The following is a 55,673-nucleotide window of genomic DNA, read 5'->3' as shown; positions in this document are numbered from 1 at the left end:
GTGCGAGGCGTCCGAATCGATCGAGACGGCCCCCGACCCCCGGGAGCTGCTGGCCCGCAGCCGCAGAACCGTGCTCCTGCAATGGCTCCTGTTCGCTCCACTGTTCGGCGCCGCGGTCGCGGTCGCGGGCCTGCCCGCTGTCGAGGTACTGAACGGGAACCTGTGGGGCGTCCGGCTCGGCTGGACCGTCCCGGACGGGCTCCGGTTCGGGCTCCTGACCGCCTTCGGGGCCGGGCTCGGTACGGCGCTGAGCCTGACCGCGTGGGGGCAGTGGACGCTGTTCGCGCGCCTGTGGCTCCCGCTGACCGGTCGGCTGCCGCGTGCCCCGATGGAGTTCCTGGAGGACGCCCACCGGCGGGGCGTACTGCGCAAGGCCGGCGCGATCTACCAGTTCCGCCATGCCCGGCTCCAAGAGCACTTCGCCCGGCCGAGGGTGCGGCAGGGTCGGGGGAACAAGCTCGACGGGCGGTGACCGGCGGACCCCGGCGGGTGCCCGGCGCGGTCCGCCGTGCTCCGGTCGCCTCCCCGGGCGACCCCGGGGAGGCGACCGTTGGGCTCATCCGGCGGCGAAGGCCCGTTCCAACCGGGGGACGTAGTCCACCAGGTCCTGGGCCCAGCAGCCGGCGTTGTGGTTCCCGTCGCACCGGGTCCCCCAACCGGCCCCGTTGCCGTAGCCCACGTAGTAGTACGGCAGGCCGAGGGCGTTCAGGCTGTCCCTGGCGTGTTTGTTCGCACCCTCGATCCAGAACTCCGGCGAGAGCGGATCGCCCGCCCCGCTACCGGTGTAGATCGAGATGCCGACACCCGCCAGCCGGCCCATGTGGGAGGCCGGATCGGCCTCGTTCCAGAGCCGGTCGAGGTTGAACACCGGGTACGGCGAGCCGAACAGGGCGTCGCTGGACACCGCGGGCGCGTAACTGCCGGTGCAGTCCCCGCCGGTGGACGAGGCAGACCCGCAGAACCCGCCGGGCGCGTTGGTCAGGGAAGCGACCACGGCCAGGCGCAGGCCCATCGAGGCCGCGGACAGGTCGAGCCCCCCGGACAGCGAGGCGACCTCGGTGAACAGCTCCGGGTGCCGCTGGGCGTACCGCATCGCGCCCAGACCGCCCATCGAGATGCCCGCCACCGCACGGCCCCGCTTGGCCGCGACGGTGCGCAGGTTGTCGTCGACGAACGGAATCACCTGCTCGAGGTGGAAGGTCTCCCACCTCTGCGCGCCCGCCGCCGTGTTCTGGTCACGCCAGTTCGCGTACCAGCCCCTCGCCCCACCGTCCGGGATCACCGTGATCATCGAGTTGGAGCTTCGCAGGGCCGGGTAGTTCTGATTGACGGGGCTGTCCGGTGAGCCGTGCAGGAAGTACAGCACCGGGTACCGGCGGGCCGGATCGTCGTAGTAGCCCGGCGGCAGGATGATCCTGATGGGATGCTGCTCGGCGACATCGGGTGTGGTCACCGTGACCGTGAAGTCGGTGGCGGTGCCGGTCGAGCCGACCTGGGTCAGACCGTGACCGTCCGTCAGAACGGGCGGTCCCGGCGTGGCCGCGAGCGCGCGCGGCGCGACCGGAAGCAGCAGTGCGGCGACGGCGAGGAGGACGGCCCAGGCCCGCAGGCCCCTGGCGTCGAGGATCGGACTCATCGGTATTCCTTCGGGATCGTCGATGTTCCTTCGGGATCGGGGAGGCCGACCGGCCCGGTCGCCGTTCTCCTGGCTGTCCGCCGGGCGGGGGCGGAACACGACGGCCCCGGTCCTGGACGGGCCGAGACGGTGCAGCCGATGTCGCCGCTCACCAGGTGACGGGCAGTGCGTGGAGGCCGTAGACCTCGTTGTTGACGCGGTAGGGCACCTCGTCGGCGGGGCACCCGAGCGCGAGACCGGGCAGCCGCCGAAGAAGCGCCGGCAACGCGATCCGCAGTTCGGCGCGGGCCAGTGGAGCGCCGAGGCAGTGGTGCGGACCGTGTCCGAAGGCCACATGCGAAACGGGCCTGCGCCCGATGTCGAAGAGGTCCATCCCGGCGCCGAGCGCCGGGTCGCGGTTCGCCACCGGAAGCTGGCAGACGACCTGGTCACCGGCCTTGATCGGAACGCCGCCGATCTCGGTGTCCCGGCACGCCGTGCGGGCCAGCGCCGTACTGGACACCGACAGGTACCGCAGCAGTTCCTCGACCGCGCCGTCGAGCACGGCATCACCCTCGGGAGCCTCGCGCAGCCGGTCGGCCTGCTCCGGGTGCGACAACAGGGCGAGCACACCCAGCCCGATCGTGTTGGACACCGTGACATGACCGGCCAGCAGCAGCAACTCGCAGACGCCGGCCAGTTCGGCGTCCGACACCGCGTCTCCGTGCTCCCGGACGAGCATGCCGATCATCCCGTCGTCCGGGCTGCGCCGCTTCGCCGCCACCAGCCCGGCCACGTACGCGCGCGACTCCCGCCCCGCCGCGATCCGCTCCTCCAGCGGGAGCCCCAGATCCAGCGTGACGCGGGACCAGCGGTGGAACGCCGCCCGGTCGGGGTCGGGCACGCCCAGCAGTGCGCAGATCACCCCGAGCGGCAGCGGCAGGGCGAAGGCGTCCATCAGGTCCGCGGCGGGGCCCCGCGTCTCCATGTCGTCGATCAGCGCGTGCACCATCGCGTCGATCATCGGGTCCAGCGCGCGGATCCGCTTCCCGGTGAACTCCGCTGTCAGGACGTGGCGCAGCCGCGTGTGCTCCGGCGGGTCCATGTTGAGGAGTTCGTCGGGCAGGATCGGAGCGCGCCGCGGGTCGTGCATGGCGAAGGTCTCCTGGTCGGCCAGTACGCGCCGCACGTCGGCGTGCCGGGTGACGAGCCAGTAGTCGCCGGTCCGGTGCAGCCAGAAGTCACGTACCCGCCGGACCGGCTCCCCCCGCTGGACCTCCCCCAACGCCGCGCCCGGGTCCAGCCCGTCGCGGCGGTAGAAGATCGAGACCGGCGGAACCTGCTGCACGTTCATGGAGCCTCCCCTGACCACCCGGACGTCGAGTTCCCGATACCCCGGTGACCGCGCCGCTGAGCGCTCCGGCCCCGGTGTCGTGCGGCGCGCAGGGGTGCGGAGGCGGCGGGCGCGCGCCCGCCTCCGATCCGGCGCCGCCCCCTTGCCGTCGCGCCCCGCCCGCGGTTCTCGATGCGCTCCGCGCGACCCTGCCGGTCCGCCCCGGCCCCCGGGTGTCAGCTACGGGCCGCGTGGATCGCGCGGACCTTGCGGGACTTGACGGTCTGCGGGTGGAACTGGCCCAGCACGCGGTGGCGGTCGGCCGCCACCGCCTCCAGCAGGCGTGCCGCCTCCCCGTGCTGCCCGGCCTCGCCCAGGTTGCAGGCGTGGTTGTGCCGGGCGGTGAGGGTGTGCGGGTGGTCGGGGCCGAGGACGCGCCCGCGGTCGGCCGCCACGGCCGCGAGCAGCCGCGCCGCCTCCTCCCGGTACCCGGCCTCGCCCAGGTAGTAGGCGTGGTTGTGGCGGCTGGTGAGGGTGTGCGGATGGTCCGGGCCCAGGGCCCGGTGCCGGTCCGCCGCCACCTGCTCCAGCAGTCGGGCCGCCTCCCGGTACTGCCCGGCCTCGCCCAGGTTGTAGGCCTGGTTGTTGCGTGCCCTGAGCGTGTCCGCGTGGGCCGCGCCCAGCAGGCGGGCCCGGCCGTCGGCCACCTGCGCCAGCAGGGCCGCCGCCTCGTTGTGCCGCCCCTCCAGGCTGAGGGAGTTGGCCAGTTCGTGGGTCGTCGTCAGTTCGGCGGCGGTGGGCAGCCGGACGGCCGTGGGCGGATGCGCGGGCGGCGGCGGGGCGAGCACGGTGGTCGGTACGGCCGCGACCACGGTCGGCCGGGCGACGGCTGCCCGCAGCGTCTCGGCCACGGCCACGGCGGATGCCGGGCGGGCCGACGGGTCCTTGGCCAGCAGGTGCAGGACGACGCGGTCGAGGCCGGCGGGCAGATCGGGCCGGTGGTGCCGGGGCGGCACCGGCTGCTCGTTCAGGTGGGCCTCCATCGCGGCGTACGGGTTGCCGCGGTGACCGAAGGGCGGTGTGCCGGTGAGGAGTTCGTACAGCACGCAGCCGAGGGAGTAGAGGTCGGCACGGCCGTCGACCCGCAGGCCCCGGGCCTGTTCCGGGGCCATGTACGCCGGGGTGCCGATACCGCTCCCGGTGGGCGTGAGCTGGGTGTGGCCGGCCATCAGGTAGGCGGCGATACCGAAGTCGAGGACGACGACGGCTTCCGTGCCGTCCGCGTGCCGGGTCAGGAAGAGGTTCCCGGGCTTGATGTCCCGGTGCGCGACGTCCACCGCGTGGGCGGCGGCCAGCGCGTGACAGATCTGCACGCCCCACTCCACGACCTGGACGGGGTCGGGACGTCGGCCCGAGCGCAGGGCCTCGGCAACGGATCGGCCGGTCAGCAGACTCATCACGACATAGGGCGTCGCCAGGCCGGCCTCCCGGTGGAGGCCGTAGTCGTGCACGCCGATGATGTTCGGATGCTGGAGCCGCGCGGTGATCCGGGCCTCCCGCTCGAACCGGGCCTGCGCCTCGTGGTCCTCCGCGCCGTCGACCTGGGGCAGCAGGACCTTGACGGCGACGTCCCGTTGCAGCCGGGTGTCCACGGCGCTCCAGACCGCGCCCATCCCACCCGCACCGATGCAACGGTCCATCCGGTAACGCTCGTTGATCATCGCGCCCTGCCGCATCCGCTCCCCCACCCCGAGTCCCGTCCGGCACACCGTAGTGTGCGCGGACGGCCCCGCGCACACCCCCTCCGGGATGCCCGGTCGGGCGGTCGAGCGGTCAGGCGGTCAGACGGTCAGGCGGTCGAGCGGTCGGGCAGTCGGGCCGCTCGGGAACCGGGTCAGCCGGCGGGGAGCGGTACCGCGCCCGCGGGCTCCCACCGGCGGAGCCGGCGGACGTCCGCCACCGCCTCGCGGACGTCCGGGTGCGGGTCGTCGGCGAGGGCGGCGAGCAGTTCGGCGGTACCGGGCGTGCGCCAGTCGCGGACCGCCCACGCCAGGTACTCCCGGACGCCGGGATCGGGGTGGGCGGCGAGGTGGGCGAGTTCGGCGAGCGGGCCCCGCGGGCGCCGCAGCACGCCGAACCAGTCGAGGGCCGCCCGCAGTTCGGCGGGATCGCCCTGGTCCCCGGCGGCCGCGATCCGGGCGAGCAGCACGGGGGTCGGCGGCGGCGGGCCGTCCAGCGCGTGCGGGAGCCGCTCGCGCAGCCGGCGCGCCCCGTAGCCGCCGCGGTCCCGGCACCCGTAGCAGGTGCAGGGCCGGGTGCCGTGCGCGTCGGGCCGGTACCGCCAGCCCACCACCTGCGGCGCGGCGCGGACCCGGTGCACCTCCCCCGCTCCGATCGCCCGGGGCACGAACACCTCCCACCCGCGAGGGTCGTCGAGCGCCGCGATCCGCCGGACCGCCTCCGCCGCGGGGACCTCGGCCTGGGCCCTCTGCCGCCGGTCGCCGTAGGGCCCGACCAGCACCGGCTGGGCGTCGTCCAGCCGGACGTGCACCGCCACCCGCCCGCCCCGCCGGTCGAACCGGCCGAGCTCGCGCATCCACTGGTGGGTGAGCGTGTAGGACGGCAGCACCGGGAAGACGTAGACCCCGCGTGCACCGCCCTGGCCGTGACTGGCCGCGCGGAGCCCGGCCCGCCGGATGCGCGGCGCGTTCGCCGCCGCCGTCAGGTGCACAAACATCGCCATGGATCGGCATGTTAGGTGATCGGCTCCGCGGAGTCCGGGGAATTTCCGGCCACCGCTCCGGCACCCGATCCGACCCCACCCCGACCCGGCCCGGCCCCCGACCCTCGACCCCCGACCCCCGGAGCGGAGAGGCTCAGCGGTGGTTCAGCAGGCCCTCCGCCAACGGGCCGAACAACACGCCCCAGTTGCCGGGCAGATGACGCACCGCCGCGGTGAGGTGGAAGCGCACGACCGTCCACTCGTCGGGTCGCGCCCGCGTCCCGTGCTCGCGGACGGCCTCGAGGCAGTGGTCGACGAACTCCGTGTCCTCCTCGTCGAACCCGAGCCGCTCGTACGCCTGCCGCACCTCCGGCGCCTCCTCGAACCACTCCTCCCAGCCGGTGGCCGCCCCCAGCAGGTAGAGCAGGTGGCTCCCGGCCACCGGCAGCACGGCGCGCAGGTCCGCGAGGACGACGGTCCGGTCCGCGTCGTCACCGGCGATCGCCGAGCCGTCGACCGCCAGGGCGACCAGGCCGTCCCAGTGGGCGGTGTCGTGCCGGCCGGTGGTCTGGCGCATGTACGCGCTCGCGAAGGCGGACATCGCGCCCGGATCGTCGATCAGCGGCGAGAGCACCAGGTCGCTCGTGAAGTCGAAGCCGAAGTAGTACCGCCGTCCGTCGACGGTGAGCGACTCCACGCCGCCGACGTGACCGACCCGATCGGGCAGCGAGGGGAAGCGCTTCAGGATGTCCTGTTCCATGCCGCGGACGATAGCCCTGCCCACCGACACCCGCCCGGGCCGGTGCCCCCGTCGGGCCGCACGGGCACCGCGGAGCCCGCGGGGATGTCGGGCCCCTCCCCTACCGTCCTGCCCATGACTTCGACGACGACGAACCCACCGTCCGACGGCTCCGTGCTGACCCACCCGGACACCGGCGGCCACCCCGCCCTCGACGGCGCCCCGATCGCACGCGTCACCGGCCCGCTGCGCGCCTGTCTGGTCGAACTGGCCACCCACCTCGACCCGCCCGGCGCGGCGGCCGACCCGGACGGCGCGGCGTGCGACGCCCTGCGGCTGCTGGCCGCGGCCGCCCACGACACCGCCGAGGCGGGCGAGCAACGCGGCCTGCTCTTCGTCACACCGCCCGTCGCCCAGCTGGGGCGCCGTCCGGTGTGGCTCTGGCGGGGCGAGGACGGGACGATCACCGCCGGCTTCCCGACCGACTACCGCTGACGGCCCGGGGCCCGGCTGCCCCCCGGGCCGAGCGGGTGCTGACGGCGCGGCGGCCGCCCCGGGTGAGGGCGGCCGCCGGTCACCGGCTGCCGGTCAAAGGCTGCCGGTCGCCGGCTGCCGATCACAGGCCGCCGGGTACGGGCCGCCGGGTACGGGCCGTCAGACGCGGTTGGCCAGCGGTACGGTCGTCCGCTTCATCCAGGTGCCGGTCGCGAAGTCACGTGCCGAGATGACGACACGGTCCCGGTACACCTCCACCTGGAGGCCCTGGTTGAAGCGGCCGGGGACGGTCGACTCGCCGCCCTGTCCATTGTCGACGAAACCGGTCTGCACGGCGCCGGTGTTGACCACCGAGAAGCCGTCGAGGTTGGCGGTGCCGGGCACCACGCGGCGCACGTACCAGTCGGACAGGCCGAGGTCCCAGTGCGTGTGGCCGCTGAAGAGGAACACGTCGCGGTGCCGCCCCAGGATGCCGAGGAGCCGGTCGGCCTGGAGGTAGTCGCTCAGGTAGATCTTGCTGCGGGTGCCGGAGACGGTGTTGGGCAGCGGGTGGTGGGTGATCACCATGACCGGCTTGCGCCGCCGCGCCCAGTACTGCAGGCGGTCCTCCAGCCACTGGAACTGCGCCTCGCTGATCCACACCTCGTCCCACAGCGAGCTGTCGTGGTACCTCATGTAGCGCTCGGTGCCGAGGGTCAGCACCGGGATGCCGCCGAAGGACGTCTCCGCGTAGACCGCGGACCGCCGGGCGAAGCGGTAGAAGCTGCGGAACAGGGAGTCCTCGGTGGTGCCGTTGGGCCAGGTGCTCTGGGCGAGCGTGTTCGGGTCGGACCACTTCGGCACGTAGAACTCGTGGTTGCCGATCGCCCAGGCCACCTCGCGCGGCTTCGGGCCCTGGTCCAGCACCTTCTGGACCTCGGCGTACTCGAAGTCGTAACCGCGCGGCGTGATGTCGCCGGCGACGGCCAGGCCCGAGGAGCGCGGGTTGGTGGACCTGATGTCCCGCAGGGCCTGGGCGAAGTCACCGAGGTCGCCCTGGATGTCGCTGATGACGTTGAAGGTGGTGACGAGCCCGCCACCGTCCTGGGCCGGCGCGGCCTCCGCGGTGCCCTGGGCGAGCCCTCCGAGCACCAGCGCTCCGGCGGTCGCACCGAGCAGGGATCTGCGTTCCATGGTCGTTCCCTTCGACTTTCGCACGGGGCGGGGGGAGTTCACCGCCGCACGATCGGACCAGACCCGTTATCAGTATGCGATCAAGTGGGCGACCAGATGAACGTGCGTCGACGACCTACCCACCTCGCCCCGACGCCCGACACCCTCCCCCGGCGCCCGACACCCTCCCCCCCCCCCCGGCGGGGCGGCCGGACGGCGGCCAGTAGGTTGGGCGGCGTCAGCCGACCCCTGGAGAACCATGGCCGCCACCAAGCCCCGTGTCCTGTACGTCACCGACCTCGCCTACCCCGCCAGTGGACGCCGGTACTGCGACGAGGACATCGCGCTCTCCGCCCGGCTGCGCGCGGACTTCGACATCGCCCTGTGCCACCCCCTGGACGCGGCCGCCCTGATGGACGCCTTCGACCTGGTCCTGGTCCGCAACAGCGGCCCGGTGCTGCACTACCAGGCCCAGTACGACGCCTTCCGGGCCGCGGCGCTCCGCTCGGGCACCCGCGTCCACAACCAGCTGCGCGGCAGGGCCGACATGGCGGGCAAGCGGTACCTGCTGGCACTCTCGGCCGCCGGCCACCCCGTCATCCCCACCGTCGACCGGGCCGAGGACCTCCCCCGGCTGCCCGTGGTCCCCGAGTACGTGGTCAAGCCCGAGCTGGGCGCGGACTCCATCGGCCTGGCGTTCGTGCCCCGCGAGGAGCTCGCCGGCATCGCGTTCGGCGGCGTCCTGGTCCAGCCGCGGATCCCCTTCACCTACGAGGTCTCGTTCTACTTCGTCGACCGCGCCTTCCAGTACGCCCTGTACGCCCCGGACCCCGCCCGGCGCTGGGAGCTGGAGCGTTACCGGCCCACCCCCGCCGACCTCGCGTTCGCCCGCCGCTTCGTCGACTGGAACGACATCGACCACGGCATCCAGCGCGTCGACGCCTGCCGCACCCCCGAGGGCGATCTGCTGCTGGTCGAACTGGAGGACCTCAACCCCTACCTGTCCCTGGACCTCCTGGACGACACCACCCGCGACACCTTCGTCACCGCCCTCACGGCCTCCCTGCACGCCCTCCTGGCCACCGACCGGCCCTGACCGCCCCGACGGTGCCCCGGCCTCCCGGCCCGGGCCTCCCCGACCGTGCCCCGACCTCCCGGTCCGGGCCGTCGGGCGGTTCCCGGCGGCCCGGACGCGGGGAGCGTCGCTCGCCGTGCCGGTGCCCGGTCAGCCATCGGCCGGGATTCCCACGTTGTCGTCGCCGAACGGCACTCCCACCTTCCACCGGGTGCCGCTGAACGGCGGTTCCGTGCTCGGCGCCAGGCCGACACTGCCGTCGCCGGTGCGGCCGTCCAGGAACCGGTTGCCCTCGATCTCGCCGAGGCACTTGAAGGTGGTCGAGCCGTCGCTCAGCCTGGCGGCGAGCCATCTGGTGCCGCTGAACGGCGGATTGGTGTTGGGCGCCAGGCCGACCGTGCCGTCGGCCGTGCGGCCGTCCAGGAACCGGTTGCCGGGTACGTCGCCCTCGCAGAAGAGCGTGACGACGCCCTCCGGACCGCCGTTCATCTTCCAGCGGGTCCCGCTGAACGGTTCACCGGGGTGCGGTGCGAGACCGACCGTGCCGTCGCCGGTCCGCCCGTCCAACAGGCGCGGACCTGCGACATCTCCGAGACAGGTGATGAGGACTTCCATGACCGACTCCTCCCTTCGCGACCACGTGGTGGTCATCGATGCCGAGGGGGCTGGGCCGAACCTGTCCGAAGAGGGGCGGAACACCCCTGTTGCCAATGTGCGCCCACCCGTTGAGGTAAGTCAAACATGTATACGTACCGTATTTCCGGTGACTGCCAGTCACTCCCCGGGCGGGATCGGCGGGACCGACCGTCGTCCGCCGGATGCGATGCGTGATCAGGGACGCGCCGGGCGGGAGCCCGTTCCGAGCGGGGTGCGGTGACGGGCACCGGGGAACACGTCCGGTCCACCCCGGCCGCACCGACCGCACCGACCGGGGGTTCGGGAAACCGAACCCCCGGTTCGGGGGGCCGCACGATCGATCGGCACGGCCCCCGCCGCCGAGGATGGCGGTATGAACGGAACGACACAGACCACCGGTACCGAGGCCGCCGCGAGGGCGGACGGGGTGTACCGCGAGTACGGACGCGGCGCCGCCGCGGTGCGGGCCCTGCGCGGGGTGTCCGTGGCCTTCGCGCCGGGCACGTTCACCGCGGTGATGGGGCCGTCCGGGTCCGGCAAGACCACCCTGCTGCACTGCCTGGCCGGGATGGACCGGCCCACCCGGGGCACGGTCCGGTGGGGCAGCACCGAGGTGTCGGGGCTGCCCGAGCGGCGGTTGGCGGAGCTGCGCCGCAGCCGGGTCGGGTTCGTGTTCCAGGCCTTCAATCTGATGCCGGCGATGACGGTCGCCCAGAACGTCGAACTGCCGGGGCGGCTCGCCGGACGGCGGCCCGACCGGGGCCGGGTGCTGGAGGCACTGGCCCGGGTCGGCCTGGCCGGGCGGGAGGGGCACCGGCCCGGGCAGCTGTCCGGCGGTCAGCAGCAGCGGGTGGCGATCGCCCGGGCCCTGGTGTCCGGACCCGAGGTGCTGTTCGCCGACGAGCCGACCGGCGCGCTGGACCGGTCCACCGGGCACGAGGTGCTGGCCCTGCTGCGGTCCGGGGTGGACCGGGACGGCCGGACCTGCGTCATGGTGACCCACGATCCGGTGGCCGCCGGGTACGCGGACCGGGTGCTGCTGCTCGCCGACGGCCTGGTGGTCGACGAGCTCGAGCGCCCCACCGCCGCCCGGGTCGCCGACCGCCTGAGCCGGCTGGGCGGGTGAGCGCGATGTTCTCCCTCGTTCTCGGACAGCTGCGCGCGCGTCCGGCCGCTTTCGCCGGAACGGCCGCCGCCATGCTGCTCGCCGTCGCCGCGATCACCCTGTTCGGCTCCCTGGCCGCCGCCGAACTCGCCACCCCCGCGGCCGCCCGGAAAGCGGTCGCCGGACCCGGTCCGATGATGATCGCCGGCGCGTTCGGCGAGATCGCCGTCCTGGTCGCGTTCTTCGTCGTGGTCAATGCGCTGGGCTTCGCGCTCCGGCAGCAGCACCGGGAACTGGCCCTGCTGTGCACCGTCGCGGCGACGCCCCGGCAGACCCGGCGGCTGGTGCGCGGCCAGGTCCTCGTCACCACCCTGCTGATGACCGTGCCGGGCTGGGCGCTCGGCGCCCTGGCGGCCCGATGGTTCCTCGCGGCGCTCCAGCGCCGCGGAATGGCGGCGCCGGCCGTCCGGGTGCCGGGCACGCCGGTGCCGATGCTGGTCGCCCTCGGCGTGGTGCTGCTCGTCGGACTGGCGGCCGCCGCGGTCGCGGCCCGGCGGATCTCCCGCATCGCACCCGCGGCGGCACTGACCGCGAGCTCGACCGAGCACGCCCGGACCGGTGCGCTGCGGCTGCTCGCCGGGGCCGGCGTGCTGGTGGGCGGTGTCCTGCTGCTGCGGCTGTCGGCGTCCCGGCCCGCCGACCAGGTGGACAAGGCGGGGCAGGCCGCGCTGCTCGCCTCGCTGGTGCTGCTGGTCGCGGTCGCCCTGGCGGGGCCGTTCGCGGCGCGGCTCCTCGCGGCCGTCCTGGGCGGGCCGCTGCGGCTGCTGGCGCCCGGAACGGGCTGGCTGGCCGACGCCAACCTGCGCGGCTACGCCCGGCGACTGTCGTCCGCGGTGGTGCCGGTGGCCCTGCTGGTGGGACTGTCGGGCACCATGTCGATCATGACATTCACCGCCGGGCGCGCCGCGGCGGCGGCAGGGGGCACCGCCTCCTCCGCCGGTTCCGTGACCTCCGCCACCGACATCTGGCTGCGGCAGGCCGAGCTGGGGATGCTGGTCTGCTTCGCCACGGTCTCCGTCGTCAACACCCTGGTCGCCGTGACGGCCGACCGGCGCCGGGAGTTCGCCCTGCTGCGGCTGGTCGGCGCCACCCGGCCGCAGCTGCTGCGGATGCTCTCGGCGGAGGCGGTGCTGACCACCGCGGTCGGCGTCCTGCTCGGCGCGGCGGTCGCGGGCGCCGCGGCCTCGGCGTTCAGCGCCGCGGTGACGGGTTCGGCGGTGCCGCCGGTTCCCGTGGCGACCTGCGGGTGGATCGTGGCGGGCGCGGCGGCACTGGTCCTGCCGGGCATCCTGGTCACCGGCCGCTGGGCGGTCGGCGGACCGGCGGCGGAGCTGGTGGGCGGCGGCCGTGACTGAACCCGCCGACCGCAGGACGGACCGCACGACCGACCGCCGCGTCGACCGCACGACCGACCGACCTGCCGGGGGCGCGGGCCGGGGCGCCGGCCGGACGGTCGCACCCGGGTGGCGGCGCCACCTCGCCGTCCGGGGCGGGGACTGGGCCTTCGCGGTCCTCGGGCTGCCGGTCGCGCTGCTCGGCGGGCTCTGCGCGATCGCGCTCCTGTACGCGGGGGTCCTGCTCTCGCTGACGGTGGTCGGCCTGCCGTTCGTCGTCCTCGCGCTGCTCGGGGTACGCCGGCTCGGCGCACCCCAGCGGTGGCTGGTGGACCGGCTGCTCGGCGAACGGATCGAGCCGCCGGCCCCGCTCCCCCGCCCGGCGGGGGCACTGGCCCGGGGCCGGGTGGTGCTCACCGATCCGGTCGCCTGGCGGGTGCTGCTCCACCTCGTGCTGCGCCTGCCGCTGGGTGTGCTGGGATTCGCGGCCGCCGTGCTGCTCCCGCTCGGCAGCGGATGGCTCCTCGGCTTCCCGCTCTGGGCCCGGCTGCTGGAACCCGGGCCCCGGGCGGCCGGCTGGCCGGAGTTCGTCGCCGTGCCCCTGGGTCTGGTGCTGCTGGCCTCGGCGCCGGGCGCGGTCCGGGCGCTGAGCGGGGTGAACCGGCGGCTGGCCCGGGTCCTGCTCGGCCCGGTCCGGGAGCAGCAGCGCGTACGGCAGTTGGAGAACGCCCGCACCGGGCTGATCGCGGCCAACACCGACCGGCTCCGCGGGCTGGAGCGCGACCTGCACGACGGCACGCAGGCGCGACTGGTCGCGCTGGCGATCACGCTCGCACTCGCCGAGGACGCGCTCGGCCCGGTCGGACCGCCCACACCGGACCGGGCCCCCGGGCCAGGCCCCGACCCTGCCCCCGGCGCCGGCGCGGCCGCGGACACCGCCCGGCTGCGCGCCCTCGTCACCCGGGCCCGTACGCAGACGGACGACACCATCGCCGAACTCCGGCTGCTCACCCGGGGCATCCACCCGGTGACGCCGGAGGGCGGCCTCGGCGAGGCCCTGCCCGGCCTCACCGCGACCTGCCCGGTACCGGTCGACATCCGCCTGGACCTGCGTCAGCGGCCGGAGCCGGCCATCGAGCAGGCGGTCTACTACTGTGCCGCCGAACTGCTCACCAACATCGCCAAGCACAGCGGGGCCCGCTCGGCCGAACTCGCGGTGCGCGCGGCCGAGGGCCGGGTCCGGCTGCTGGTGCGCGACGACGGCCAGGGCGGGGCGGCGCCCGGCGGCGGGGCCGGGAGCAGGAACGGCAACGGCGGCGGGAGCGGCCTGGCCGGTCTGGCCGAGCGGCTGGCGGCGGTGGACGGGGTGCTGCGGGTGGACAGCCCGCCCGGCGGACCCACCACGGTCACGGCCGACCTCCCGGCGGCCCTGTGAGCCGTCGTCACCCCCTCCCGGCGGTGGTGAGCCGTCGTCACCGCTCCTGGTCGGCCAGGTACGCGAGGACGGCCTTCACCCGCCGGTTGTCGACGTCCGTGGCGGGCAGGTCGAACTTGGTGAAGACGGCGGCCACGTGCTTCTCCACCGCCCGGTCCGACACCACCAGCAGCGTGGCGATCGAGCGGTTGGAGTGGCCCTGCGCCATCAGCTCCAGCACCTCGCGCTCGCGCGGTGTGAGGGTGTCCACCAGGCGCCGCCGGGTGCCGCGCATCAGCCCGGTGACCACCTCCGGGTCGAGCGCCGTGCCGCCGTCGGCGACCCGGTGCAGCGCGTCCATGAACTCCGAGGTCCGGGCGACGCGTTCCTTCAGCAGGTAGCCCGTTCCCGCGGCACCGCCGGCCAGCAGCCGGGCCGCCCAGACCGTCTCGATGTGCTGCGAGAACACCAGGATGCCCGTCCCCGGGTGGCTCGCCCGGATCTCGACGGCGGCCCGGATCCCCTCGTCGGTGTGGGTGGGGGGCATCCGGATGTCCACCACGGCGACGTCCGGCCGGTGCTCGGCCACCGCGGCGAGCAGTTCGGGCGCCGTCCCGGCGGTGGCCACCACCTCGCACCCCCGCGCGCCGAGCAGCTCGACCATGCCCTCCCGGAGGATGACGGAGTCCTCGGCCAGTACCACGCGCAACCGCTTGTCGATCATGACGCCATTATCGCGTCCGCGAAGTCCCGACGGACGGACGCGGAAGACCCCGACGGACGGGCACGGGAGTCCCCGGCGGACGGGCACGGGAGTCCCCGGCGGACGGGCACGGGCGTCCTCGACGAAACGGGCACGGGAGTCCGAGGTGCGCGGGTGCGGAAGTCCGCAGCTGGGCGGACGCCGGCGTCCCGGTGGACGGGCCGGTCCGCGTCCGGTGGGGTTCGGGATACTGCCGGGATGACAAACGAACTGACGGCCCGGCCGGAGACGGCGCCGGCCGGGGACGGGGAGCGTCGGACGCTGCGGCGTGATGTGTCGGGGCCGGCGCTGCTGGCGGGCCTGGTGTGCGTCGCGGTGTCGTTCTCCGGTCCCCTGGTGGTGGTGCTCGCGGCGGCAGCCGCCGGGCGGCTGGACACGGCGCAGACGGCCTCCTGGATCTGGGCGGTGGCGATCGGCAGCGGGGTGAGCGGCTTCGCGCTGAGCTGGTGGACGCGGACGCCGGTGGTCACCGCCTGGTCGACGCCCGGGGCCGCGCTGCTGGTGACCAGCCTGGGCGACTACCCGTACCGGGAGGCCATCGGGGCGTTCCTGGTGAGCGCGGTGACGGTGACGCTGTTCGGGGTGACCGGGTGGTTCGGGCGGCTGATCGCCGCCGTGCCGGTGGGGATCGTGAACGCCATGCTGGCGGGCATCCTGTTCTCCTTCGGCGCCGGGATCTTCGGTGCCGTGCACAGCGCGCCGACGCTGGTGGTCGGCGCCTTCGCGGCGTTCCTGGTGGCCAAGCGGTTCGCGCCCCGGTACGCGGTGCCGGTGGCACTGCTGGCCGGCGGAGTGCTGGCGGCGCTGACGGTCGGGCTGCCGCTGCGCCCGGGCTCGGGCGGGCCGACGGTGCCGGTGCTGACGGCGCCGGCGTTCTCCTGGTCGGCCGTGGTGGGTCTGGCGCTGCCGCTGACGATCGTGGCCCTGGCCTCGCAGAACGCGCCGGGCCTCGGGGTGATGCGGGCCTTCGGCTACCGGGCGGACGACCGGCTGCTGATCGGTTCGACCGGCGCGATATCGGTGCTGATGGCACCGTTCGGCTCGCCGGGGGTCAATCTGGCCGCGATCACGGCGGCGATCTGCTCGGGTCCGGAGGCGCACCCGGATCCGCGTCGCCGCTATGTGGCGGGGATGTCGTCGGGCGCGCTGTACGTGCTCGTGGGCAGTTTCGGCGGGGTGCTGGTGAGCCTGTTCACCGGGCTGCCGAAGGAACTGATCGCGGTGATCGCCGGGGTCGCGCTGCTGGCCTCGCTCCAGGGCAGTCTGGCGGCGGCGGTGGCGGAGGAGCGCGGACGGGACGCGGCGATGGTGACCTTCCTGGCGAGCGCCTCGGGGATGAGCCTGTTCGGCATCGGCTCGGCGTTCTGGGGGCTGTTGTTCGGGCTCGGGACCCATCTGGTCCTGGACGCGGGGCGGGGCGGCGGGCAGCGGTAGGGGCAGCGGAAGGAACGGGTTGCACGACGCGGGCCGGAGCGCGCGACGCGGGAGGGGCGTGCACGAATCGTCCCGCTCCCCGGAAGACGCCCGGGCCGCGACCCGGGCGCGGCCCGACCGCGAGGCCGCAGCCGTCCGCGAAGGTCCCGCCCGGCCCGCTACGACCGGGCCGGACCGATCGAAACCGGCGCGCGAGAGCACGGGAACCGTCCGTGCGCGACACCGGGCGCCACCCTTCCGGCCTTGGCAGGGATCACCGCGACGGCGGACGCTCTGTGCACAGCCGATCATCGGCTGATCCCACTCACCAGCCCCGGGAGGGCACCCATGTCGTTCTCGCGCACCCGCATCGCCGCCGTCGCCCTGCTCGTCGCCGGCGCCACCGCGCTGGCCGTCCCGGCCCAGGCCGCCGGCGGCAACCGGGCGCTCAGCCGGTTCGACGACGGCAGCTTCGAGACGCCCAAGGCCCCCGTCAACTCCTTCACCCCGCTGACCGCCGGTCAGACCATCGGCCCGTGGCGCGTCGCGAGCGGGAGCGTCGACCTGATCGGCGCGGGCTTCTGGCAGGCCGCCGAGGGCGACCAGTCGGTGGACCTCAACGGAAACAGCGCCGGCACCGTCACCCAGAGCTTCACCACCGTGCCGGGCGCCACCTACTCGGTCACCTACTCGCTGGCCGGCAACCCGGCGGGCGCGCCGGCCCTGAAGACCGGCCGGGCGCTGATCGACGGCCAGAACTTCCAGGACTTCTCCTTCGACGTCACCGGCAAGACGTTCACCGCCATGGGCTACGTGGGCCGCCAGTTCACCTTCGTCGCCCAGGGCGCGTCGACCACCCTGGGCTTCACCAGCACCATCGGCGGGTCGTACGGGCCGGTCGTCGACGACGTGCAGGTGAAGGAGTGCAAGCCCTGTTGCGGCTGACCGGGGCACCCCGCGAACAGGGGGCCCGGCGGTGCGGCCGCACCGCCGGGCCCCCGCGCATCAGCGGGTACAGCTGATCGCGGCATTCGCCCCGTAGTAGCCGGGGGCGAGCCGGTAGGACTCGGCGAACAGCAGCACGCACTGCTCGTTGAGGAAGCCGCTGAGCAGCGCACCGTGGCGGGCCTGCGTCTCGGCCTCGCGCTTCGCCTTCTTGGGGCTGTTCTCGTAGGCGGAGCCCGTGAACCGCTGCGTCTCCTGCGCGACGGCGGCGGTGCGGGTGGCGGTGTCGGCGGTGGCGTGGGCGGCGGTCGGCACGAGCGCCGCCAGACCCGCGAGAGCCAGAGCGGCCCCGCCCCGGACGAACATCGACGTCATCTCTGTGGTCCCACTTTCCTTCTCGGTGGACATCGGGGTGGGTCAGGGTCGGGTCGGCGCGGGTCAGCGCTGGCAGAAGACCTCGGCGACGGCGGTGAACCAGCCGCTGCCGGTCGCCCGGACGTCGGAGGCGCGCAGGTAGCACTGGCTCCGCTGCCAGCCGGCCCGCTGGGCGTTCGCGAAGGCCACGTTGGCCGCGCTGGTGATCGCCGAGGACTGCGTGCCGCCGGTCCCGCTGCCGGTGAACGTCGCCATCTCGGTCGCGGCGATCGCGGACACCCCGGCGGGGGCCGCAGGGGAGGCCTCGGCGGCGGCGACACCGCCGAGCAGGCAGGCCGAGGCCGCGACCGCGACGACGGTGGCGCGCAGACGGAGCGAGGAAGAACGGCTCATGGGAACTCCTCCAGAACGGGATCCGATGGTCACGGCACTGACCCCGCGCCCCGGACGAGCGCCGGGGCGGGGTCGGCAACATCAGTCTCCGTGTACGGAGTTCGGCCGGACAAAGGCCTTCGAGCACCGTCGAATACGGACTCCGGACGCCCTGCCGGGCAGCGCCCTCAGGGGGCGCTGAACAGCCCGGGGAAGGAGGAGGCCAGCCACGGCCGACGGCCCCAGGCCAGCACCTTGCCCCGGCGGAGCGCGTCGGTGGCGGTGAAACGGCCCAGCGCGATCAGGAGGAACGCGACCGGTTCGGTGAGGACGGTGCAGTCCGGACGGCGCGGCGGCTCCTGGCTCACCACGGCCGCACCGTCCGTGAAGGTCACCGCGAAGCCGTCCAGACCCCGCACCCGCAGGCGGTAGCAGGCGCTGTGGCCGGCCGCCGCGCGGGCGTCCACCACCAGCGGCATGGCCGTCCGCAGGAAGGGCATCGTCAGCCCGACCCGCCGCCGGTCGATCGGGTGCGGCCGCCCGAGCGCGACGGCGATGTCGTAGAGGTGGCCCAGCATGTGGGTCAGCAGGTAGGCACCGAGGGTGTCCAGGTCCATGCGGCCCAGCGGTGTCAGGACCGCCTCCCCGCCGTCGCGGTGGCCGGCCGCCGCGGTGAACCGCCGGGCCTGCCGGGCGATCTCCGCGCCGAGCACGGTCGGGTCCCGCTCCGGACGTGCGGCCAGCGAGGCCTCGTTGGCCGCCGCCAGCGAGCCGGGGGTGCCGTCCCCGTAGGGCCGGTCCGCGCCGGCCGCGAGTTCCGCCATCAGCTCGTTGGCCATCGCCAGGTGCGCGGCCGCCTCGGCGACCGTCCACCGCGCACCGGGGATCGGGGTGGCGCCGCGGCAGTCGGCGAGCAGGGCGACGGCCGCGTCACCGACCTCGGTGACCGCGTCGAACAGCGCGCCGCGCTCGGCGCCGGGCCCCTGCGCGGGGAGCTGAGAAGTCATGGGGGAGAACACTGGCGCACTCCCCTGCCCGTGTCCAGACCCGCGCCGCAGGGCGGCTCCCTGCCCGTGTCCGGACCGGCGCCGCACGGCACTCCACTCCCCGTGTCCGGACCCGCGCCGCAGGGCGCGCTGCCCGGCCCGGCTCAGGGCAGGGCGAGGCGCAGCCGCTCACTGACGGCGTGCATGGTCCGCTCGTCGAGCCGCTTCTCCTGCACCTCGACGTCGTAGAGGCCGGGGCGGATCGTGGTCACGAAGTCGGCCAGCACGTGCCCGGCGACGCCGTCCACCGCGCACCCCTGGTGCTCACCGATGGACACGGCGGTGGGCCACTCGTCGGAGCCGGTGCCGATCTGCGCGACGACGACGGTGTCCAGGACGGCGTTGCGGGCGTCGTTGGAGATCACCACCCACATCCCGCCCATGCCGTCGCGCCCGACGACGATCACGTCCCCGCGTCGCAGGGAGGTCACAGGTCCCCCTCCATGGCGCTGACGGCGAAGTAGGTGGCCCGGTCGGCGAGCGCCGTCTCCTCGGAACGCCCGAGCCTGCGGCTCATGTCCCGGTAGCCCGCCTCCAGGGTGACGGCCAGCGCCCGGTCGAGGGCGGCGGTGTGGACGAAGCGCTTGACCGGGAGTCCGGCGGCCGCCGCGGCCCGACGGATCCGGGTCAGCTCGGCCTCCGTGAAGGAGACGTTCAAGGCTGGCATGACCATGAAGGTACCGGCATCCGGTACCGGAGGCCAGGTACCGACGGGACCCGCGCCGGGGCTTCCGGGTGTCAAGACGCGGCGCCCGGCCCCCGACCCCGCCCGCGCCGGACATACCCGCCGCACGGGCCCCCTTGACAGCCCCGACAGCGGCCGGCGCCTGCTCTCCTGGTCGGCGGCACCACGGCCAGGCGCGTTCCTCACATCCGACAGGAGAACAGCCATGCCCATCCCCTACGCCCGCAAGGCCCTGACCGCTCTCGCGGCCGGCGCGGCCCTCGTCGGCACCACCCTCACCGCCGCCGGACCGGCCTCCGCCGCCACCGGGCGGGCCGACTACCAGGTCGCCTGTGCGAGCAGCAAGTACCACTGGTGCGACGCGGTGAGCACCAGTGAGGCGTACGCGCAGATGAACGTCTACTGGGGCAGCGACGGCCACGAGTACATCGACGCGTTCCTCAACACCTTCCACCAGGGCCAGAACCTGTGGATCCTGACCTGGAACGGGAGCGGCTGGGACTGGGCCGGTGTCCCCGCCACCATCGACGAGCACAACGGGCAGTGGGGCGCCCTCGACCTCGGACGCTCCGACGCCGGCAAGACGATCAAGCTCGCCATCTACAACTGGAGCACCGGCGGCTACGCGTACACCAACTCGCACTGACGGCAGCGGCTCCCGGAGCCCCCGCGCCCGCCGGGGCGGGGGCTCCACCGCGTCAGGCCCCCGGCCGGCCGGGGGTGCCCGTCGGGCGGCGGTCGAGCACCCGCAGGCGCAGCCGGTGCGGCCGCAGGACGGTGGTCAGGCGCACCGGGCGGTCGTCGGTGCGTCGGCGGCCGGACAGCGCGACGGGGCGTCGGCGTGCCAGCAGGGTGGCCAGCGCGATGGCGGCCTCGGTGCGGGCGAAGTCCGCGCCCAGGCACTGGCGGGGGCCGTTGGCGAAGCCGGCGAAGGCCCAGCGCGGGAGCGCGGCGGCCCGCTCGGGCAGCCAGCGGTCCGGGTCGAAGCGGGCCGGGTCGGCGAAGATCCCGGAGTGGTGGTGGGCGACATAGGGGCTGAGCACCACCTGGGTGCCGCGCGGCAGGGTGCGGCCGCCGAGTTCGACGGTCCGGGTGCAGGTGCGCAGCAGGACCCAGCCCGGCGGGTACAGCCGCAGGGCCTCGGTCAGCACCCGCCCGGTGTACGGCAGCCGGTGCAGGTCGGCGAACCGGGCGGCCCGGCCGTCCGGCAGCACCTCGTCGAGCTCGCGGTGCAGGGCGGCGAGGACGTCGGGACGGGCGGTCAGCAGGCGCAGGGTCCAGGAGAGCTGGGAGGCGGTGGTCTCGGTGCCGGCGAGCAGCATGGCGACGACCTGGTCGTGCAGTTCGGCGTCGGACAGGGCCGTGCCGTCCTCGTCGCGGGCGGCGACCAGGCCCGCGAGCAGGCCGGTGCGGTCGGTGCCGTGCGCCCGGTGGTCGCGCACCAGCTCGTTGACGGTGCTCCGCAGGGTGCGCACGGCCGCCCGGTAGCCGGGGCCGGCGGGCAGCCGGACCACCCGTCGCAGGGCTCCGGCGAACGCGGTCTCGAAGGCCCGCTGGAGCCGGCCGGCCAGGACGTCCGGCACCTCGGTGCCGAGCAGGGTGCGCGTCACCACCCGCAGGGTGAAGCGGTAGCAGGACGGGAAGACGTCCACCACCTCGCCGGGCCGCCAGGAGTCGGCGAGCAGCGCCGCCTCCCGGGTCATCACCTCCGCGTACGCGGCGATCCGGTCGGGCCGGAACTCCGGTTGCAGCATCCGGCGTTGGCGGCGGTGGTCGGCGTGGGCGCAGGTCGCCACCCCGTTGCCGAGGATCTCCCGGAAGCGCCCGTAGATCGGGCCGCCCTTGTCGAAGGTGCGGTCGTCGGCGTAGACCTGCCGCAGCAGCTCCGGATGGCAGGGCACCACCAGCCGGTTCGGTCCCAGGCGGAGGTCCACCAGGTCGCCGTGCCGGTGCAGCCCGGCCAGCAGCGCGGCCGGGTCGCGCACCAGCGCGGGCAGGTGCCCGAGCAGCGGCACCGCCCCGGGCAGGCTCGCGTGGACGTAGGCGGGGGGCGCGGCATCCCGCGCGGACGAGGACACGTACAGCAGGGTAGACACGGCCGGGCGCGGACGACAGTACCCGCGCGGGTGGCGAGCCCGGCGCGGCCGGTCGCAACGCCTTCCGGGGCACGGAGGCACTCTCCCGGCGGCACTCTCCGGCGGGACTCTCCGGTACGACTCTCCGACGGGACCCGACCGCGGACGGCCGTGGTGCGTCCCGGTCGTCGCCGTACGCGGCGATGTTGGGCCGTGCGGGTGATAACGGCAGTCCGGGCGGGGCGGGGCGGCGAATACAGGATGCGTCCGGCGGGACTTCCAGGCCGTGCCGGCGCAACGGCGGGAGCCGCCTCCACTGGTGAAGGACGTGCGGCTCCCGCTCCCTGTTACCCCTGTCCCCCGGCTACGGGGTGCGGGAAAGGGAGCGGTCAGTCCTGGTCGAGCGGCAGCGCGAGGTCGGTGACGTGCGAGGAGGCGGGGAACGCGCCCAGGCCGGTGGCCCGACCGGTCAGCACGTCCACCCGGTACAGCGACCGGGTCCCCGCGACGTCCAGCGCGGCGTAGCCGTAGTTCATGCCCTGCTTGGTGGAGTAGTAGATGTCGAAGCCGGCGTCGGGCGCGGCATCGACGCCGAACTTGCCGGTGGGGGCGAGGGTGCCGGTGTTGGCCGGGGACTGCAGGGAGACCCGGTCGTTGCTGGTGTCGAGGTCGAACAGGCTGGTGGCGGTGGCCGCGTCGAGGTCGTTGTTGGTGTAGGCGGCGGCGGTGACACCGAGGGCGGTGGTGCCGGTGGTGGCCGGGGGGACGGGGAGGTTGGTCAGCGTCCCGTCGGCGACGGTGGTGCCGGCGGCCGGGGTGCCCATCGGGTCGTCGATGTTGTGCCGCAGGTTCTGGCCGGTGTCGGAGACGATCCGCAGCCGGTTGGCGGCGGGGTTGAAGTCGACGCCGAACCAGGTGCCCTGGAGCGCGACGGTCAGCTGGGAGACCTTGGTGGCGCAGCCGCTTGTGTCGTCGAGGGTGTAGATGCCGCCGCGGTCGCCGACGCCGTACAGGGCGTGGTTCTGGACCCGGTAGTCGATGCCGACCAGGCGGGTGTCACCGTTCAGGCCAAAGACGGCGCCGATGACGTGCACGTGGTCGGGGTGGACCACCGGGAAGTCGACCAGACGCTGGTCGTCGGTCAGGCCGACCGCGTAGAGCTTCTCCCAGACCTTCCCTTCCGGGACGCTCTGCGCGGTGGCGCCGGGCGCGAGGGTGAGGCCGAGGGCGGCTGCGGTCGCCGTGGCGACCAGGACTGCCGTCATGCGCATACGCACGAGGTTTGTTCCTTCCGATCGGAAGCGGGACCCGCCGGGTGCGGATCCGCTGCCCCAAGGGACACACATCCTCGGTCGTCACGGCTGCCGACATGCCACAGGGTCACTCGCCCGGCCCGGTACCGGGACGACCACCGGAGCACGGTGTCATCAGGCCAGGACGAAGGAGCGCAGCAGATCGACCTCCTCGAATCCCGCCCGGCCGAGCGCGCCGCACTGTGCCGGGGCATCGGGCTCGAGCAGGTCGACTGTGGCCAGCGCCTCGCACACACCGGCCCGGTCGAGGGCCGCCAGCGAGCGGTGCAACAGGTGCTGGCGGGCATCGGCGGGCGGCGAGGGACGGGGAACGGCACTCGTGCTGTGGAGGGTGCCGTCAGGGGTGATCCAGGGCACGGGGCAGGCCGAAGGGCCACCGGTCGCGCCGCGTTCCCCGGGGGCCACGCGGGTGACCGGGGCGACAGCGGCCACGGGGGCGACCGGGGCGACGGGCCGGTGCAGGAGGAGCCACTGGTGACGGGTACGGAAGCCCGCCGCGGCGAGTGCCTCGGTGGTGACGGGCCGGTTGTGGAGCGGCACGCCCGGAAGGTGCGGCGGCCACGGGGTGGCACGGCCGAAGGCGGTCACGGTACCGAGGCCCGCGCTCCGTTCCAGAGCGGTTCTCAGCAGGGCCGCCGCGACAACGGGATTCTCGCGGCAGTGCAGCCACATCAGCTCTCCGGCGCGCGAACCGGGGCCGGGGTGGCGGTCGAGCGCCATCGCGCCCACGACCTGCCCGGAGCCGTCGTGGGCCACGAGAACGCACTGGCGGCCCTCGTACGCAGCTGTGCCGGAAGCCGCCGTCCGCCGGACGGAGAGCACCGACGGCCGGTCGGCCGCCGCGAGTTCGGCGACCCGGTTCCTGTCGGCGACGGCCGCCGGCCGAACCCACACGGTCTGTCCTGCCCTGAGTACCACGATCACGTCCCGGTCGTCTGCGAGGAGTCCTTCGTCGCTGGTGCTTCGACGTCGCCCTCGCTCCGGTCGGGCCGGGCCCGTGACAACCACCCGGACGGCCCAGCCGCACCACCTCCCGGCGGCGCGGGTCCGCACTCCCAGGACAACCCGGGGCCGACGTCAGTTCCCTCGCCCGGGTGGGCCACGGCTCGTTCGGCGGACGCGGGGTGGGGTCAGGAGACCGCCGCGGCCGCGGCAGCGGCGCTCGCCGCCGCGGTGGCGGCCATGATCGCGACCTGGGTGGCGCGGATCGTGTCCTGCACGGCCTCGGCCGCCCACTGACCCTCGGCGACGGCGGCCATCCTCGGTTCCACCCGCTTGCGCGGCTCGCCGGGGAAGGCCAGCCGGTGCAGCCGCGCGCCGTGCAGCAGGCCGATCAGCCCGGCGGTCCGCAGGTCCGGCTCGGCGTCCTCCAGCACGACCCGGTTCAGCCGCTCGCGCAGCTCGCGCTCCACCGTGCCGTCCGCCTCGGGGAAGCGGCGGACCGGGAAGAGCCCGAGCGCCCGGTGCCGCTCCTCGGTGACGATGCCGCGTGCGCACAGACCGGCCAGGGTGGCCTCGATGCTCTTCAGCTGGTCCTTCCTCAGCCAGGCGGCCACCGTCGCGGCCCTGGCGCTCCCGGCCCAGGCCGCGATCGCCTCCAGCCGGTCGTCGAGCAGCGCGTCGCCGGTCGAGGAGGTGTCGACCACCTCCACCCGGTTGCCGTCCACCCGGACGCGCTCGGCGAGCGCCAGCTCCAGCAGCAGGCCGCCGGCGACGATCCAGCCGACCGTCCAGCGGTCCTTGGCCTGGCCGCTCTCGTCGTCCAGGGACAGCAGCATGATCTCTTCGGCCAGCGTGACGCGCATGGGTCCACCCCCGTGGTCGAGGTACGAACGTCCCCGGTCCGGGGGCGTCGAGCGCTCCGTCGGGCCGATCGGACGACTTCGAACGATCAGCCGATGATAGATCATTTCCCCAGGAGGGACTCAGAAGGTACGGGCCGGGCGGGCGGCGAGCAGCTCGTCGAGGCCGACGATCCGGTAGCCGCGCCGGCGCAGGCCGGTGATCACTCCGGGCAGGGCGGCGACGGTCTGCGAACGGTCGCCACCGCCGTCGTGCATCAGCACCACCGAGCCCGGACCGACGGCGCGCAGCACCCGGTCCGCCACGATCCCGGGGCCGGGCCTGGACCAGTCCTTGGCGTCGACGTCCCAGAGCACCGTGGTGAGGCCCATCCCGGCGACCGCCCGGAGCAGTTCGGGGCTTCGGCCGCCGTACGGGGGGCGCAGCCAGCTCGACGCGCGGGTGGTCCCGACGGCGCGGGCCAGGGTGTCGGCGGTGAAGCCGAGCTGCTCGCGGAGCCCGATCGGGCCGAGGTCCGGCAGATAGGCGTGGGACCAGCTGTGGTTGCCCAGGAGGTGGCCCTCGGCGGCGATCCGGCGGACGACCCCGGGGTGGGCCAGGGCGTGCAGGCCGATGCAGAAGAACGCGGCGGGCGCGTCGTACCGGGCGAGCACGTCCAGCACCTGCGGGGTGTACTCCGGGTGCGGGCCGTCGTCGAAGGTCAGCGCCACCAGCGGGGCGGCTCCTCCGCCGCCCGCCAACAGCATTCCCTGCTCGACGAGTTCGCGCTCGACCGGCGCGCAGGCCGCCTCCGCGGCGGCGATCCCGTCCTCGCGGCCGGCCATGGTCCAGCCGTCCGGGGGCAGTGCCGTCAGCGCCCCGCGACGGGAGCGGCCGAGCGCGGCGAGGGAGCGCGCGGTGGTCCGACCGTCGGTCAGCAGTGGCGGGTCGGCGCGGAGTACGGGTATGCCGAGGGCGGCGAGCGGGGCGTCCATGATGCCGTTGGCGCTGTCGAGGACCACCGCGAGGCCGTCCGGCGACTGCCCCGCCAGCTCGGCCAGCCGCGCCAACGGCCGTTCCAGGGAGCAGTGTTCGTACACCTCGTCGACCACGTCCGAGCCGCCCCCGCCGGCCCCGCCGCCTACGCCGTCCACGCCGGACGGCCCGTCCTCGGCGCCCGCCACGGCGATCCGGTAACCCTCACGCGTCAGACCCACACCTGCGAACCGCACTGCGCTGCGCCTCCCTTGGACCGTTCGAGGCCGGCGGGACGGCAGCGGGCGGCGGCCGGCGGCCGCCGACGGCGGGCCGCAACGGACCACTTCGGGCACCCTCGACGTCCGCCCGGCGCACACCCCGATCGGCGGGCTGCCCAGATCATACGGACGCGCGGCCTCCGGGACGACAGGTACGGAAGGCAGCTTCCGGCCGACCGGCCGGGCCGGGGTCGGAGAGCCGACCCCGGGGGCCGGGGCAAGGGCGGCGGGAAGGGCCGTAACGGGGCAGGACGGGAAGGGACCGGGAAGGGACAGGGGCGGGACCGGAACCCCGTGCACCGGTTAGGGTCGGGCCCATGTCTGCCGCCACCCGCCCCCTGCGCCCCACCACCCACACCCTGCGCCCCGCCACCCGCGAGGACCTGCCCACGCTCCTGGCCCTGCTGGCGGACGAGGACCGGGTGGTGGACCCGGCGACCGTCGTGGTGACCGAGCCGTACGAGCGCGCCTTCCACGCGATCGACACCGACCCGCGCAACGAGCTGCTCGTCCTCGCGGACACGGACGGCGCCGTGATCGGCTGCCTCCAGGCCACCTACATCCCCGGCCTCGGCAAGGGCGGCGCCGAGCGCGCCCTGCTCGAAGCGGTGCGGATCCGCGCGGACCGGCGCGGGGGCGGCCTCGGCCGCGTCCTGATGACGCTCGCGATCGCCAGGGCCCGTTCGCGCGGCTGCGAGCTGGTCCAGCTGACCAGCAACAAGCAGCGCGAGGCCGCGCACCGCTTCTACGCCGGGCTGGGCTTCACCCGCAGCCACGACGGGTTCAAGCTGGCCCTCTGAGGCGGGTGTTCCGTGCGCGCGGGCGCACCGACCCGGCGGGAGAGCGGCAGCGGAGCGGCCGGTTCCGGCCAGGCCGGGGGCGGGGCGGGGCGGGCGCGGTGGGGCGGCTGGTTCCGGTGCGGGAACGGACGGGGCGGGCGGGCCGCCGGGGGCGGGTGGGGCGAGGGACGGCCGCCGCGCGAACGGCCGACGGCGGACCGGGCGGCCCGTGCCGGAGGCCTGTGCCACCGCCCGGCGCGCCCCTACGATGTGAGCGCCGTCGGGCCTGACCCCCGACCCCGTCACCGCCGGCCGACGCCGGGCCGCACCGGTCCTCCCTGAGGGACCGTCGTCCCGTCGGCCGCCGCCCACCGGCCCCGGCAGGGGCCCCGGGCGGAGCAGCGGTGCGGGCAGCACCGCGCAGGCCACCCGTGATTCCTCACCGTCCAAGGGGTATGCCCATGCACGCCGGTACCTTCGCACCACCGGTCAGACCCGTCGGCGGCGCCCGCGCCGTCCGCGCCCTGCTCCTCGTCCTCGCCGTGCTGGCGGCCCTGGTGGGCGTCAGCCTGCCGGCGGCCGGACCGGCCCACGCCGCGGTGCCCGACCGCTGGGGCTTCGCCTACCTCGACAACCCGACCCCGCCGCTCGGCTACGTCCCCGACACCAGCCGCCAGTGGGGCAGTTGGCCCACCCCGGCCACCAACCCGGTGAAGGTGGACCAGGTCGGCACCGGCTCCTACGTGGTGCACTTCCCGCTGATCGCCGGGCCCGGCGGCATCGCGCACGTGACGGCCGTCGGCCGCACCGGCAGCTGGTGCCAGGTCCGGGGCTGGGGCACGGCCGGCACCGGCCAGGACGTCGCGGTGGGCTGCTACCGTCCGGGCGGCGCGCCCGTGAACAACCAGTTCACCGTGCTCTACACCACCAGCAGCGGCGTACCGTCCCCGCCCGCCGGCAGCTACGGCTACGTGTTCGCCAACCCCACCGGCTCGGTGGTCACCCAGTACAACTCGGCCGGCGGCACCAACACGGTGGGCCCCGGCGGCACCGGCATCTGGAAGGTCTGGCTGCCCGGCCTGGGCCAGTCCGCCCCGGTCGGCAACCTCGAGGTCACCGCCGTGGACGCGTCCGCCGGCGCCCGCTGCAAGGTCGCCGACTGGTCCCCGTCGAGCACCGGCCAGACCGTCGTGGTCGCCTGCTTCAACGCGGCCAACGCGCCGTACAACACCCGCTGGACGCTGAGCTACTCGGAGAAGCGGGCCGTGCACGGCCCGGCCTTCCCGCCCAACTCCTTCGGCTACCTCTGGTACAACGGCGCCGTCCCCCCGGGCACCAACTACAACTCCTCCGGGGCCGTCAACACCCTCACCGGTTCGGTGCCCTACACCGTCAACCTGCCGAACGTCGCGGTGCCCTCGGACACCGCCCAGGTCACGGCCTTCGGCCCCGGCACGGACTACTGCGGACTGGCCACGCCCTGGAACCGCAGCGCCGGCACCGTGAACCTGTTCCCGCTGTGCTTCAACGGCTCGGGCTCGCCGATCGCGTCCCGCTTCTTCACCGCCTACACCTCGGCGTTCTGACCGCGCCGACGGCCGGGGAGCGGGTGTTCCCGCCTCCCCGGCCGTCACGCACCCGTTCGTCGGACAGTTCGGAACAGCCGGTGCCCGGGCGCCCGGATCGGTCGCCGCCCGTCCGACCGGACGTGACGGAGCCTCCTGACGCCCCGGTACCGGTGGCCGCGGCGGCGGCCAGGCTACCGCCCCGGGCACCGGCCGGGAACGGCCCCGCCGGTCCACGACTCCCCGCGCCGTGGACCGGTCGGCCCGCGTCCGGCTACTGGCCGTTCCGGGTGAAGGTGCCGAGCCCGTCGTGGTCGAACTGCTCGACGACCACGGTGGCGGCCCGCCCGTCCGCCCCCACGGCGAACGTCACCCCGGACAGGCCCGCGGCGTTCTCGCCCCGGGTCCGGAAGCTGAACACGTCGCCGTCGTAGTGCTGGAGCGGGAAGCGCAGACTGTCCGGCCCCAGGCTCATCACCAGCCCGCCGCCGTCCCCGGGACCCACCGTCATCGGACCGAAGTAGTCGTTGCCGTACGTGCCGAGGTAGGCGCTGTCCGGCTTCGCCGGGGCCGCTCCGGCCGGCGGGGAGGCGTAGTCGGTGGGCGAGGCCGGGCTCTGGGCGGCGGCGGGCACCACCTTGCCCATGAAGCCCAGCCAGTCGACCGTCTCGTGACCGTACTGGGCGAGGTCGAAGAACTCCTCGGCCACCGCCTCGGGCACGCCGGAGGGCTGGCCGTTGGTCAGGACCACGATCCCCAGCTGCTCGGACGGCAGCAGGGTCACCACGGTCGCCGCACCGAGCGAGAAGGCGCCGGAGTGGTTCAGCCGCAGCCGGCCCTCGGCGTCGTAGCTGACGTTCCAGCCCAGGCCGTAGAAGCCGCTCCGGCCGGCGGGCGCGGTGGTCGGGTTGGAGACGATCTGCGGCAGCCGGGTCTCGTTCAGACCCGCCGGGTCGACGATCTGCCTGCCCTCGAAGGTGCCGTCGGCGAGCTGCAGCCGCATCCACCGGCCGAGGTCCTGCACGGTGGAGCTCACCCCGCCCGCCGGGGCCTGCGGGTCGGGGTTCTCGGTGGCACTGACCCGCCAGCCGGCGGCGTCACGCACGTGCGGCGTCGCCTTGTTCGCCGCGCTGTCGTAGGCGGAGCGCAGGGAGCTGGTGGAGTTCATCCCGACCGGCTTGTAGAGCACGTCCGCCGCGAGGTCCTCCCAGGCCACGCCCTTGGCCTTGGCGACGGCCACGGCGGCTTCGGTCAGGCCGTAGTTGGTGTAGGCGTAGCTCGCCCGGAACGGCGCCAGCCCGTGGTCCCGGAGGTGCTGCAGGATGTAGTCGCGCTGGTAGCCGAGGTCCTCCAGCAGGTCGCCGGCGTGGTCCGGCAGACCGCTGCGGTGGGCGAACAGATCGGCGATGGTCACGTGGCTGCTCACCCAGGGGTCGGCCAGGGCGAAGCCCGGGTCGTGCGCGGTGACCGGGTCGTCCCACTTCACCGCCTTCTGGCCGACCACCCCGGCGACCACCGTCGAGGCGATCGGCTTGGAGAGCGAGGCGAGCTGGAACACCGTGTCCGGGTCCACCGCCTCCGGCTTGCCGAGCTGACGGACGCCCAGGCCCTTGGCGTGGATCACCTTGTCCTTGTACACGACGGCGAGGGCCAGCCCCGGCACGCCGGTCTTCGCCAGGGCGTTCTGCGCGTAGCCGTCGATCCGGGCCACGGCGGCGTTCACCTGGTCCTCGGTCAGCTCGGCCGGGGGCTGCCGCGGCGGAGCGGTGGCCGGGGCGGACGCCGAGGACGGGGAGGAGACCGAGGAGGCCGAGGAGGTCGAGGACAGGGAGGAGGCCGAGGACGGGGAGGCGGGGCTCGTGGGCGCGGCTTCGGGGTCGCCGCCGGAGGAGTCCGCGGTGCACCCGCCGAGCAGCGGAACACCCAGCAGCAGACCGGCCACCAGCAGGGGCGTGGTCCGGCCGGGCCCGGCGGCGGCCCGCCGGGGTGCGCCGTGACGATGCATCGGGATCCTCCCTCGTCCGGGGCGGCGCGGCCCGCATTCGGCGGCGCCGTCGTCCGCCTCACGGCGCGAGTATTCGACGCCCCGTGCGGCGCCCGCTCCCGCCGCGCGCCCGGGCCTGCCGCAATCCACCCGTCCGGCGGCGCCGGGCCGACGGGGCGCGGCGCGGGTCCTGCCTCCTGCCACGACCCCGGTCAGGTCCCGGACAGCAGCTCGCGGATCAGGCGGACCAGCGCCGGGACGGCCGGGTGCGGCGGGGTGTCGGCGCGCCGGGCGAGGAACAGCGGTACCGGCGGGGCGTCGGCGAGCGGCCGGTAGGCGATCATCGGGTGGCTGTGCAACCGGGGGGTCGCCGACGTCGAGACACCCACGGCGCGGCCACCGGCGATCGCGGTGAGCCACTCGTCGGTGTTGTCGACCTCGATCGTCGCCGGGGGCCGGGCCCCGGGCGGCCAGAGGTCGAGGGTGGTGGTGCCGGCGACCGTGTTCAGCGCGACCGGCCGGGCGGCGAGGTCCGCGAGCGTGAGGGTGGCCCGCCCGGCGAGCTCGCTGTCCGCGGGAACGGCCGCCACCCGCTCCTCCTCCAGCAGCAGTTCGGTGACCAGCCCGGGTGCGGTGACCTCGCCCCGCAGCAGGGCGACGTCCGCCCGGCCCCGGGCGAGACCGGCGGTGCGGTCGTCGATCCGGCGCAGTTCGAGCGGCTGGTCCGGGTGCTCGCGGTCCCAGCGGCGCAGCAGGGGCACGGTGTACTCGCCGAGCGCGGGCCAGGGGTGGCCGAGGCGCAGCGGGAGGACGGTGAGAGCGCGGGGGTCGAGGGCGAGGTCGACGGCGGCGAGGGCGGCCGCGGCCCGGTCGCGGAAGGCCCGGCCGGCGACGGTCAGCTCGAGGTGGTGGGTGGAGCGGTCGATCAGCCGGGTGCCCAGGTGCTGCTCCAGCTGGCGCAGGGTGCGGGACAGGGCCGGCTGGCCGGTGTGCAGACGGACCGCGGCGCGGGTGATCGTGCCTTCCTCGGCGATGGCGAGGAACGCTCGCAGGTGGCGCAGCTCGATGGTCATGCCCGGGGAGCATAACCGCCGTCGGACCGGCATTTCACGCGCCGGGGGCGGATTCCTAGCGTGGAGGGCATGACGAGCTTGACGGACACGGGTTCAGGGAGCACGGCCACGGGTGCGCCGGCGGGATTCTCGGCGGGCGGCCGCCTCCGGAGCGGCGGCGCACGACGGGCAGGGGGCGGGCTACGGGGCGGGGGCGGGCCACGGGCCGGGGGCGGGTTACCGGCCGGGGGCGGACCGCTGACAGGCGGCGGACTCCGGACGGTGAGCGTGCCCGCCCGGGCGGGCCGTGCCACCGGTGTCGGCATGGTGCTGGCCGGCACCCTCTCCGTGCAGTTCGGGTCCGCCGTCGCCGCCCTGCTGTTCCCCCGGGCCGGCGCCCTGGGCACCGTGGCGCTGCGGGTGACGATCACGGCCGTGCTGCTGCTCGCCGTCTGCCGGCCCCGGCTGCGCGGGTACGGCCGGGCGGACTGGTCCGTCGCGGGCGCCTACGGCATCGCGCTCGGCGGGATGAACATCCTCTTCTACCAGGCGATCGACCGGATCCCGCTCGGCCCGGCGGTGACCCTGGAGGTCCTCGGACCGCTGCTGATGTCGGTCGTCGCCACCCGGCGGGCGGCCGGCGTGCTGTGGGCCGGGCTGGCGTTCACGGGCGTCCTGCTGCTCGGGCGGGACGGCTTCGACCGGCTCGACCCGGCGGGTGCCGGCTTCGCGCTCGGCGCGGGCGCGATGTGCGCGGCCTACATTCTGCTCGGCTCCCGGGCGGGGCGGCGCTTCCCCGGGCTGGACGGGCTCGCGGTGGCGATGACCGTGTCCGCGCTGATGAGCCTGCCGCTGGGGGTCGGTTCGGCCGGCGCCACCCTGCTGGAACCCGGGGTGCTGGGCCTCGGACTGGCGGTGGCGCTGCTGTCCTCCGGGCTGCCGTACACGCTGGAGCTGCTGGCGCTGCGACGGCTGTCGGCGCCGGTCTTCGCCGTCCTGACCGGGCTGGCCCCGGCGGTCGGGGCACTGGCCGGATTCCTGGTGCTGGGGCAGGAGCTGTCGGCGGCCCAGTGCCTGGCGGTGGTCCTGGTGGTGGCGGCCGGCGCGGGCGCGGTCCGGGCGGGCACCCCGAGGTCACCGGGCGGACGGCGCGCCCGCCCGCGCGACCCCGGTTCGGTCCGGCGCGGGTGACCGACGGAGAGCGGTCCGGCACGGGTTACCGACGGGGCTCGGCGCGGGTTACCGACGGGGCTCGGCCCGGTGCGGACCACGGACCGGGCGCGGTCCCCCCGCCTCACGATCGGCCCTTCGCCCGCCGAACGCGGGATCGAAGGACGAATGCCCCGGCAGCCCCCGGACGTCACGAATGCGCCAGTCCGACAGTTCGGATCCGGCCGAATTCCCCGCACCACCCCCCGAGAGCCCCCGGCGCCCGCCATGCTCACCAGCGGCAACGCGCTCCGAGTAGTCGGAGCGTCACACACCGTTGACGAGGGTCCGGGTGGGCACGTGCAGTACTCGATCAGCGCGGCGGCGTTCGTCGCGATCATCATCCTGATCCGGCTCCGGCGCCGGACCGAGGCCCGCAGCCGGGGCGACGAGGCGTTCACCGTGTTCAGCAGCATCGTGCTCGGCGTCCTGATCGCCGGCACGGCCTGGGGGCACGCGATCCTCCAACTCGTCGGCGTGGCCGCCCGGGCCACCCAGTGACCGGGGCGGCAGGCGGTTGACCGGTCGCCGAACTCCCGTACGGCGTCGCGGGCGTGGCCGCCGCCCACCGGGCGATGCGACAACCTGGCTGGTGGGCACGGCGGTCGCGGTCGGCGCGGCCGTCCCGGTGCTGCGCTGGCTGGCGGCGCACTGGTGGCTGCCCGTCCTCGCGGCCGTCGCGACCGCCGTCGCGGTGGCGGCCGCGACGCACCGGCGGCTCCGCGCGGCGCCCGAACAGCGCTCGCGCACCGCGCGGTTGCGGCTGGCGCTGACCGGCCCGGGCGGCCTCGACCGGCTGACCCCGGACGCCTTCGAGTACGCGGTGCGGGACCTCCTGGAGCGGGACGGCTGCCGCGCGCGCAAGGTCGGCGGGACGAACGACCGGGGCGTGGACGTCCTCGCCGAGGACCCGACGGGCCGCCGCTGGGCGGTGCAGTGCAAGCACAAGCGGGACCCCGTCGGCGGCAGACCGGTGGGCGTCGGCGTCCTGTACGCGCTCGCCGGCACCTACCGGCGCAGCCACGGTGCCCATGTCGCCGTCGTCGTCACGAACGGCCGTTTTTCCCGCGAGGCGCTCAAGTGGGGGGCGGAGCAGGGCATCCTGCTCGTCGACCGACCCTCGCTGGCTAGCTGGGCCGGGGGCGGCGACCCGCTCCGGGAGGTCCTGTCCCGCGTTCCGGAGCCCCGCGTTCCGCAGGCCTGCATCCCGGGGCTCCGCGTCCCCGGGCCCCGCGTACCGGCGCCCCGCCGGGGCCGCCCCCGGTGACGGGCCGACCGCCGACCACCGACCACCGACCACCCACCCGTGCGGCTACCGGGCGGTGCCACCGCCGGGCGGGCTCTGGCAGGATCGGCCCAATGGAGAACGGCGAGGGGACGGGGCCCCGGCTGGTCGTCGGGGCGGGGTACGCGCTGTACCGGGGACCGCTCGCGGACAGCCACACCCACCGGCACGCGGCCTTCCAGGTCGCCTTCGCGCTCGGGGCGGCCGACCCCGTGCCCACGGTGACGGCCACCGACGCGGACGGCGTGCGGCACTGCGGCGCCGCACTCGTGGTGGCACCGATGGTCCGCCACCGAATGCACCCGGTAAGGCAGTTGGTGACCTACTTCATCGACCCGCACTGCGCGTTCGCGGACCGGCTGCGGTCCCCCGGCGGCCGGGGCATCACGGTCGCGCCGCAGTGGCGCGGCCTGCGGGAGGAGCAGGTCCGCCCCGGCGGGGCGCTGCCCTCGGCCCGGGTCGACCCCCGGCTGCGCGCGGCGCTGGAGGCCGCCGGCGACGACGACGTCCCACTGGCCGGTCTGGCCGCACGGGTCGGGCTCTCCCCGCAGCGCCTGCGGGCCCTCGCGCAGGAGCAGTTGGGCCTGCCGCTGGCGCGCTGGCGGATCTGGCGACGGCTGGCCCGCGCGGCCGACGCGCTGCGCGCGGGCAGCACCCCGGCCGAGGCCGCGCTCCTCGGCGGCTTCGCGGACCAGGCGCACTTCGGCCGCCGGATGCGGGAGATGACGGGGCTGACGCCCGCCGCGGTGCTCCCGGCCCTGCGCCCTGCGGACGGCCGGGAACCCGCGAACGGTCAGGGCCGGCGCGCCACGTAGAGCGAGAGGGAGCCGGTGAGCGTCGCGACGGTCTCGCTCTCCCGCACGTCCTGGAAGCCCGCCTCCGCGATCAGCCGGGGCAGGACGCCGTCGGCGTTGGGCTGGGTGTCCGCCTTCCCGTCGGCCAGTTGCACGACCCGGAACGCCAGCCGCATCGCGGCCGTGCGCTGCTTGCCGTAGTCGGCGATCACCAACTTGCCGCCGGGGCGCAGCGTCTCGTGCATCGCGGCCAGTACCGCGCGCTTCATCGGGACGGGGCACTGGTGCAGGACGAGGCTGGAGACGACGGTGTCGGCCGTCCCGGCGCCCACGAGCCCCGCCACGGCGTCACCCATGCCGAGCCGCCACTCCGGGGCGTTGTCCGCCGCGCCGACGGCGGCGGACTTGCGCCGCGCCACGGCCAGGGCCTCCGGGTCGGGGTCGACGCCGATCACGGTGGCGCGCGGCTCGACCCGGTTCAGGAGCACCGCCAGCGAACCGGTGCCGCAGCCGACGTCGACGACCACGTCCTGCGGCCGCGGCGCGACGTGCATGGCGACCAGGCTGCGCCACAGCCGCTCGCGAGTGAGGGCGACCACCGGGTCGTAGAGGCGGACCGGCGCGAAGCGTCCGGCGGCGGGGGTGAAACTGCGTTCGCTCATGGACAGCAGTCTTGACGTGACATCAGGGTCGCGTCTTGAACGAATCGCTCGCCGCGGGCGCGCCCGTACCGCCCCGGACCGCCCCGGACCGGTCCGGACCGACCCGTGCCGACCCGGACCGGTCCAGCCGTCAGGAGTGGGCGCGTTCCCAGAGTTCGGTGACCTTGCCGGAGGCGTCGACGGCCACCTTGTAGTCGCCCGCCGAGCAGGGGTAGGAACCCTTCTCGCTGTGCGGGGAGGCGAGGCACTCGTTGATGTGCTTGACGACACCGGCCAGGTCGACGTCCTTCGGGGCCGCCATCACCGAGCTGAGGTGACCCTTGGCGGTGGGTGCGAAGGCCGCGGTCCGGTCGGCGCCGACCGGTTCGAAGGACACGTCGTTGACACCACAGGCGTCCTTGGTGTCCCGGTAGGTGAGGGTGCCGGTGGTGGTCCCCTTCACCGGGTAGATCCACTTCTGACCGGCGGGCAGCGGCACATGGGTGCAGAAGCCCTCCGGCTCGTCGGAGCCGGGCGAGGCGACCGAGGCGGACGCACCGGGCGTAGCGGGCGCCGGGGACGCCGGCGGCGCAGTGGTCGGCGCGGCGCCCTTGGTGGCGGGCACGCCGGTCCCACCGGGCCCGGTGGCGGCGGCCGGGGCGGTGGTGCCCTTGGCGCTCTGGTCGGGCGAGTTGTCCGGACCGCAGGCGGCCAGGCCGAGTGCGGCGGTCGTGACGAGCGCCGCAGCGAGCAGTCTCCTGGAAAAGGGCATGACGAAGGAACCCCCGTGTCAACACATGATCAGATGAATGGTGCGGCCGACACACTAGCGTCTTTCGCGGGCGAACCCTTCCGCCACCGCGAGCCGCACCTCGTCGAGGACCTCGGAGGACGGCAACGGCCCGGGCCGCCCCACCCGCACGGGGGTGGGGCGGCCCGGGGCCTGCTGGGTGAAGCCGGCGGTGAGGCCGGTGGCGGTTCCGCCGCCGGCGGGGGTGGCCCGCTGGTTCCACTGCCCGCTGTTGTAGTCGCCGTCGCGTTCGACGAGTACCGATGGCCCGGGACGAGCAGGGCGGGTGGAGCCGACGGCGTTGGACGGTCCGTCGGCGCGGTGATGGGGTGGCGGGGCGGCGGGGCGGCGGCAAGAGCGGCGAGAGCGAGGTCGAACTCCAGCTTTGGTCGGGGCGGGGCATCACCGAACTCCGGCATGCGGCGTACCCGGTACATCAGTACGTGCGCGGGCCCGCACCAAGGAGTGCGGGCCCGCGCACGCCGGCCGCTTCGCGCCCGGGTCCGGCCGGCCGGCCGGCGGGCCCCTACGGGCGGGTGGGGCGGCGGGCGTGGAGGAGGGCGGCGTCGAGCGGGAGGGGGGTGTGGGCGAGGAGGTCCAGGCCGGCGGCAGCGAGGAGGTCGGCGTAGTGGTCGGCGCGGCGCTCGCGGCCGCCGACGTTGCACATCATGTGGACGTCCCAGGCGGTCGCCAGGGAGGCGGATCCGTCGGCGGGCAGCAGGCGTTCGACGATCAGCAGGTCCGCGTGCGCGGGCATCGCACGCTCGCAGTGGCGCAGGATGGCGCGGCAGCGGTCGTCGTCCCAGTCGTGCAGCACCCGGGACAGCAGGTAGACGTCGCCCTCGGCCGGGACGTCGGCGAAGTCGCCGGACCGGTAGGCGCAGCGGTCGGCGCAGCCGGCCTCCGCCATGGTGCGGCGGGCGGCCTCGACGGCGTGCGGGCGCTCCAGGAGCACGCCGCGCAGCCCCGGGTGGGCGGTGAGGACCCGGGCGAGGAGTTCGCCGTTGCCGCCCGCGACGTCCACGACGGTGCCGCCGCCGGGTCGCGCGGCCGCGGCGGCGAGCGCGGGGTGGGCGGGGACGGGGTCGAACATGCGGGTGCTGGCGGCCATCGAGCGGTCGAACAGGTCGGCGAGTTCGGGGTCGCGGGCGAAGTGGTCGAAGTGGTTCTCGCCGAACAGGTGGTCGAAGGCGGTCTCGCCGGTGCGCACGGTGTGGTCGAGGGCGCCGAAGGAGTGGTAGAACGGTCCGCCGTACATCAGGGCGAGCGGCCGCATCGACGCCGGGGCGTCCTCGCGGAGCAGGGCACCGACCTCGGTGAGGCGGACGCGCTCCCCCTCGGCGGTCACCACGCCGAGCATCGCGAGGTAGCGCAGCAGGGTGGCCAGGGCCCGGGGATCGGTAGCGGTGCGGCGGGCCAGGGCGGCCCGGTCGATCGGCTCCCCCGGCGGGACGGCGTCGGGCAGGCGCAACCGGGCGGCGGCTGCCAGTGCCTGGGTGGTCCAGGCTCCGGTGAGCAGGCGCAGGAGCGTTTCGGCAGGCTGGTCGGCCGGCGCACCGGCGGACGGGCGGGTGCCGGCGGACGGGCGGGTGCCGGTGCGGTCGGCCGTGCTGCCGGACATGGTGTCGGACGTGCTGTCCGCCAGGTGGCCGGCCAGGACGTCGCGGTGGTCGCCCGGTGCGTACAACTCCACCCGCCGGTACCCCGCCAGCGAGGAGGCGGGCGCGGTGAAGTAGAACACGGTGCCGTTCTCGTGCGGGTTGTGGCCGCCGCCGTCGGGGACGGCGCCCCGGTCGGCGAGCAGGGCGCACAGTCCACGCAGGAGCAGCGGTTCCGGGCGCAGGACCTCGAAGGCGAGATGTGCCTCGTGCTGGTGGGCCCGCTCGTGCTCGGCGACGGCCCCCAGGTCCGAACCCGCCGGAACGGTCAGCGCGAACACCTCGACCGCGCGTCGGGTGCCGTCCGCCGCCCGCACCCCGGGGCGCAGGATCGACACGTCGAGTCCGGCGGCGTCGCGGCCGTGCCGGGCGGCGAGCCGGTCGCGGACGACGGAGCTGGGGAGCGGCGGGGCGTCGGCGGTCAGGCCGCAGGCCGCGAGCTCGGCGCGCAGGGTCGCCGGGTCGGGCGGGAACACCAGCACGGCCGCATGGGCGAAGGACAAGTGGCGTGTGAGGGAGTGCAGTTGTGGCCCGTCGAGGCCGGGGAGGAGGAGCGGGAGGAGGGTGGCGGTGTCGTGGCGCCGGACGAAGTCGGCGGCCGCACGCAGACAGGCGGCGTCGTCGGCCCGGCCGTCCGGACCGGTGGCGGGCGCGACAACGGCGGCAGCGGTCACGGCGCCGGCGGTCGTGGCAGGGGTGGTCGTGGCGGGAGTGGTCATGGCAGGGGTGTCCTCGGTGCGGTGCGCCGGCGGCCGGTGCTGCTCGGTGGGCCGACGGGGGATCGGTGAGCTGTCGGGGATCGGGAACGTGCGGTGAGGCGGTTCGCTCAGCCGCTCAGAGGCCGACGTAGTTCTCGGCGAACCAGTCCTGCTGGGCGCGCGAGGTGCGCAGCGCCTCCAGCCGGGCGCGGCGGAGTCCCGCGTCGAAGCCCGACGGGACGCCGGACGGGGTGGGCGTCGCGTGCAGCAGCCGGACCATCCAGTGCGAGAACTCCATCGCGCGCCAGATGTGCTCCAGGCAGCGCCGGGAGTAGTCGGCCAGGGCCCGGCCGTCGCCGTGCGCGAGGTCGTCGACGAGGGCGGCGGCCAGGAGTTCCGCCTCCAGTACCGCGAGGTTCGCCCCCTTGGCCGCCGACGGGGTGGGCATGCTCGCGGCGTCGCCCGCGAGCAGCAGGGAACCGTGGCGCAGCGGTTCGACGACGTCGCTCTCCAGGTCGACGACGGTGCGCGCGACGACGCTCCCCCGGTGCAGCGGGCCGTGCCGTGCGGCACGCATCCGCAGGTCCAGCTCGTGCCAGACCCGGTCCTCGTCCCAGTCCTCGGGCGCGGTGCCGCGCTCGCACTCGAGGTAGTAGCGGGTGATGTCGGAGGTGCGGGCCATGTGGCCGGCGAAGCCACGCTCGTGCACCGCGTAACCGACCGCGTCCAGGCTGGGCGGTGCCTCGACCAGCAGGCCCAGCCAGGACAGGCCGTGGTCGTGGCGGTGGACGACCGCGCCGGGCGGCAGTGAGCGGCGGGCGGCGCCGTGCCGGCCGTCGCAGCCGGCGACGTACCGGGCGCGCCACCGGAGGGGCTCCCCGTCGGGCCCGCGTGCCTCGACGGTCGGGTGTTCGCCGTCGAGGTCCAGGACGCGTTGGGCCTCGGTGCCGAACCGGACCTTCCCACCGGCCTCCTCGAAGGCGGCGAGCAGGTCCGCGACGAGGTACTGCTGCGGGTAGACGGTGTGGCGCTCGCCGCGGGCGAGCCGGGCGTAGTCGAGGCGGAAGCTGCCGTCCTCGGTGCGGAACTCGCAGGTGGCGTGGGGTCGGCCGCGGCGGCGCAGGCCATCGCCGAGGCCGTGGCGGTCCAGGATCCGGACGGTGTTCTCGGCGAGGAAGCCGGCCCTGGCCCGGCTGTGCAGGCGGGCCCGGTCGGCGCGTTCCAGGACGACGCAGTCGATGCCGTCCCGGTGCAGCAGGTTGGCGAGGACCAGACCGGCCGGTCCCGCGCCGAGGACGACCACCTGGCTGTGGGTCGGGCTGTCGGTCGGGCTTCCGGCGGTGTTGTCCGTGGTCAAGGAATTCTGACGCTCAGTCACAGGAAGTGGATCATAATCACCGCTGGATACATGAAACGACGTAAATCACCCTCACGGGTGAATAGGGTGACAATGATTCCTTTCCGGTCGTGGATGTCGATCGTCCACCCACGGTCCGGTTCGCGGCTCCCCCGGCGGCCGTGGCAGAGTGGCGCGATGAAGACCATCGGCCTGCTGGGCGGTATGAGCTGGGAATCCACCGCGACCTACTACCGCCTCCTCAACGAACTCACCCGGGACCGGCTCGGCGGCCTGCACTCCGCCAAGTGCGTGCTCTACTCGGTGGACTTCGCCGAGGTCGAGCGGCTCCAGGCCGCCGGGGAGTGGGAGGCCGCGGGCCGGCTGCTCGCCGATGCCGCCCGCGCGGTCGAGGCGGCGGGCGCGGAACTGCTGCTGATCTGCACCAACACCATGCACAAGGTCGCCGACCAGGTGGCCGGCGCGGTGTCCGTCCCGCTGCTGCACCTCGCCGACGCGACGGCAGCGGCGGTCCTGGCCGCCGGGGTGACGCGGGTCGGGCTGCTGGGCACCGCCTTCACCATGGAACAGGACTTCTACCGGGACCGGCTGGCCTCCCACGGACTGGACGTCATGGTGCCCGATCCGGCGGGCCGGGCCCTGGTGCACCGGGTGATCTACGAGGAGCTCTGCCTCGGCGTGGTGCGCGAGGAGTCCCGGGCCGAGTACCGCCGGGTGATCTCCGAGCTGGTCGCGGAGGGCGCGGAGGGCGTGATCCTCGGCTGCACCGAGATCGAGCTCCTGGTCGGGCCCGGCGACAGCGCCGTCCCGGTCTTCCCCACCACCCGCATCCACGCCGAGGCCGCCGTCACCGCCGCGCTGTGACTCCGGTGCCGCGGACGGCCCCCCGGGGAGGGCCCGCCCCGGGGAGGTGACCCGGCCCCGGGGGGTCCCGGTCCCTACGAAGTGCCCCCCAGGCCGATCAGCAGATGGCAGACGAACACGGCCGGCAGGTAGCCGACCACGGCCCCGACGGGCCAGCGGGCCGCCCCGGTCCGACCGAAGCGACGGGCGGCGAGGGCCGCGAGGGCGACCGGCAGCAGCGCCAGCCACCCCCACCCGGCCGGTCCGCCGGCCCACGGCCGCAGCACCGCCAGCGACACCGCCGCGGACGCCACGGCGGAACCGAGCGCGAACGCGACGGTCCCGCGCAGGCCGAAGACCCGGACATAGGTGCGCTCGTGCGCGCCCGGCACGCGGACGACCTTGCGGACCAGTTCGTGGTGGGTGGCGGCCAGCATGATCACCGCCAGCAGCGGCAGCACGTGCCTCCCGGCCCGTGCGACCGTGTCCCCGTCCAGCCCCGTGTCGTGCAGGAAGACCGCGTACAGGTAGAGGTTGAGCAGCATCTGGACCGGGGAGCTCAGCAGGACGCCGCTGACTACGGCGTCGCCCCGCGGCCACCCCAGCCGCAGCTCGGCCCCCACCAGCAGTGCGGTGTAGACGAGTTGGGCGGCGATCAGCAGCAGGGCGGCCCGGTTGGCGGCGTTGAGGAGGAGCAGGAAGGCGGCCCCGGCACCGAAGAGGAGGTACAGGTCGCGCGGCAGTACGGCGCCGCGCGCCAGCGGGCGGGACGGGTTGTGGCGCCGGTCGTACGGCAGGTCGCGCAGGTCGTCCGCGGCCCGCATCAGGAGCAGGTCGACCAGCACGGTCAGCGCGGCGCCCACCGTGCCCCAGCCCGGCCGCCAGTGCCCGACCCGTGCGTCGGCGGCGGCGAACAGTCCGGTGGCGCCCACCGCCCACACCCCGGCGAACACCACCGACAGGGGCAGCGGGAAGCTGCCGCGCAGGAAGGCACCGAGGCGGACGGCGAGCGGCCCCGGGTCGGCAGGGGCGCCGGTCGGGGCGGGTGCCCCTGCAGCGGCGCCCGCCCTTGCAGCGGCATCCGCCCCCGGACCGGCGCCCGCTTCCGGGGCGTGCCCCGCCTCCGGGCCGGTGGCGGCGGACCGGGCGGCCGGAGTGCTCACGCCGGCCGCCCCTCCGCGGCGGGGACCGCCGCGCCGCCGGCCGCCGTCCAGCGGACCGGCAACTGCCAGACGCCGTTGATGAACATCGTCCGCCGCCAGTCCAACTCGTCCTCGGGAACGGCGAGTTCCAGCACCTCGAAGCGGTTCAGCAGCGCGCTGACGCCGATCTGCAGCTCGGCCCGGGCGAGTTCGGCGCCCAGGCACAGATGGCGGCCGTAACCGAAGGCGAGGTGGGAGCCCGCGTCCGCACGGTCCGGGTCGAAGGCGTCCGGGTCGGCGAAGACGGCCGGGTCACGGTTGGCCGTGTCGGTGAGCGGCACCACGATCCGCCCTGCCGCGACCGGGCAGCCACCCAGCACGGTGTCCTCGGTCACCAGGTGCGGTGCCCCGCCGGTGTTGTTGAGGGAACTGAAGCGCAGCATCTCCTCGACCGCCGCCGGGATCCGCTCGGGCTCCGCGCGCAGGCGCTTCACCAGGTCGGGGTGGCGCAGCAGGAGCAGCACGCACATGCCGAAGGAGTTGCCGGTCGTCTCGTAGCCGGCCATCAGCATGCCCGAGCCGAGGGACACCACCTCCCGGGCGGACAGCCGCTGGTCGGGATCGTCGTCCGGGCGCAGCGCCAGCCTGGTGAGCAGGTCGTCCGCCGGGGTGCCCGCCTCGGCGGCGCGCCGCTTGCCGTCGACCAGCGCGGTGAAGTACTCGTCCATCCGTGCCTGGGCGGCGGCGACCTCCTCGCGGGTGTGGCCGGAGGTGGACATGAGGATGTCCACCTCCGCGCGCAGCATCGCGCCGTCCTCCAGCGGGACGCCGAGCACCTCGCAGATGACCCGCATCGGGAAGGGCACGGTGAAGCCGCCCACCAGGTCGCTCTCACCGGCGCCGGCACCCGCGGTCAGGTCGTCGAGCAGTTCCTCGGCGACGGCCTCCAGGCGCGGCCGCAGCAGGCGGACCTGCCGGGCGGTGAACGCCGGGAGGATCGCCCGCCGACGCCGGGTGTGGTCGGGTGCGTCGGCGGTGGCCAGCAGGACGGACTCGGTCTTGCGGGCGAACAGCGGGCGGGCCAGCTCGGTGTAGCCGGCCCGGCTGAAGCGGGCGTCGCCGAGCACGGCCGTGACGTCCTCGTGCCGGGTGACCAGCAGGGCGGGCTGCCCGCTGGACAGCTGCACCGGGTGCGGGGCACGGGCGTGCAGGACGTCGTGGTACGCGTCCGGCGGGCGCACGTCCCCGGCGGGCGGGAAGGGGAAACGGGCCGGGTCGTCGGTCATGTCCTGTCGCCCTTCTCGGTGCCGGCGGGCCGGTCGGTCGGAACGGGGCCGTCGGCGGTCGCCGTCCTGCCGGTCGGAACGGCCCCGTCGGCGGTGGTGGTCCCGTCGGTCGGAACGGGGCCGTCGGCGGTCGCCGTCCTGTCGGTCGCAACGGCCCCGTCGGCGGTGGTGGTCCCGTCGGCCGGAACAGCCTCGTCGGCGGTGGCGGTCCCCTCGACCGTGGTGGCCCCGTCCACCGGCACCGCCCCGGCCGGTTCCCCGGGCTCCCCCGGTTCCTCCGGCTGTTCGGACGGCGGCAGCAGCCGCACCGTCCCGGCCGCGCCGTCGATCTCGATCCAGGCGCCGTCGGGTATCGCCGTGGTGGCCCCCGGGACGGCGACCACGGTGGGGACGCCGAGCAGGCGCCCGGTGATGGCCGTGTGGGACAGCAGGGTGCCGCGTTCGACGACCATGCCGGTCGCGGACATCATCAGGAACAGCCAGCCCGGATCGGTCTCCCGGGCGACCAGGATCCGCCCGGCGGCGAGGTCCGGGTCGGTGGACGGGTCCAGCACCACCTTGGCGCGGCCGCGCACCACACCGCCGCTGGAGCCGATGCCCCGCAGCACGCCGTCGTCCGCGGCGGCGGCCTCGCCCACCGCGCTCGCCCCCGGCAGCGCCCGGGCGAGCGGAAGTCCGGCGGGGGTGCTCAGCAGGGCGGGACGCTGCGGGGTCTTCTCCCAGCGCTCGCGCTGCGTGCGACGCAGCACCACCAGGGCGCGCAGGTCGGTCACGGTGCCGGTGCCGTCGAAGGCGCCGATGACCTCCTCCACGGTCAGGTCGGCGACGTCGAGCGCGTCGTCCAGGACGCCGGTGCGGGCGAGTTCCGCGCCGAGCCGCCACATCACGTCACGCGACAGCCCGAACAGCTGGGTGCGGCAGAACCGGGTGTCCTCGCGGATCCGGGCGAGGTCGCGGGCGAGGGAGGTGACGCCGAGCAGGACGGCCCGCCGGGCCGGGTTCGGCAGCACCTCGCGCAGTCGCTCGCGGGCCCTCCGGGCGGCCGCCTGCTCGTCGGCCCGGCTCGCCGCCACCGTCGCGCCCTGGCGCACCAGCGGGCGGATCAGCGCGAGCACCGTCCACGGGCGCTGGCGCGGCGTGGGCTCCTCCAGCTTCAGGTCGTGCAGCGCCCGGTCGCCGTAGCGGGCGACGTAGCCGCGTGCGGCATCGCCGACGGCCGCGCCGTGCCGGCCTTCGACGATCTGCTGCCACAGCTGCTCGGGATCGCTCGCGTCGTCGAGCACGGCAGCCCGCAGTTCGGGGACGGCGCCGACGAGTTCGGCCAGGCCCATCGCCGCGCGCACCGCCTCCAGCGAACGGTTCTCCCGCCCGCCGCCCATCAGCCCGACCAGGACCTGCGGGCCCTCACCGGTCCAGCGGCGCAGCAGGACGCTGCCCGCGCCGAGCACGACGAGTGCGATGAACGCGTTCACCAGGGTGACGCCCCAGCGCTCGCCGGCACGCTCCCAGAGCCGCCGGTAGAAGGCGATCAGCTCCTCCGGCGAGTCGCCGACGGTCTCGGCCTCGGCCATCTGCCGGTCCCACCAGCGCAGGAAGCTCTTGACCTGCCACGGGTGGAGGGCGCTGCGCCAGGCCAGCCGGGGCAGTGCCAGGGCGACGGCCGGGGCGGCCCAGCGACGCTCGCCGCGGGCCGGACCGGTGATGCCCATCGCCTGTTCCCAGCCCCGGCGCACGAGTTCGAACATCGGCATCTGCCCGTGCAGGGCGTGCCAGTCGTCCAGCCGGTAGTAGACCTGGCCCTCCAGGTAGCCGACCATCCGGGCGAGGCGGTGGGCGTTGTCCCGCACCCAGGACTCGGGCACGCCCATCCGCCGGTAGAGGTCGGCGAAGGAGCGGCGGTAGAACTCGCGGGACTGGGAGTAGGTCAGCGCGCCGGAGACGCCGGGGAAGCTCTCGGTGATGTTGTGGTTGCCCCAGTGGGTTCGGGCACCCCCGGGCTGCTCCGGCGCGGCGGTGCCGGTCGCCGGGCCGGCGCCGGCCGGGGCGGTGGTTGTGATCGTTGCCGTTGCCGTTGCTGTCGCCGTTGCTGTCGCCGTTGCCGTGGGCGGCGCGGTGACCAGCGGGCGGGCCTGGAGGAGGTGGACGACACCGTCCTCGGTGAGGGCGCCCTCGATGTCCTGGGGGACGCCGAAGAGTTCCTCCACCCGAGCGGCCAGCTCCGCCACCGCGCGCACCTGGTCGTCGTCCAGCACCGGAACGTCGGCGAGTTCGGCGGCCACCGGCAGCAGCACCGGAGAACCGGCGGCGGCATCCGCGGGCAGGCCCATCGACCACTGCTTGCGCACGGTCAGCGCGGTCACCTGGTCGGTGGCCGGATCGTGGAAGAAGTGGTCGATGTCCGCCTTCTCCTGGACGACGCCCTCGCCGATGCCGTAGGCGGCCGCGATGACGCGGCGCACCGCGCCGTCGCGCGGGTCGCGGGTGAACGCGACGAACGAGCGGGTGCCGAGCACCATCCGCTGGACGCCGACCGCCACCCTGGCCCGCAACGGGTCCAGGCCGCGCAGGGCCCGGTAGCGCACGGCCTGCGGGTTGAACGCGGAGGCCCAGCAGCGCAGGACGGCGTCCTCGAGGCCGTCCTCGTCGACGTAGAGGAAGCTGTCGCTCATGCCGGCGAACGGGTCGACCGCGCTGTCCTCGCCGATCGCCTCGGCCGGCTCGGCCCCCTCGGCCGCGCCGGTCTCCGGTGCGGCGGCAGCGGAGGCGTCGTCGGCACCGGACGCGGCAGCACCGGACGCGGCGGCGGCCGGGACCACGCACGCCCGGACCGCGACCAGGCCGTCCGGCCCGGCGACGGCCGCGAACTCCTTGCGGATCCGCTCGGCCAGCGCCACCGGCAGCCGCGCGCCGCCCAGGGCCTCCCGGGCAGCCGCGCACCAGGCCTCCACCTCCGCCGGGCCGGCGCCGTCCGCCGGCCCGGCCGGCAGGGTCGGGCGCAGCGCGTCAAGGGCCTCGTCGAAGGCGGCGGCGGGCAGGCAGAAGAACTCCGGCACCCGGAACCCGGCCCGCCGCAGCACCTCCTGCCGGGCGAACTTGTTGCCGACCCGCGCGGCGTCGGCCAGCACCTCGCCGCCGTCCGTCGTCGTGGTCACCACGAGTTCGGTCATGCGCTCCCACCGCCCCATCCCGTGCCGCCCCAGCCGTCCAGGTGCAGCACGCTGTCCACCGGCCGGCGCGGCGCCGGTCCGAATCCGTCCCCCAGCACGTGCGCGGTGGGGATCAGGGCCCCCTGGCGCACGTCGCCCGGCAGCCCGAGGAGGTCGGCGACCTCCTGCTCGGCGTCCAGGTGCACCGTCGTCCACGCCGTTCCCAGGCCGCGGGCGCGGGCGGCGAGCATGTAGCTCCAGGCGGCGGGGAGGAGCGAGCCCCACACCCCCGCCTGGTTGGCCGCCGTGAGCCGGCGGCTGCCGAGCTCCAGGCACGGGACCACCAGCACCGGCACCTCGTGCAGGTGCTCCGCCAGGTGCCGGCCACCGGCCAGCATCCGGTCCGACACCCCGTCGGCCGCCGCGGTGTCCCCGGTCGCGGCGGCGGTGGCGGCGGTCGCCCCGGCGGCCGGCGGGTAGCGGGCCTCGAACGACCTCCGGTAGACCTCGGCGATCCGCTTGCGCAGCCCGTCCTCGGCCACCACCAGCCAGTGCCAGCGCTGGGTGTTGCCGCCGTTGGGCGCCTGGAGCGCGATCTCCACGCACTCGCGGACCAGGTCGAGGTCCACCGGGCGCGAGAGGTCCAGCCGCAGCCGCACCGAACGCGTGGTCGTGAGCAGTTCGTCCGGTGTCGCCGGCACCGCGACCCGCGGGCGGGCGGAGGCGCTCACCAGAGACCCGGCACGAGGCGGGAGTGCCCGGCCGCGTAGTCGCGGTAGCCGGGGATGTTCAGCAGCATCCGCTCCTCGGTGCGGATCCGGAAGGTGATCGCCGCGGCGAGCACCACCAGCAGCGCCACGCTCAGCGGGTTCAGGAAGAACACCACGAAGCCGACGTGCGCCGACAGCATTCCCGCGTAGGCGGGGTGGCGGATGAACCGGTAGACGCCCCAGGTGACGACCTGGTGGTCCGTCTGCCGGGTCACGTGGTGCGAGTAGAACCGCCCCAGCGTGCGGATCGCCACCTGCCGCAGCACGACCCCGCCGACGAACACCGCCGCCGGGAGCAGCAGCAGCGGCGACCACTCGTCCCAGGGCAGCGGCCCCAGCACGGCCGCGGACACGGTCGCGATCCGGGCCGTCGCGTAGAACAGCAGTGACGCCGACTCACGCGGCGCCGAGCCGGAGGTCCGGAAGGTCACCGGGATCTCGACCGCCAGCCACGCCAGGTAGAAGGCGGCCAGCACGGCCGCCACCAGGTCCACCCCCTCGCCCGCGTGCCGCAGGTGGACCACCAGCCCGGTGGCCACCGCGCTCACCGCGACCACGAACAACAACTGCGGTGCCCGCACCGCCCACGACGAGCCCGTGCCCGCCGTCTGTTCCGCCCCGCTCACTTCGCCGACCTCCGCTTCAAGTAACCCGCGCGACTGAGGGTGTGGACGCCGATCTGCATCCGGCCGTACCCCTCGCCGCTCTCCGCGTCCACGACCGCGAACCCGTACACCGCGCGCGCCCCGCGCGCCGGTGCGAACTCCCACCGCAACTCCAACGGCACCTCGATCGGCAGGCCGGTCGGCAGGTCCGCCTCCAGCGACAGCCAGAGCATCTGCGCGTCGACGTCCCGCCCGTGGGCCGTGTGGCCGAGCATCGTCGCCATCTGCCGGGCCGACTCGACCAGCGCCCCCGGGGTGTGCACCCCGCCGCCCGCCAGCCGGTGGCCCGTCGGCGGAACCAGCACCGCGGCCCGTTCGACCCGCACTGCACCGCCCAGCAGGACGTTCTCCGGCCGGTGCCGGTGCACCAGCCCCGGATCGGCGGGTACCGCGGCCTCCCGCCCCGTTCGGAGCGGGGAGGGTGTCCCGCCCAGGCGGATCGTGGCCCGGCTGACGGCCTCGCCGTCCTGCAACGCCGCCAGCTCCCACGCCGGCCCGTCGTCGGCCGCGATCGGGCCGCCGCTCAGCCACACCGGCGAACCCAGCTCACACATCCGGTCGAAGCTCATCGTGAGCCGCAGCCGGCCACCGTCCGCATCGAGCTGTTCCGGTGCCCGGGCCCCGACGAAGTCCAGCACTCCCGCCACCAGCACCATTCCGGGCACATGGTCCAGCGGGTGATCGAAGAAACACACGTCCTTCTCGTCCACCACCACCGGGACGACCACTCCCGGCCCCGATCCGCCGACATTTGCGGACGGAACCCCATCTGTTTGGTCGAATCCCTCCCCCCGGAAGTCTTCTGACGAACTGTCATGAACCGATGGAACGTCAGTTCCATATGAGACACCTGGTACCAACGAGGTCACGGGCCGAGGTAACCATCGATCACCTGTCCGAGCAACCCGGACCGGTCCACACCCCGACCGGACCCCGCCGGCGACCAAAAACACCCGCAACGATGGCCGAAAACCCCGTCGCCGACACCACCCCGCTGCATCCCCCCGGACAGAGCCGGGAGGGCAGGGGGGGCACCCCGGCCCGGGACGGGGCAACCCGGGGAGGCCCGGGACGGCGGGGCCGCCGCTCCGGGCCGCACCCGACTACGGCTGCAGCATGACGAGAAGCTCCGTACCCGGCACCAACTTCCGGTTGACGGAGGTGGACTGGACGAACACCGTGTAGGCCGGATTGTCGCCGGGCTTGACCGTGGCCTCCGAGGACGGCAGGCCGAGCAGTCGGCGGGCCGCCGGGCCCGAGAACACCCTGCCTGTCATCCGGCCGGTGGCCGGGTCCTTCTCCGCGACGGCGAGCTGCTTGCCGCCCTGGATCCGCTCCCGCTTGGACAGCTCGTAGAAGGCGCAGCCCGTCCGGTAGGTGTGCCCGGCGCCGGTGACGAACTCGCGGATGGGCAGCTGCTTGTCGACCGGGACGAGCGCGTACGCACCCGGGTCCAGGGCGTCGAGCTCGGCGGTGACCTCGGCGGCGCTGAGGTCCTGGCCCATGGTGAAGAGGTTCTTGGTGCCCCGGACACCCTTCTCGCGGCCGCGCAGGAAGCTCGTGGCGGCGGACTTGACGGTGCCGATGGCCTCCTCGACGCCCTTGCTGGAGTCGGCGTCCCAGATCGCGATATTGCCCGCGGGGAATCCGTACTCCTGGGCGGTGCGCTTGGCCAGCGAATTCGGGACCAGAATCGCCGAGGTCCAGTGGTCGGGCAGCCCGGCCATGGCCGTGTGGATCCGCTCCATCCACCCCTGCAGCACGGCCTTCCCCTTGGCGCCCGGAATGCGGATGTGCATCTTTCCGCTCTCGGAACAGCCGGAGGCGTTCTCCTCCCCGTCGGTCACGACGACCTGGAGGAAGGAGTGCTCCCCGTAGCCCTCCCAGATGTTCTTCAGATCGTCGACGGACTTCACGGCCGCCTCGATCAGCGCCGTCGCGCCGTTGTCGACCCGGTAGAGGCCCTTCAGCGAGGGCAGGTGCTTGACGTCCATGTCCCAGACGAGGTTCCGCACTTCGTGGTCGAAGGCGTAGAGGCTGATCCTGGTCTCGTGCCCGAGCCGGTCGGACTCCTCCTGGAGACCCTTGACGAACTCGTCCACGACCCGGACCAGCTGCTGCTCGTGCTGGCGCATCGAGCCGGACTTGTCGACCACCAGCGAAACGTGGTTGACCTTGTGGTCGATCCTGTTCGTGGACATTCTTCTCCCCTTTTCCCAACGCCATTTCCGGCGCCTTCCGGCGCTCCCCTCGGCGTTGTTCCAACCCTATGGGGAGGGTCTGACAATTCCGCCGGACCGGGAGGCTGCCGCGGCCGGGGAAGGGGGCGGGGATTCGGGCCAGGGATTCGGGCGGGGCCAGAGCATCGGTCCGGGGCATCGGTCGGGGGCATCGGTCCGGGCCGGAGCGGAGCGTCAGGCCGGACCGGGGGCGGCACCCGTGGCGCGGTCGTGCAGCAGGGCGGCCAGCGCGTCGGCGTACGGGCGGGCGCGGCGCCGACGGGGCAGCGCGAGGCCGAAGTGGCGGGCGGGGCGCGGCGGGGTGACGGGGACGACCCGGGTGCCGGACTGCGGCGGGTCGAGGGCGACCTGCGGGACGAGGGAGACGCCGACGCCGGCGGCGACCAGGGAGCGGGCGAAGAAGTAGTCGGTGGTGGAGCCCGCCACCCGCAGTTCGAAACCGGCCATCAGGGCGTGGCGGCGCAGGAAGGCCTCGGTCTTCGAGCAGCCCAGCACCCAGGGGTCGTCGGCGAGTTCGGAGAGGTCGAGGGCGTCCCGGCCGGCCAGCGGATGGTGCTCGGGCAGGACGACCGACAGCGGGTCCGTCATCAGCGGCGTCCACTCCAGGCCGGAGCGGTCGCCCGGGACGACGGGCAGCGGCCCGTCGAAGTGGTAGGCGAGGGCGAGGTCGGCGCTGCCGTCGCGGACCATCGGGAGGCTGTCCTCCGGCTCGCGCTCGACGATCCGCAGTTCCACCTCCGGGTGCGCCGCCGCGAACCGGGCCAGCACCGGGGGCAGCAGGTGGCGGCCGCCACTGGTGAAGGTGGCGAGCGTCAGCCGGGGCCGGTCCGCGCCCAGGCTCGCGATCCGTTCCTCGGCGTGCCGCAGTTCGGCGCCCACCGCGACGGCGGCGTCGACCAGCAGCCGACCCGCCTCGGTCAGCCGCACCCCGCGCGTCGACCGCTCCACCACGGAGGTGCCGAGACCGCGTTCGAGGGCCGCGATCTGCTGGGAGACGGCGGAGGGTGTCAGCAGCAGCGCGGTGGCGGCGCGGTTGAAGCTGCCGTGCTCGGCCACGGCCTGGAGCATGGTGAGCCGCCTGACGTCGAGCATGGTCGTTCCCCCCGAGTGCGCGCCGGTGCCGCCGCCCTCCTCGGCGGGCGGCGCGGAGAGGACAGTACCCCGGCGGCGGCGCTTCCGCGTACGGACGGGCGGACGGGCGGACGGGCGGGCAGCCGCTCGCTCAGCCTCCGGCGGGACCCGGCCCCGGACCCGGACCCGGACCCGGCCCCGATCCCGGCCCCCGGTCCGGCGGAGCGGGCGTCAGAACCGTACCGACCAGCTCCGCCAGCCGCGCCCGCAGCTCCTCCCGGTCCGTGCCGCCCGGTCCGGCCAGGTACTCGACCAGGTCGGCGCGGACCGCGGCGAGCAGCACGTGGGCGGTGAAGCCGCTGTCGGCCGCGAGCGGGATCCGCTCCAGCAGCGTGCGGAGCAGATCGTGCCAGCGCGCGTAGTGCTCCGTCCGGTAGGGGCTGGTGTCGCCGTCCTCCAGCGCCAGGGCGAGCGCGCGGTTGTCGAGCTTGAAGCGGAGCAGGGCGTCGAGCAGGGCGGGGACCCGCTCGGCCGGCGGGGCGTCCGGCCCGAGCGGCGGCGGGCCCGTCCCGACCGCGGCTCCGAGCGGTTCGAGCCGGGCCTCGTACAGCGCGCGGAGCAGTCCGGCCCGGTCCCCGAAGGCCCGGAAGATCGTGCCCTTGCCGACACCGGCCGCGGCCGCGACCTCGGCCATGGTGACGTCCTCGGCGTTCTCCCGCCGGGCGAACAGGGCGTCGGCGGCCGCGAGAACGGCCGCCCTGTTGCGGACGGCGTCCTTGCGGGACCTGTGCTCGGACATGCCGTTCCGCCCTTCTCGTTCCTCCGGGTCCGCTCCGAGGAAACGGACCCTCGGTCCATATCCCTCGGCGAAGAGCGTAGCCGGTCGCGGACGCTGCTCCCGCCCTCCCGGGGGGAAATGCCCTGGCGCGCCGACCTGCCGACCCGTCCTGTCCAGCACCGTCCTGTCCAGCACCGTCCTTTCCGACACCGCCCCGACGGCCGCACCCGACCGACGCACCCGACCGACGCGCCCTACCGACCGAGGAACCCGTCGCGGATGATGTCGGACGTGGGAAGCGCCGTGTCCGCACCACCTCCGGACACGGCGTCGCGCGCCGCCACCGTCGACCGATCCCGGAGGACGCACCATGCGCCGCACCGCCCAGACCGTCACCCCGGCCGCCCCGACCGCCCCGGCCACCTCGCCGACCGCGGTCCGCAGCACCGTCCGGACCGCCCTCGTCGCCGCCTCGGCCGCCGCCCTCCTCGTGGCACCCGTCGCCGTCACCCCGGCCCTCGCCGCCCCCGCGACCACTCCGGTCGTCCTCATTCACGGGCGCAACGCCGACCCCGGGGTCTGGGGCACCGCGATCGACGTCCTGCTCTCGAAGGGCTACGACCGCAGCCGGCTCTTCACCTGGTCGTACGACACCTCGCTGTCCACGAACGAGACCCTCGCCGACCGGCTCTCCGCCTACGTCGACCAGGTGCTCGCGCAGACCGGTGCCGCCAAGGTCGACATCGTCGCCCACAGCCTCGGCAGCCTGCCCAGCCGCTGGTACGTCAAGTTCGGCAACGGCAGCCGCACGGTGAAGAACTGGATCTCGCTGGCCGGCCCCAACCACGGCACCGGCCTGGCCTGGCTCTGCGCCGCCTGGGACCAGGGCTGCCGGGACATGACGCCCGGTTCCTACGTCGTCAGCCACCTGAACCGCACCCCGGAGACGCCCGCCCCGGTCCACTACTGGACCTTCTGGTCACCGGCCGACGAACAGATAACCCCCGCCTCGAGCACCCGACTCGACGGCGCCACCAACACCGAGGTCCCCGGTCTCAAGCACAACGACTTCCTCGGCAACGCGGCGGTGCTCGCCCGGGTCGCCGCCGTCCTCACCGGTGGCTGAGGCCGTCCACCGAGCGCGGCAGGGCAGGGGCCTGGCGGCAGCCGACCTGCATCCGACCGGCGGCCGACCTCCGGGCGGCCTCCGGGCGGCCTCCGGTTGACCCGCACCGGAGCGGCGCCGGAGTGGTGCCGGAGTGATGCCGGCCGACGGCCTTCACCGAAGATCCCCGAAAGTACCCCCTGACAGACCTTGACCTCGGCGGGCAGATAGTATGTACCCGCACGTGAGGCCCGGCAGACGGCTTCCCGTCGCGTGCGGGGGCTCACGAGGCCCGTCCCGCATGCCCGCCCCCGTCTGCCGACACCCCGTGGCGCCGCCTGTGACCCTCGACGCCGGACGGACCACCGGGGTCGCCGAACCAGGGCCCTCGAGGAGCGATGTGACGGGACACCGACCGGGCCGGGTGCGGCCGTGGCCCGGTGCTGGTCCCGGTGCCCCGCCGCCCCCGGGGGTTCCGTCCCCACACGCCCTTCCCCACGCCCTCCCTCCGGCGGCGGGCCCGCACCGGGCTCCGCCGCGTGCGGGCCTCGCCCGTCCGCATCCATCAACGACACATCAGCTCAGGTACCTTCATGCACCCCCATACCGCCGTCATCGACGGCTTCCATTACGGCTGGCTCAACCCGGTCCTCTCCTACCTGGTGGCCTGCACCGGCGCCGCGCTCGGACTGCGCTGCACCGTCCGCGCCCTCGACCTGCCGCCGCGCCGACGGCTCGGCTGGCTGCTGCTGGGGGCCGCCGAGATCGGCTGCGGCATCTGGACGATGCACTTCATCGCCATGCTGGGCTTCAACGTCACCGGCTCGACCGTCCTCTACAACGTCCCGATGACGCTGTGCAGCCTGGTGCTGGCGATCGCGGTCTGCGGTCTCGGCATCCTCTACGTCGGCTACCGGCCGCGGACCGTCGGCACGCTGCTGATCGGCGGCACCGTCATGGGCCTGGGTGTGGCCGCGATGCACTACCTCGGCATGGCGGCGATGCACGTCCAGGGGCAGGTGTCCTACGACACCCTCACCGTCGCCGGCTCGATCGCGATCGCCGTGGCCGCGTCGACCGCCGCACTCTGGATGACGCTGAACATCACCGGTCTGCTCGCCTCGCTCGCCTCGTCCCTCGTCGCCGGGGTCGCGGTGGTCGCGATGCACTACACCGGCATGGCCGCCGTCTCGGTGGTGCTGGACGGCCGCGTCCCGACCGGCGGACTGTCCGCCTCGCAGTTCATCACCCCGCTGGCGGTGGCGGTCCTCGTGCTGCTCTCGCTCGGCGGCATCGCGCTGATGCTGTCTCCGCACGACGCCTCCCTGTCGGGGCTGGACCGCGACCGGCCGGAGCCGGTCCGGGTGCCGCTGTTCGAGCAGCAGGGCTGACCGGCCCTCCGTTCCGACCGGTCCGAGCGGTCCGCCCGGTCCGAGCGGCCGGACACGGGCCGACGGCCCGGCGCGGGGTTCCCGCGCCGGGCCTTTCGCGTCGGGCCCACCGTGGCAGGCCTGCCACGCACCGGGGCGGCCGCGCGGCCGGAGGCGCGACCGGACGTCAGACGCGCTGTCGCGAGCCTGCGGCCCAGTTCGAGAAGGGCCTCATGGATGTCGTCGCGGATGTCCCAGCGGATCCGCAGGCGTCGGAAGCCGTGAATGGGGGTTCGTTCGCTCGACGACTCGCCGTACGGCTCCGGGTCCGGAGCCGTACGGCACTCCTGGACCGGCGATGACCGGCTTGATGCCCCGTTTCCACAGCCGCCGGCAGTACTTGTCGAAGTCGTAGCCCCGGCTCACCGGCACGGTGCGGTTCGGTCGGCAGCACCTGGCACAGCCGGTCCCCCGCCCCGGCCTCGTGCCAGTCCCGCGGTCGGCGCCGGCAGGTCATGCCCGACCCGAAGCCGAGTTCCTGCGGCAACCACTCCCACCGGAGTCCTGTGGGCAACACGAACAGGACCCCCTGAAAGCAGCCCCGGCCGTCCAGCGGTGGGCGGCCGATCCCGCGCAGCCGCTGCTGCCGCACCGGCAGCAGCGGCTCGATCCGGTCCCCCAGGTCGTCCGACACCGGCAACGGCGGTTCCTTCCCCGCGGCCTGCTCAACGGGCCGATGGGAAACCGGACATGGGCACGAAGCCGTTCTGTCGGCTCCGCTGGGCGGCGGTGAGGGTGCGCCAGGGGCGGGTGTCGAGATCGGCGGGGGTGCCGTCGAGGACGGCCGCCGTGCGCGTCGCCGGGTCCAGGACGACGGTGGCGAGACTCGCCCAGCGGCGGCCGAGCGCTTCCGCCGGGTCGGGCAGGCAGGTGACGGGCGGTTCACCGGGACCGGTGACCAGACAGCGGGCCAGCGACTCCGGCGTGTCCGGGAGCTGCCGAAGGCCCGCGAGCCGGGCCCGCACGAAGTCGTGGCGCTCGCCCGAGTCCGGCTGGTAGAGCCAATTCTTCTCCTCGGCCGCCGGTACCGGCGTCAGGAAGTGGTTGGTGCGCACCAGCAGGCCGCGCTCGTCCGGGGCGACCGCGAACACCCCGGCCGGACTGAGGTCGAGCAGGGTGGCCTGCGTCCCGTCGAAGAGCGCGAACGAGCCGGAGGAGGCGAGCGGCGCGCCGCGGACCAGGTCGACGGCCTCGGCGACGCTGCCCGCCTCCGCGAGGACCACCGCCGCGAGCACGTGCACCGGCACTCCGCCGATGCCGTCGCGGGCGTGCCCGAGGATGTTGAAGTGCAGGGCGAGGCCCGCACTGTTGATCCCGATCTTGCCGAGGATGCCGTCCTCGGTGAGGCCGACGACGGTGTGCCGCCCGCCCCGTGACTCCAGCGTGTGCCAGTGGGCACTGAGTTCGACGTGCCAGTCCCAGGTCTGCACGCCGAAGGTGCGCACCGCCGTCGCCGGGGCACCGGGACTGCCGAACGGCTGGGCGGCCCGGCGCACCAGGGTGGTGCACTCCCCCGGCGGGACGGTGACGCTGCGGGCGAGGATCTCGGTCCGGGCGTTGAGGGCGGCGAGGCGCCAGGGGTCGAGCCCGGCGCCGCTGGCGATGCCCTCGATCTCGGCACGGGCACCCGGGCGGAACTCGCCGACGGCGTCGAGAGCGCGTTCGGCGTCGTCACGGACC

52 protein-coding genes and 1 pseudogene (2 of these 53 only partly in view) are annotated in these 55,673 nt (G+C 74.8%); 18 read left to right on the top strand and 35 right to left on the bottom strand.

The genetic code is table 11. From position 1 onward, the window contains the following. Nucleotides 1–472 carry the 3' end of an NACHT domain-containing protein gene (locus tag BLU95_RS36935; RefSeq protein ID WP_159425159.1) on the top strand. It extends 1,670 nt beyond the left edge of the window, so the window shows 472 of its 2,142 coding nt (coding positions 1,671–2,142); its start codon lies off the left edge, out of view; its stop codon occupies nt 470–472. A gap of 84 nt (nt 473–556) precedes the next feature. On the opposite strand, the gene BLU95_RS36930 is transcribed toward BLU95_RS36935, so the two are convergent. From BLU95_RS36930 to BLU95_RS36910, 5 genes are all read right to left on the bottom strand, one after another. After that, nucleotides 557–1,636 carry an alpha/beta hydrolase gene (locus BLU95_RS36930; protein ID WP_093863835.1) on the bottom strand — a complete coding sequence of 360 codons (1,080 nt, stop codon included), beginning with the start codon at nt 1,634–1,636 and terminating at the stop codon, nt 557–559. A gap of 148 nt (nt 1,637–1,784) precedes the next feature. Beyond that, nucleotides 1,785–2,969 (bottom strand): cytochrome P450, encoded by a 1,185-nt coding sequence (locus BLU95_RS36925; protein ID WP_093863834.1) that lies wholly within the window; start codon nt 2,967–2,969, stop codon nt 1,785–1,787. 215 nt (nt 2,970–3,184) lie between these two features. Next, nucleotides 3,185–4,669 carry a serine/threonine-protein kinase gene (locus BLU95_RS36920; RefSeq protein ID WP_159425158.1) on the bottom strand — a complete coding sequence of 495 codons (1,485 nt, stop codon included), beginning with the start codon at nt 4,667–4,669 and terminating at the stop codon, nt 3,185–3,187. Between the two features lie 173 nt (nt 4,670–4,842). Beyond that, complete coding sequence (locus BLU95_RS36915) at nt 4,843–5,691, bottom strand: HEAT repeat domain-containing protein (RefSeq protein WP_173862199.1); 849 nt, start codon at nt 5,689–5,691, stop codon at nt 4,843–4,845. Between the two features lie 133 nt (nt 5,692–5,824). Further along, nucleotides 5,825–6,430: a hypothetical protein gene (locus tag BLU95_RS36910; RefSeq protein ID WP_093863831.1), complete on the bottom strand. Its 606-nt coding sequence runs from the start codon at nt 6,428–6,430 to the stop codon at nt 5,825–5,827. A 114-nt stretch (nt 6,431–6,544) separates the two neighbouring features. Between BLU95_RS36910 and BLU95_RS36905 the strand changes: the two genes are divergently transcribed. After that, a complete protein-coding gene (locus BLU95_RS36905) occupies nt 6,545–6,904 on the top strand; it encodes a hypothetical protein (RefSeq protein WP_159425157.1) in 360 nt (119 codons plus the stop codon). 159 nt (nt 6,905–7,063) lie between these two features. Here the strand turns inward: BLU95_RS36905 and BLU95_RS36900 are convergent, their stop codons facing one another. Continuing rightward, entirely contained in the window at nt 7,064–8,077 is a 1,014-nt protein-coding gene (locus BLU95_RS36900) for a metallophosphoesterase family protein (RefSeq protein ID WP_093863829.1), read from the bottom strand. A gap of 238 nt (nt 8,078–8,315) precedes the next feature. On the opposite strand from BLU95_RS36900, the gene BLU95_RS36895 reads away from it, so the two are divergent. Beyond that, on the top strand, nt 8,316–9,152 hold the full coding sequence (locus BLU95_RS36895) for an ATP-grasp domain-containing protein (protein WP_093863828.1): 837 nt from the start codon (nt 8,316–8,318) through the stop codon (nt 9,150–9,152). A 129-nt stretch (nt 9,153–9,281) separates the two neighbouring features. Here BLU95_RS36895 and BLU95_RS36890 read toward each other — a convergent pair whose 3' ends face one another. Continuing rightward, nucleotides 9,282–9,746 (bottom strand): hypothetical protein, encoded by a 465-nt coding sequence (locus BLU95_RS36890; RefSeq protein ID WP_093863827.1) that lies wholly within the window; start codon nt 9,744–9,746, stop codon nt 9,282–9,284. Nucleotides 9,747–10,140: 394 nt separating this feature from the next. On the opposite strand from BLU95_RS36890, the gene BLU95_RS36885 reads away from it, so the two are divergent. From BLU95_RS36885 to BLU95_RS36875, 3 genes are read left to right on the top strand one after another with little or no spacing between them, the layout of a single operon-like run. Further along, nucleotides 10,141–10,893: an ABC transporter ATP-binding protein gene (locus BLU95_RS36885; protein ID WP_093863826.1), complete on the top strand. Its 753-nt coding sequence runs from the start codon at nt 10,141–10,143 to the stop codon at nt 10,891–10,893. Between the two features lie 5 nt (nt 10,894–10,898). Beyond that, nucleotides 10,899–12,287 (top strand): FtsX-like permease family protein, encoded by a 1,389-nt coding sequence (locus BLU95_RS36880; protein WP_093863825.1) that lies wholly within the window; start codon nt 10,899–10,901, stop codon nt 12,285–12,287. After that, on the top strand, nt 12,280–13,701 hold the full coding sequence (locus BLU95_RS36875) for a sensor histidine kinase (protein ID WP_093863824.1): 1,422 nt from the start codon (nt 12,280–12,282) through the stop codon (nt 13,699–13,701). Before BLU95_RS36880 ends, BLU95_RS36875 begins: the two co-directional genes overlap by 8 nt. A 37-nt stretch (nt 13,702–13,738) precedes the next feature. Here the strand turns inward: BLU95_RS36875 and BLU95_RS36870 are convergent, their stop codons facing one another. Beyond that, a complete protein-coding gene (locus tag BLU95_RS36870; protein ID WP_093863823.1) occupies nt 13,739–14,404 on the bottom strand; it encodes a response regulator transcription factor in 666 nt (221 codons plus the stop codon). Nucleotides 14,405–14,641: 237 nt separating this feature from the next. Here BLU95_RS36870 and BLU95_RS36865 point away from each other — a divergent pair, with 237 nt between their 5' ends. Continuing rightward, nucleotides 14,642–15,877: a benzoate/H(+) symporter BenE family transporter gene (locus BLU95_RS36865; RefSeq protein ID WP_093863822.1), complete on the top strand. Its 1,236-nt coding sequence runs from the start codon at nt 14,642–14,644 to the stop codon at nt 15,875–15,877. A gap of 327 nt (nt 15,878–16,204) precedes the next feature. Beyond that, on the top strand, nt 16,205–16,801 hold the full coding sequence (locus BLU95_RS36860) for a choice-of-anchor C family protein (protein WP_093863821.1): 597 nt from the start codon (nt 16,205–16,207) through the stop codon (nt 16,799–16,801). A 60-nt stretch (nt 16,802–16,861) separates the two neighbouring features. Here the strand turns inward: BLU95_RS36860 and BLU95_RS36855 are convergent, their stop codons facing one another. From BLU95_RS36855 to BLU95_RS42710, 5 genes are all read right to left on the bottom strand, one after another. Further along, on the bottom strand, nt 16,862–17,176 hold the full coding sequence (locus BLU95_RS36855; RefSeq protein WP_093863820.1) for a hypothetical protein: 315 nt from the start codon (nt 17,174–17,176) through the stop codon (nt 16,862–16,864). 63 nt (nt 17,177–17,239) lie between these two features. Next, nucleotides 17,240–17,569: a hypothetical protein gene (locus BLU95_RS36850; protein ID WP_093863819.1), complete on the bottom strand. Its 330-nt coding sequence runs from the start codon at nt 17,567–17,569 to the stop codon at nt 17,240–17,242. A 167-nt stretch (nt 17,570–17,736) separates the two neighbouring features. Beyond that, nucleotides 17,737–18,555, bottom strand: a complete 819-nt coding sequence (locus BLU95_RS36845) for a maleylpyruvate isomerase family mycothiol-dependent enzyme (protein ID WP_093863818.1) — start codon at nt 18,553–18,555, stop codon at nt 17,737–17,739. 143 nt (nt 18,556–18,698) lie between these two features. Next, on the bottom strand, nt 18,699–19,025 hold the full coding sequence (locus tag BLU95_RS42715; protein WP_093863817.1) for a type II toxin-antitoxin system PemK/MazF family toxin: 327 nt from the start codon (nt 19,023–19,025) through the stop codon (nt 18,699–18,701). Beyond that, complete coding sequence (locus BLU95_RS42710; RefSeq protein ID WP_159425156.1) at nt 19,022–19,261, bottom strand: hypothetical protein; 240 nt, start codon at nt 19,259–19,261, stop codon at nt 19,022–19,024. Before BLU95_RS42710 ends, BLU95_RS42715 begins: the two co-directional genes overlap by 4 nt. Before the next feature lie 223 nt (nt 19,262–19,484). Here BLU95_RS42710 and BLU95_RS36830 point away from each other — a divergent pair, with 223 nt between their 5' ends. After that, nucleotides 19,485–19,925, top strand: a complete 441-nt coding sequence (locus BLU95_RS36830; protein ID WP_093863815.1) for a hypothetical protein — start codon at nt 19,485–19,487, stop codon at nt 19,923–19,925. Between the two features lie 52 nt (nt 19,926–19,977). Here BLU95_RS36830 and BLU95_RS36825 read toward each other — a convergent pair whose 3' ends face one another. The 5 genes from BLU95_RS36825 to BLU95_RS36805 form a co-directional block, all read right to left on the bottom strand. Further along, nucleotides 19,978–21,357, bottom strand: coding sequence for a cytochrome P450 (locus BLU95_RS36825; RefSeq protein WP_159425155.1), 1,380 nt, complete (start codon nt 21,355–21,357; stop codon nt 19,978–19,980). A 386-nt stretch (nt 21,358–21,743) separates the two neighbouring features. Next, nucleotides 21,744–22,619 carry a DUF4394 domain-containing protein gene (locus BLU95_RS36820; protein WP_502689877.1) on the bottom strand — a complete coding sequence of 292 codons (876 nt, stop codon included), beginning with the start codon at nt 22,617–22,619 and terminating at the stop codon, nt 21,744–21,746. Between the two features lie 162 nt (nt 22,620–22,781). Next, nucleotides 22,782–23,561: a hypothetical protein gene (locus BLU95_RS36815; RefSeq protein WP_093863812.1), complete on the bottom strand. Its 780-nt coding sequence runs from the start codon at nt 23,559–23,561 to the stop codon at nt 22,782–22,784. 236 nt (nt 23,562–23,797) lie between these two features. Beyond that, on the bottom strand, nt 23,798–24,472 hold the full coding sequence (locus BLU95_RS36810) for a GOLPH3/VPS74 family protein (protein ID WP_093863811.1): 675 nt from the start codon (nt 24,470–24,472) through the stop codon (nt 23,798–23,800). A gap of 120 nt (nt 24,473–24,592) precedes the next feature. Continuing rightward, on the bottom strand, nt 24,593–25,666 hold the full coding sequence (locus BLU95_RS36805; protein ID WP_231978078.1) for a polysaccharide deacetylase family protein: 1,074 nt from the start codon (nt 25,664–25,666) through the stop codon (nt 24,593–24,595). Nucleotides 25,667–26,022: 356 nt separating this feature from the next. Between BLU95_RS36805 and BLU95_RS36800 the strand changes: the two genes are divergently transcribed. Both BLU95_RS36800 and BLU95_RS36795 read left to right on the top strand, forming a co-directional pair. Continuing rightward, on the top strand, nt 26,023–26,505 hold the full coding sequence (locus BLU95_RS36800; RefSeq protein ID WP_093863810.1) for a GNAT family N-acetyltransferase: 483 nt from the start codon (nt 26,023–26,025) through the stop codon (nt 26,503–26,505). A gap of 440 nt (nt 26,506–26,945) precedes the next feature. Next, entirely contained in the window at nt 26,946–28,070 is a 1,125-nt protein-coding gene (locus BLU95_RS36795) for a hypothetical protein (protein ID WP_093863809.1), read from the top strand. 253 nt (nt 28,071–28,323) lie between these two features. Here the strand turns inward: BLU95_RS36795 and BLU95_RS36790 are convergent, their stop codons facing one another. Continuing rightward, complete coding sequence (locus tag BLU95_RS36790; protein WP_093863808.1) at nt 28,324–30,054, bottom strand: serine hydrolase; 1,731 nt, start codon at nt 30,052–30,054, stop codon at nt 28,324–28,326. A 191-nt stretch (nt 30,055–30,245) separates the two neighbouring features. Continuing rightward, the gene (locus tag BLU95_RS36785; RefSeq protein ID WP_093863807.1) at nt 30,246–31,106 is read right to left on the bottom strand and encodes a LysR family transcriptional regulator; all 861 of its coding nucleotides are present in this window, start codon (nt 31,104–31,106) and stop codon (nt 30,246–30,248) included. Between the two features lie 303 nt (nt 31,107–31,409). Between BLU95_RS36785 and BLU95_RS36780 the strand changes: the two genes are divergently transcribed. The 4 genes from BLU95_RS36780 (at nt 31,410) to BLU95_RS36765 (ending at nt 34,394) form a co-directional block, all read left to right on the top strand. Further along, complete coding sequence (locus tag BLU95_RS36780; protein ID WP_093865406.1) at nt 31,410–32,276, top strand: EamA family transporter; 867 nt, start codon at nt 31,410–31,412, stop codon at nt 32,274–32,276. Between the two features lie 318 nt (nt 32,277–32,594). Beyond that, nucleotides 32,595–32,795, top strand: a complete 201-nt coding sequence (locus BLU95_RS36775) for a hypothetical protein (protein ID WP_093863806.1) — start codon at nt 32,595–32,597, stop codon at nt 32,793–32,795. A 91-nt stretch (nt 32,796–32,886) separates the two neighbouring features. Beyond that, nucleotides 32,887–33,561 (top strand): restriction endonuclease, encoded by a 675-nt coding sequence (locus BLU95_RS36770; protein WP_231978077.1) that lies wholly within the window; start codon nt 32,887–32,889, stop codon nt 33,559–33,561. A gap of 92 nt (nt 33,562–33,653) precedes the next feature. Next, nucleotides 33,654–34,394 (top strand): AraC family transcriptional regulator, encoded by a 741-nt coding sequence (locus BLU95_RS36765; RefSeq protein ID WP_093863805.1) that lies wholly within the window; start codon nt 33,654–33,656, stop codon nt 34,392–34,394. Here BLU95_RS36765 and BLU95_RS36760 read toward each other — a convergent pair. The 4 genes from BLU95_RS36760 to BLU95_RS36745 all read right to left on the bottom strand — a co-directional run bounded on the left by BLU95_RS36760 (nt 34,373) and on the right by BLU95_RS36745 (nt 39,517). Next, entirely contained in the window at nt 34,373–35,035 is a 663-nt protein-coding gene (locus BLU95_RS36760) for a class I SAM-dependent methyltransferase (RefSeq protein WP_093863804.1), read from the bottom strand. The two genes, BLU95_RS36765 and BLU95_RS36760, sit on opposite strands and share 22 nt — an antisense overlap. 130 nt (nt 35,036–35,165) lie before the next feature. After that, on the bottom strand, nt 35,166–35,786 hold the full coding sequence (locus BLU95_RS36755; protein ID WP_093863803.1) for a hypothetical protein: 621 nt from the start codon (nt 35,784–35,786) through the stop codon (nt 35,166–35,168). Between the two features lie 544 nt (nt 35,787–36,330). Continuing rightward, entirely contained in the window at nt 36,331–38,181 is a 1,851-nt protein-coding gene (locus tag BLU95_RS36750) for a methyltransferase (protein WP_093863802.1), read from the bottom strand. 115 nt (nt 38,182–38,296) lie between these two features. Beyond that, nucleotides 38,297–39,517, bottom strand: a complete 1,221-nt coding sequence (locus BLU95_RS36745; RefSeq protein WP_502689763.1) for a 4-hydroxybenzoate 3-monooxygenase — start codon at nt 39,515–39,517, stop codon at nt 38,297–38,299. Between the two features lie 177 nt (nt 39,518–39,694). Here BLU95_RS36745 and BLU95_RS36740 point away from each other — a divergent pair, with 177 nt between their 5' ends. Beyond that, nucleotides 39,695–40,381 (top strand): aspartate/glutamate racemase family protein, encoded by a 687-nt coding sequence (locus BLU95_RS36740; RefSeq protein ID WP_093863801.1) that lies wholly within the window; start codon nt 39,695–39,697, stop codon nt 40,379–40,381. 74 nt (nt 40,382–40,455) lie between these two features. Here BLU95_RS36740 and BLU95_RS36735 read toward each other — a convergent pair whose 3' ends face one another. The 9 genes from BLU95_RS36735 to BLU95_RS36695 all read right to left on the bottom strand — a co-directional run bounded on the left by BLU95_RS36735 (nt 40,456) and on the right by BLU95_RS36695 (nt 51,479). Continuing rightward, a complete protein-coding gene (locus tag BLU95_RS36735; RefSeq protein WP_093863800.1) occupies nt 40,456–41,523 on the bottom strand; it encodes a hypothetical protein in 1,068 nt (355 codons plus the stop codon). Further along, nucleotides 41,520–42,788: a cytochrome P450 gene (locus BLU95_RS36730; protein WP_093863799.1), complete on the bottom strand. Its 1,269-nt coding sequence runs from the start codon at nt 42,786–42,788 to the stop codon at nt 41,520–41,522. Before BLU95_RS36730 ends, BLU95_RS36735 begins: the two co-directional genes overlap by 4 nt. Further along, on the bottom strand, nt 42,785–45,955 hold the full coding sequence (locus tag BLU95_RS36725) for a PEP/pyruvate-binding domain-containing protein (RefSeq protein ID WP_159425154.1): 3,171 nt from the start codon (nt 45,953–45,955) through the stop codon (nt 42,785–42,787). Before BLU95_RS36725 ends, BLU95_RS36730 begins: the two co-directional genes overlap by 4 nt. Further along, nucleotides 45,952–46,665: a nitroreductase family protein gene (locus BLU95_RS36720; protein ID WP_231978076.1), complete on the bottom strand. Its 714-nt coding sequence runs from the start codon at nt 46,663–46,665 to the stop codon at nt 45,952–45,954. The genes BLU95_RS36725 and BLU95_RS36720 overlap by 4 nt, the downstream gene beginning before the upstream one ends. Next, nucleotides 46,662–47,330: a methyltransferase family protein gene (locus BLU95_RS36715; protein WP_159425153.1), complete on the bottom strand. Its 669-nt coding sequence runs from the start codon at nt 47,328–47,330 to the stop codon at nt 46,662–46,664. Before BLU95_RS36715 ends, BLU95_RS36720 begins: the two co-directional genes overlap by 4 nt. Next, the gene (locus tag BLU95_RS36710; RefSeq protein ID WP_093863797.1) at nt 47,327–48,097 is read right to left on the bottom strand and encodes an AfsA-related hotdog domain-containing protein; all 771 of its coding nucleotides are present in this window, start codon (nt 48,095–48,097) and stop codon (nt 47,327–47,329) included. The genes BLU95_RS36715 and BLU95_RS36710 overlap by 4 nt, the downstream gene beginning before the upstream one ends. Nucleotides 48,098–48,472: 375 nt before the next feature. After that, complete coding sequence (locus tag BLU95_RS36705) at nt 48,473–49,570, bottom strand: vWA domain-containing protein (RefSeq protein WP_093863796.1); 1,098 nt, start codon at nt 49,568–49,570, stop codon at nt 48,473–48,475. A gap of 213 nt (nt 49,571–49,783) precedes the next feature. Continuing rightward, nucleotides 49,784–50,701, bottom strand: coding sequence for a LysR family transcriptional regulator (locus BLU95_RS36700; RefSeq protein ID WP_093863795.1), 918 nt, complete (start codon nt 50,699–50,701; stop codon nt 49,784–49,786). Nucleotides 50,702–50,831: 130 nt separating this feature from the next. Next, nucleotides 50,832–51,479 (bottom strand): TetR family transcriptional regulator, encoded by a 648-nt coding sequence (locus BLU95_RS36695; RefSeq protein WP_093863794.1) that lies wholly within the window; start codon nt 51,477–51,479, stop codon nt 50,832–50,834. Nucleotides 51,480–51,828: 349 nt separating this feature from the next. On the opposite strand from BLU95_RS36695, the gene BLU95_RS36690 reads away from it, so the two are divergent. Both BLU95_RS36690 and BLU95_RS36685 read left to right on the top strand, forming a co-directional pair. After that, nucleotides 51,829–52,584: an esterase/lipase family protein gene (locus tag BLU95_RS36690; RefSeq protein ID WP_093863793.1), complete on the top strand. Its 756-nt coding sequence runs from the start codon at nt 51,829–51,831 to the stop codon at nt 52,582–52,584. Between the two features lie 572 nt (nt 52,585–53,156). Next, on the top strand, nt 53,157–53,954 hold the full coding sequence (locus BLU95_RS36685) for an MHYT domain-containing protein (RefSeq protein WP_093863792.1): 798 nt from the start codon (nt 53,157–53,159) through the stop codon (nt 53,952–53,954). A 170-nt stretch (nt 53,955–54,124) separates the two neighbouring features. Here the strand turns inward: BLU95_RS36685 and BLU95_RS36680 are convergent. Both BLU95_RS36680 and BLU95_RS36675 read right to left on the bottom strand, forming a co-directional pair. Further along, nucleotides 54,125–54,633, bottom strand: a pseudogene (locus BLU95_RS36680) (transposase); the annotation flags it as partial. Between the two features lie 25 nt (nt 54,634–54,658). Beyond that, a protein-coding gene (locus BLU95_RS36675; RefSeq protein ID WP_093863791.1) for a C45 family autoproteolytic acyltransferase/hydrolase crosses the window boundary here: on the bottom strand, nt 54,659–55,673 show its 3' portion. 170 nt of this gene lie beyond the right edge of the window; only the last 1,015 of its 1,185 coding nucleotides appear in the window; its start codon lies beyond the right edge, outside the window; it ends in the stop codon at nt 54,659–54,661.

The sequence above is a fragment of the Streptomyces sp. TLI_053 genome, from assembly GCF_900105395.1.
Taxonomy (GTDB): domain Bacteria; phylum Actinomycetota; class Actinomycetes; order Streptomycetales; family Streptomycetaceae; genus Kitasatospora.
Note: the sequence above shows the minus strand (reverse complement) of the source record. Positions and strands in the feature narration are given on the sequence as shown.

Bases quoted from the DNA above. Each gene is read 5' to 3' on its own strand.
- BLU95_RS36800 (WP_093863810.1), top strand. From the start codon at position 26,023: ATGTCTGCCGCCACCCGCCCCCTGCGCCCCACCACCCACACCCTGCGC.
- BLU95_RS36790 (WP_093863808.1), bottom strand. From the start codon at position 30,054: ATGCATCGTCACGGCGCACCCCGGCGGGCCGCCGCCGGGCCCGGCCGG.
- BLU95_RS36905 (WP_159425157.1), top strand. From the start codon at position 6,545: ATGACTTCGACGACGACGAACCCACCGTCCGACGGCTCCGTGCTGACC.
- BLU95_RS36865 (WP_093863822.1), top strand. From the start codon at position 14,642: ATGACAAACGAACTGACGGCCCGGCCGGAGACGGCGCCGGCCGGGGAC.
- BLU95_RS36845 (WP_093863818.1), bottom strand. From the start codon at position 18,555: ATGACTTCTCAGCTCCCCGCGCAGGGGCCCGGCGCCGAGCGCGGCGCG.
- BLU95_RS36880 (WP_093863825.1), top strand. From the start codon at position 10,899: ATGTTCTCCCTCGTTCTCGGACAGCTGCGCGCGCGTCCGGCCGCTTTC.
- BLU95_RS36690 (WP_093863793.1), top strand. From the start codon at position 51,829: ATGCGCCGCACCGCCCAGACCGTCACCCCGGCCGCCCCGACCGCCCCG.
- BLU95_RS36810 (WP_093863811.1), bottom strand. From the start codon at position 24,472: ATGCGCGTCACGCTGGCCGAAGAGATCATGCTGCTGTCCCTGGACGAC.
- BLU95_RS36750 (WP_093863802.1), bottom strand. From the start codon at position 38,181: ATGACCACTCCCGCCACGACCACCCCTGCCACGACCGCCGGCGCCGTG.
- BLU95_RS36780 (WP_093865406.1), top strand. From the start codon at position 31,410: ATGGTGCTGGCCGGCACCCTCTCCGTGCAGTTCGGGTCCGCCGTCGCC.
- BLU95_RS36890 (WP_093863827.1), bottom strand. From the start codon at position 9,746: ATGGAAGTCCTCATCACCTGTCTCGGAGATGTCGCAGGTCCGCGCCTG.
- BLU95_RS36760 (WP_093863804.1), bottom strand. From the start codon at position 35,035: ATGAGCGAACGCAGTTTCACCCCCGCCGCCGGACGCTTCGCGCCGGTC.
- BLU95_RS36700 (WP_093863795.1), bottom strand. From the start codon at position 50,701: ATGCTCGACGTCAGGCGGCTCACCATGCTCCAGGCCGTGGCCGAGCAC.
- BLU95_RS36855 (WP_093863820.1), bottom strand. From the start codon at position 17,176: ATGACGTCGATGTTCGTCCGGGGCGGGGCCGCTCTGGCTCTCGCGGGT.
- BLU95_RS36910 (WP_093863831.1), bottom strand. From the start codon at position 6,430: ATGGAACAGGACATCCTGAAGCGCTTCCCCTCGCTGCCCGATCGGGTC.
- BLU95_RS36765 (WP_093863805.1), top strand. From the start codon at position 33,654: ATGGAGAACGGCGAGGGGACGGGGCCCCGGCTGGTCGTCGGGGCGGGG.
- BLU95_RS36895 (WP_093863828.1), top strand. From the start codon at position 8,316: ATGGCCGCCACCAAGCCCCGTGTCCTGTACGTCACCGACCTCGCCTAC.
- BLU95_RS36915 (WP_173862199.1), bottom strand. From the start codon at position 5,691: ATGGCGATGTTTGTGCACCTGACGGCGGCGGCGAACGCGCCGCGCATC.
- BLU95_RS36740 (WP_093863801.1), top strand. From the start codon at position 39,695: ATGAAGACCATCGGCCTGCTGGGCGGTATGAGCTGGGAATCCACCGCG.
- BLU95_RS36900 (WP_093863829.1), bottom strand. From the start codon at position 8,077: ATGGAACGCAGATCCCTGCTCGGTGCGACCGCCGGAGCGCTGGTGCTC.
- BLU95_RS36755 (WP_093863803.1), bottom strand. From the start codon at position 35,786: ATGCCCTTTTCCAGGAGACTGCTCGCTGCGGCGCTCGTCACGACCGCC.
- BLU95_RS36705 (WP_093863796.1), bottom strand. From the start codon at position 49,570: ATGTCCACGAACAGGATCGACCACAAGGTCAACCACGTTTCGCTGGTG.
- BLU95_RS36695 (WP_093863794.1), bottom strand. From the start codon at position 51,479: ATGTCCGAGCACAGGTCCCGCAAGGACGCCGTCCGCAACAGGGCGGCC.
- BLU95_RS36830 (WP_093863815.1), top strand. From the start codon at position 19,485: ATGCCCATCCCCTACGCCCGCAAGGCCCTGACCGCTCTCGCGGCCGGC.
- BLU95_RS36870 (WP_093863823.1), bottom strand. From the start codon at position 14,404: ATGATCGACAAGCGGTTGCGCGTGGTACTGGCCGAGGACTCCGTCATC.
- BLU95_RS36730 (WP_093863799.1), bottom strand. From the start codon at position 42,788: ATGACCGACGACCCGGCCCGTTTCCCCTTCCCGCCCGCCGGGGACGTG.
- BLU95_RS36930 (WP_093863835.1), bottom strand. From the start codon at position 1,636: ATGAGTCCGATCCTCGACGCCAGGGGCCTGCGGGCCTGGGCCGTCCTC.
- BLU95_RS36725 (WP_159425154.1), bottom strand. From the start codon at position 45,955: ATGACCGAACTCGTGGTGACCACGACGACGGACGGCGGCGAGGTGCTG.
- BLU95_RS36820 (WP_502689877.1), bottom strand. From the start codon at position 22,619: ATGACGGCAGTCCTGGTCGCCACGGCGACCGCAGCCGCCCTCGGCCTC.
- BLU95_RS36920 (WP_159425158.1), bottom strand. From the start codon at position 4,669: ATGATCAACGAGCGTTACCGGATGGACCGTTGCATCGGTGCGGGTGGG.
- BLU95_RS36860 (WP_093863821.1), top strand. From the start codon at position 16,205: ATGTCGTTCTCGCGCACCCGCATCGCCGCCGTCGCCCTGCTCGTCGCC.
- BLU95_RS42710 (WP_159425156.1), bottom strand. From the start codon at position 19,261: ATGCCAGCCTTGAACGTCTCCTTCACGGAGGCCGAGCTGACCCGGATC.
- BLU95_RS36785 (WP_093863807.1), bottom strand. From the start codon at position 31,106: ATGACCATCGAGCTGCGCCACCTGCGAGCGTTCCTCGCCATCGCCGAG.
- BLU95_RS36925 (WP_093863834.1), bottom strand. From the start codon at position 2,969: ATGAACGTGCAGCAGGTTCCGCCGGTCTCGATCTTCTACCGCCGCGAC.
- BLU95_RS36795 (WP_093863809.1), top strand. From the start codon at position 26,946: ATGCACGCCGGTACCTTCGCACCACCGGTCAGACCCGTCGGCGGCGCC.
- BLU95_RS36685 (WP_093863792.1), top strand. From the start codon at position 53,157: ATGCACCCCCATACCGCCGTCATCGACGGCTTCCATTACGGCTGGCTC.
- BLU95_RS36885 (WP_093863826.1), top strand. From the start codon at position 10,141: ATGAACGGAACGACACAGACCACCGGTACCGAGGCCGCCGCGAGGGCG.
- BLU95_RS36850 (WP_093863819.1), bottom strand. From the start codon at position 17,569: ATGAGCCGTTCTTCCTCGCTCCGTCTGCGCGCCACCGTCGTCGCGGTC.